Annotated in this window: 48 protein-coding genes and 1 tRNA gene (1 of these 49 running past the window's edge); 34 read left to right on the forward strand and 15 right to left on the reverse strand. The window is 47.6% G+C overall.

Annotated elements, in window-relative coordinates:
* Positions 1–80: 80 nt before the first annotated feature.
* Positions 81–155: transfer RNA gene (locus K6T99_00005), tRNA-Val, on the forward strand.
* A 23-nt stretch (positions 156–178) separates the two neighbouring features.
* Here K6T99_00005 and K6T99_00010 read toward each other — a convergent pair.
* Positions 179–436 (reverse strand): hypothetical protein, encoded by a 258-nt coding sequence (locus tag K6T99_00010; protein MCL6518196.1) that lies wholly within the window; start codon positions 434–436, stop codon positions 179–181.
* Between the two features lie 147 nt (positions 437–583).
* Between K6T99_00010 and K6T99_00015 the strand changes: the two genes are divergently transcribed.
* The 6 genes from K6T99_00015 to K6T99_00040 all read left to right on the forward strand — a co-directional run bounded on the left by K6T99_00015 (position 584) and on the right by K6T99_00040 (position 3146).
* Positions 584–856 carry a glycerate kinase gene (locus K6T99_00015; GenBank protein ID MCL6518197.1) on the forward strand — a complete coding sequence of 91 codons (273 nt, stop codon included), beginning with the start codon at positions 584–586 and terminating at the stop codon, positions 854–856.
* Entirely contained in the window at positions 853–1023 is a 171-nt protein-coding gene (locus K6T99_00020) for a glycerate kinase (GenBank protein MCL6518198.1), read from the forward strand. The genes K6T99_00015 and K6T99_00020 overlap by 4 nt, the downstream gene beginning before the upstream one ends.
* A 278-nt stretch (positions 1024–1301) precedes the next feature.
* Entirely contained in the window at positions 1302–1919 is a 618-nt protein-coding gene (locus K6T99_00025) for a tetratricopeptide repeat protein (protein MCL6518199.1), read from the forward strand.
* On the forward strand, positions 1859–2371 hold the full coding sequence (locus K6T99_00030) for a tetratricopeptide repeat protein (protein MCL6518200.1): 513 nt from the start codon (positions 1859–1861) through the stop codon (positions 2369–2371). Before K6T99_00025 ends, K6T99_00030 begins: the two co-directional genes overlap by 61 nt.
* An 80-nt stretch (positions 2372–2451) precedes the next feature.
* Positions 2452–2619, forward strand: a complete 168-nt coding sequence (locus K6T99_00035; protein MCL6518201.1) for a hypothetical protein — start codon at positions 2452–2454, stop codon at positions 2617–2619.
* 14 nt (positions 2620–2633) lie between these two features.
* Positions 2634–3146, forward strand: coding sequence for a hypothetical protein (locus tag K6T99_00040; GenBank protein MCL6518202.1), 513 nt, complete (start codon positions 2634–2636; stop codon positions 3144–3146).
* On the opposite strand, the gene K6T99_00045 is transcribed toward K6T99_00040, so the two are convergent.
* The gene (locus tag K6T99_00045; GenBank protein ID MCL6518203.1) at positions 3143–3295 is read right to left on the reverse strand and encodes a hypothetical protein; all 153 of its coding nucleotides are present in this window, start codon (positions 3293–3295) and stop codon (positions 3143–3145) included. The two genes, K6T99_00040 and K6T99_00045, sit on opposite strands and share 4 nt — an antisense overlap.
* A 202-nt stretch (positions 3296–3497) precedes the next feature.
* On the opposite strand from K6T99_00045, the gene K6T99_00050 reads away from it, so the two are divergent.
* On the forward strand, positions 3498–4265 hold the full coding sequence (locus K6T99_00050) for a hypothetical protein (protein MCL6518204.1): 768 nt from the start codon (positions 3498–3500) through the stop codon (positions 4263–4265).
* Positions 4171–4650 carry a glycerate kinase gene (locus K6T99_00055; protein ID MCL6518205.1) on the forward strand — a complete coding sequence of 160 codons (480 nt, stop codon included), beginning with the start codon at positions 4171–4173 and terminating at the stop codon, positions 4648–4650. Before K6T99_00050 ends, K6T99_00055 begins: the two co-directional genes overlap by 95 nt.
* Here the strand turns inward: K6T99_00055 and K6T99_00060 are convergent.
* From K6T99_00060 to K6T99_00070, 3 genes are all read right to left on the reverse strand, one after another.
* On the reverse strand, positions 4583–5614 hold the full coding sequence (locus K6T99_00060; GenBank protein MCL6518206.1) for a WYL domain-containing protein: 1032 nt from the start codon (positions 5612–5614) through the stop codon (positions 4583–4585). The genes K6T99_00055 and K6T99_00060 overlap by 68 nt on opposite strands.
* A gap of 143 nt (positions 5615–5757) precedes the next feature.
* A complete protein-coding gene (galE, locus tag K6T99_00065) occupies positions 5758–6741 on the reverse strand; it encodes a UDP-glucose 4-epimerase GalE (GenBank protein ID MCL6518207.1) in 984 nt (327 codons plus the stop codon).
* 201 nt (positions 6742–6942) lie between these two features.
* Entirely contained in the window at positions 6943–8685 is a 1743-nt protein-coding gene (locus K6T99_00070) for a S8 family serine peptidase (GenBank protein MCL6518208.1), read from the reverse strand.
* Between the two features lie 1174 nt (positions 8686–9859).
* Between K6T99_00070 and K6T99_00075 the strand changes: the two genes are divergently transcribed.
* From K6T99_00075 to K6T99_00135, 13 genes are all read left to right on the forward strand, one after another.
* Positions 9860–12670 (forward strand): family 10 glycosylhydrolase, encoded by a 2811-nt coding sequence (locus K6T99_00075; GenBank protein ID MCL6518209.1) that lies wholly within the window; start codon positions 9860–9862, stop codon positions 12668–12670.
* 252 nt (positions 12671–12922) lie between these two features.
* A complete protein-coding gene (locus tag K6T99_00080) occupies positions 12923–15061 on the forward strand; it encodes a tetratricopeptide repeat protein (GenBank protein ID MCL6518210.1) in 2139 nt (712 codons plus the stop codon).
* 295 nt (positions 15062–15356) lie between these two features.
* Entirely contained in the window at positions 15357–16421 is a 1065-nt protein-coding gene (locus tag K6T99_00085) for an N-acetylmuramoyl-L-alanine amidase (GenBank protein ID MCL6518211.1), read from the forward strand.
* A 380-nt stretch (positions 16422–16801) separates the two neighbouring features.
* On the forward strand, positions 16802–18598 hold the full coding sequence (locus K6T99_00090; protein MCL6518212.1) for a family 10 glycosylhydrolase: 1797 nt from the start codon (positions 16802–16804) through the stop codon (positions 18596–18598).
* 73 nt (positions 18599–18671) lie between these two features.
* Positions 18672–21446, forward strand: coding sequence for a family 10 glycosylhydrolase (locus tag K6T99_00095; protein MCL6518213.1), 2775 nt, complete (start codon positions 18672–18674; stop codon positions 21444–21446).
* An 82-nt stretch (positions 21447–21528) separates the two neighbouring features.
* Positions 21529–23418: a hypothetical protein gene (locus K6T99_00100; GenBank protein ID MCL6518214.1), complete on the forward strand. Its 1890-nt coding sequence runs from the start codon at positions 21529–21531 to the stop codon at positions 23416–23418.
* Positions 23419–23606: 188 nt separating this feature from the next.
* Complete coding sequence (locus K6T99_00105; protein ID MCL6518215.1) at positions 23607–24626, forward strand: N-acetylmuramoyl-L-alanine amidase; 1020 nt, start codon at positions 23607–23609, stop codon at positions 24624–24626.
* A gap of 183 nt (positions 24627–24809) precedes the next feature.
* On the forward strand, positions 24810–25883 hold the full coding sequence (locus K6T99_00110) for a hypothetical protein (GenBank protein ID MCL6518216.1): 1074 nt from the start codon (positions 24810–24812) through the stop codon (positions 25881–25883).
* A complete protein-coding gene (locus K6T99_00115; protein MCL6518217.1) occupies positions 25873–26937 on the forward strand; it encodes a hypothetical protein in 1065 nt (354 codons plus the stop codon). The genes K6T99_00110 and K6T99_00115 overlap by 11 nt, the downstream gene beginning before the upstream one ends.
* A gap of 136 nt (positions 26938–27073) precedes the next feature.
* Entirely contained in the window at positions 27074–28069 is a 996-nt protein-coding gene (locus K6T99_00120) for a hypothetical protein (GenBank protein MCL6518218.1), read from the forward strand.
* A complete protein-coding gene (locus K6T99_00125) occupies positions 28066–29109 on the forward strand; it encodes a hypothetical protein (protein ID MCL6518219.1) in 1044 nt (347 codons plus the stop codon). The genes K6T99_00120 and K6T99_00125 overlap by 4 nt, the downstream gene beginning before the upstream one ends.
* A gap of 107 nt (positions 29110–29216) precedes the next feature.
* On the forward strand, positions 29217–29846 hold the full coding sequence (locus K6T99_00130; GenBank protein ID MCL6518220.1) for an N-acetylmuramoyl-L-alanine amidase: 630 nt from the start codon (positions 29217–29219) through the stop codon (positions 29844–29846).
* Positions 29847–29976: 130 nt separating this feature from the next.
* Complete coding sequence (locus K6T99_00135) at positions 29977–31065, forward strand: DUF2961 domain-containing protein (GenBank protein ID MCL6518221.1); 1089 nt, start codon at positions 29977–29979, stop codon at positions 31063–31065.
* A 270-nt stretch (positions 31066–31335) separates the two neighbouring features.
* Here the strand turns inward: K6T99_00135 and K6T99_00140 are convergent, their stop codons facing one another.
* Both K6T99_00140 and lepB read right to left on the reverse strand, forming a co-directional pair.
* A complete protein-coding gene (locus K6T99_00140; GenBank protein ID MCL6518222.1) occupies positions 31336–32388 on the reverse strand; it encodes a glycoside hydrolase family 130 protein in 1053 nt (350 codons plus the stop codon).
* Positions 32389–32477: 89 nt separating this feature from the next.
* Positions 32478–33104, reverse strand: coding sequence for a signal peptidase I (gene lepB / locus K6T99_00145; GenBank protein ID MCL6518223.1), 627 nt, complete (start codon positions 33102–33104; stop codon positions 32478–32480).
* A gap of 192 nt (positions 33105–33296) precedes the next feature.
* Between lepB and K6T99_00150 the strand changes: the two genes are divergently transcribed.
* From K6T99_00150 to K6T99_00165, 4 genes are all read left to right on the forward strand, one after another.
* Positions 33297–34526 carry an ArgE/DapE family deacylase gene (locus K6T99_00150; GenBank protein MCL6518224.1) on the forward strand — a complete coding sequence of 410 codons (1230 nt, stop codon included), beginning with the start codon at positions 33297–33299 and terminating at the stop codon, positions 34524–34526.
* A gap of 169 nt (positions 34527–34695) precedes the next feature.
* Complete coding sequence (locus K6T99_00155) at positions 34696–35766, forward strand: Gfo/Idh/MocA family oxidoreductase (protein MCL6518225.1); 1071 nt, start codon at positions 34696–34698, stop codon at positions 35764–35766.
* Between the two features lie 24 nt (positions 35767–35790).
* Entirely contained in the window at positions 35791–37107 is a 1317-nt protein-coding gene (locus K6T99_00160) for an aspartate aminotransferase family protein (protein ID MCL6518226.1), read from the forward strand.
* Positions 37108–37190: 83 nt separating this feature from the next.
* Complete coding sequence (locus tag K6T99_00165) at positions 37191–38252, forward strand: hypothetical protein (protein MCL6518227.1); 1062 nt, start codon at positions 37191–37193, stop codon at positions 38250–38252.
* A 514-nt stretch (positions 38253–38766) separates the two neighbouring features.
* Here the strand turns inward: K6T99_00165 and K6T99_00170 are convergent.
* From K6T99_00170 to K6T99_00195, 6 genes are all read right to left on the reverse strand, one after another.
* Positions 38767–39630 (reverse strand): carbohydrate ABC transporter permease, encoded by an 864-nt coding sequence (locus tag K6T99_00170; GenBank protein ID MCL6518228.1) that lies wholly within the window; start codon positions 39628–39630, stop codon positions 38767–38769.
* 1 nt (position 39631) lies between these two features.
* Entirely contained in the window at positions 39632–40522 is an 891-nt protein-coding gene (locus K6T99_00175; GenBank protein MCL6518229.1) for a sugar ABC transporter permease, read from the reverse strand.
* Positions 40522–41838 (reverse strand): extracellular solute-binding protein, encoded by a 1317-nt coding sequence (locus tag K6T99_00180; GenBank protein ID MCL6518230.1) that lies wholly within the window; start codon positions 41836–41838, stop codon positions 40522–40524. The genes K6T99_00175 and K6T99_00180 overlap by 1 nt, the downstream gene beginning before the upstream one ends.
* Positions 41839–42005: 167 nt before the next feature.
* Positions 42006–42692: a hypothetical protein gene (locus K6T99_00185; GenBank protein MCL6518231.1), complete on the reverse strand. Its 687-nt coding sequence runs from the start codon at positions 42690–42692 to the stop codon at positions 42006–42008.
* A gap of 103 nt (positions 42693–42795) precedes the next feature.
* Positions 42796–43956, reverse strand: a complete 1161-nt coding sequence (locus tag K6T99_00190; protein MCL6518232.1) for a M48 family metalloprotease — start codon at positions 43954–43956, stop codon at positions 42796–42798.
* Between the two features lie 64 nt (positions 43957–44020).
* Positions 44021–45448 (reverse strand): hypothetical protein, encoded by a 1428-nt coding sequence (locus tag K6T99_00195; GenBank protein MCL6518233.1) that lies wholly within the window; start codon positions 45446–45448, stop codon positions 44021–44023.
* Between the two features lie 201 nt (positions 45449–45649).
* Here K6T99_00195 and K6T99_00200 point away from each other — a divergent pair, with 201 nt between their 5' ends.
* Positions 45650–46879 (forward strand): 2,3-bisphosphoglycerate-independent phosphoglycerate mutase, encoded by a 1230-nt coding sequence (locus K6T99_00200; protein MCL6518234.1) that lies wholly within the window; start codon positions 45650–45652, stop codon positions 46877–46879.
* Between the two features lie 61 nt (positions 46880–46940).
* Here K6T99_00200 and K6T99_00205 read toward each other — a convergent pair whose 3' ends face one another.
* Positions 46941–47933 carry a kinase gene (locus K6T99_00205; GenBank protein ID MCL6518235.1) on the reverse strand — a complete coding sequence of 331 codons (993 nt, stop codon included), beginning with the start codon at positions 47931–47933 and terminating at the stop codon, positions 46941–46943.
* A gap of 31 nt (positions 47934–47964) precedes the next feature.
* The gene (locus tag K6T99_00210) at positions 47965–49251 is read right to left on the reverse strand and encodes a 6-phospho-beta-glucosidase (GenBank protein ID MCL6518236.1); all 1287 of its coding nucleotides are present in this window, start codon (positions 49249–49251) and stop codon (positions 47965–47967) included.
* A gap of 63 nt (positions 49252–49314) precedes the next feature.
* On the opposite strand from K6T99_00210, the gene K6T99_00215 reads away from it, so the two are divergent.
* From K6T99_00215 to K6T99_00245, 7 genes are all read left to right on the forward strand, one after another.
* Positions 49315–50547 carry a DUF362 domain-containing protein gene (locus K6T99_00215; protein MCL6518237.1) on the forward strand — a complete coding sequence of 411 codons (1233 nt, stop codon included), beginning with the start codon at positions 49315–49317 and terminating at the stop codon, positions 50545–50547.
* Between the two features lie 226 nt (positions 50548–50773).
* Positions 50774–52225, forward strand: coding sequence for a hypothetical protein (locus K6T99_00220; GenBank protein ID MCL6518238.1), 1452 nt, complete (start codon positions 50774–50776; stop codon positions 52223–52225).
* A 144-nt stretch (positions 52226–52369) separates the two neighbouring features.
* A complete protein-coding gene (gene surE, locus K6T99_00225) occupies positions 52370–53161 on the forward strand; it encodes a 5'/3'-nucleotidase SurE (protein MCL6518239.1) in 792 nt (263 codons plus the stop codon).
* The gene (locus K6T99_00230) at positions 53143–53871 is read left to right on the forward strand and encodes an amidohydrolase family protein (protein MCL6518240.1); all 729 of its coding nucleotides are present in this window, start codon (positions 53143–53145) and stop codon (positions 53869–53871) included. Before surE ends, K6T99_00230 begins: the two co-directional genes overlap by 19 nt.
* On the forward strand, positions 53871–54623 hold the full coding sequence (locus K6T99_00235) for an amidohydrolase family protein (GenBank protein MCL6518241.1): 753 nt from the start codon (positions 53871–53873) through the stop codon (positions 54621–54623). The genes K6T99_00230 and K6T99_00235 overlap by 1 nt, the downstream gene beginning before the upstream one ends.
* Positions 54624–54632: 9 nt before the next feature.
* Positions 54633–57356: a glycoside hydrolase family 99-like domain-containing protein gene (locus tag K6T99_00240; protein MCL6518242.1), complete on the forward strand. Its 2724-nt coding sequence runs from the start codon at positions 54633–54635 to the stop codon at positions 57354–57356.
* Positions 57357–57473: 117 nt separating this feature from the next.
* Positions 57474–57671: the start of a hypothetical protein gene (locus K6T99_00245; GenBank protein MCL6518243.1), read on the forward strand. The gene runs 684 nt beyond the window's last position; 198 of the gene's 882 nt are visible here — the first part of the coding sequence; its start codon is at positions 57474–57476; its stop codon lies off the right edge, out of view.

A 57671-nucleotide genomic window follows, 5' to 3' on the forward strand; every position in this document is an offset into this window, starting at 1 on the left:
CAATTTCATGACATTTTTGTATAATATTATTTTGCTGATTGAACTTATATCGGGCTAACATCAAACAAATTACGTTGAGTGGGCGGTTAGTTCAGGGGGAGAACGCCTCGTTGACACCGAGGAGGTCAGTGGTTCAAGTCCACTATCGCCCACCATTTTTATTTTGTGGTAAACAAACTTACGACTGAACTATCTTGAATACAATATCATGTTCGCGCACGTGGTCTTGAACTTTCAGTCCGATATCCATTCCAGGTTTGGCTTCCTGAATGGTTTCATGTTCTAGCTGCATTGATTCGACCGGTTGTGTAAGGTCGGTCGTGTGCCCCTTTATGCGAATAATATCCCCAATTTTCAGCCCATCTGCTTCCACATGTACCCCTGCTACACCAAGCCGTGAAAAGTAATGTGTTACGCGGCCAATTCGTATTTCCATTATAATCCCCTCCAAATTTACTCTTAGCCATATTTTGCATTTTAATCATGCAAACTGTTGCTTTTATATTCCCAATGCGATAGGTTGTTAATCCTTTATTATAAGGCTTGCTATGTGTTTGAATTGTAGGTAGACTCATTATCGATTATGAAAGTCATCGTTGCTCCGGATTCTTTCAGAGGCAGTTTAAGCGCGCCAAAGGCGGCAGAGGCGATCGCCAAAGGGGTACATGCTGCATTCCTTCAGTCTGAGTGTATACTTATTCCTCTTGCTGATGGTGGAGAAGATACTGTAGAGGCGCTTGTTAAGACAACTGGTGGTAGAGTTGTGGCAACCCAAGCTACCAACCCACTAGGCAATCGCATTGAATCATTCTTCGGCATCCTAAGCGATGGCGAGACTGCGGTACAGATGGATTGATAAGAGCCATGCTAGATTTCGGATGTAAGCGTCTTATACTAGCCATCGGGGGAAGTGCGACAAACGACGGAGGAGTAGGAGCTGCCCGGGAACTTGGAGGGAGTTTTAGGGATGCAAGTGGGCGAGAACTCGGGTTTGTCGCCAGTACACCTCCAAAGCGCGGTTGAGATGAGCTCTACGATGAGAATGAGGATAAGAGTTCGCATTGCCTTGGAAACACTTCCGTAGCCGTACCAGGGGAACGTGTCTTCAATCCACTGGTGAGTTCTACCGCCGCCTATTACATTCCTTCACGGCGGTCAGTCAGGGAAATCGGGGGTGACAGAATCTCAGAACCACCATACAAGCTCTCTTTTTTGCTAAACTGGCAATATGAATTAGCGTAGCGGTTACGCCACGAACGCCTTGCATCGCGTAACCCCCTCCGCAGAGGGGGTGTGAACCTATGATTCAGTTTCGCAAGTTCGTCCACTGCATGCTCCTAGTAGGGAGTGCGTTTGCGGTGCTGGCAGCGGGTCCCTGTGGTGCGGCCACAGCGGAGGAGCTTCTCGCTGCAGGACGTGCGGCGGTAGCCCGTGGGGACCTGGCCTCGGCCAAGGATCTCTTTGGTCAATGTATCTCCCAGCACCCGCAGACCCAACAGGCAACCGAGGCTAGTTGGAAGCTCGGCTTCATCGCCATTAAAGAGGGTGACCTCACCCTCGCCGAACAGCGCTTTTCGTGGGTAGTGGACAATCATCCATCCAGCCCGAAAGCGCCCGACTCTTTGCTGCGCCTGGCCTACCTGGCAAAAAAGCCGGGCGGGCAGACGCCCTGGATTGGTTCCTCCAGGTTATGCTTCGCTACCCGGATACACCCGAGGCGGAGCTTGCCAGGTTCAGAGCAGCCCGACTTCAGACCGGCACTGGCGAACTGGACTTGGCGTGCGAGAACTTCAAGGCTGTCAAGGAGAACCCTAAGGCTGCTATCGAGGTTAGGGCCGAGGCCGCCGCCCTGGAGGGCATGGCGCACCTGCAGAAGTGGTACAAAACCGGGGACGAAGCCGAACTGGAGGCGGCAATAACCACCCTGGAAAGTGTGCAGCAGCAGTTTCCGAAGGAGACGAAGGGCGTCGCCTGGTCGCGATTTAGGCTAGGCCTTTTCTACATCCATGAGGGTCGCAACGTTCAGAACGAACGTCTGCGCAACAACCCGGCCCGAGGCCGGGAGATCCTGGAAGACGCTATCCGCAACCTGCCCTATAACTACTTCACATGGTGGATGAAGGCAGAGTTGGCTACCGGATACCTCCCGGAGAAGCGTTATGCGGACGTTGTCGCGCAGTGCAAGTCGCTTCTCTCCGAGCAGCCGCCGGCCTCCTGGAAGGCGTACATTATGTACATTCTGGGTGACTGTCAAATCCGGTTGGGCAGTAAGGACGAAGGAATGGCGACGTTGCGGCAACTCGTCGAAGAGCTCTCCAAGAGTCAATGGGCGGATGTGGCACGTGGAAGACTCAGAGCTCTTGCTGAGTAGAAAGGAGGGAGGTACGTCCGACATGTGACCGATACCCTGGGCAGAACAATGATCCGAACGATGCCGACGCCACTCTGACGGTGAGGGCCGTAGAGGGTGATGTCAGAAAGGTTCATTTCACCAGCGACCATGGGATTATGACTGACTGGGACGCGAATTTTGCCGGCGAGGGCGGCAATGTTTTCACCCCAGTGGGTGGGAAAGGAATCCTCCCAAGAACAACCCAATCAGTCATACGAAGGGCTTAAGTGTTTCCGCAAATGTGGTAATATTTGATAGGCCCGCGGGTGTACCGTTTGACCTAGTGGGAAGAGGTCCCATTGGCCCGCTCAATTTCCAGGCGTCTTCGAGCACCGCAGGGGGTGAGCATACGGTCTCCGTAAGCGGTGAAAGACGTCTGCCGGCTCAGGTGGACGTGCTGAACGAGAGCATTAGCTGGATGGCGAAGATGGAGACCGATGGGGAGGTGTCGGGGGAGTGTAATATTGGTAATTCGGGCGCCCACAAGATATACGTTACGTGGGGCACTCCGGCGGGATCTAGTCCCACCCACAAGCGCATTTGGTGGGTCTGCACTACGGCTAAGGGCGCGACCACACAAGAAGAGTGTGCTGACAAGATATGGGATGGCGTAGCTGAGGGAACAATGTTTGGACCTGGCGATACCGATGGATGGGCCCTCCTTGATGGCGGTCAAGGCGACTGCGACAACCAAGCTCGGTGTATGAAATATGCCGTTGAAATGCTAGGTGCAGGGCCTGAGAAGTTCGCTTAGTGCGTGCCTCGACAGATGCCGGGGCGGGCAATTGCCTTGATTACGAGGTTCGCTACTGCTCCGGGTGCGGCAAGTTTGAGTATTTGCTGTTGCTCTTCCCAGGTAGCGGTCTCAACCAGTTCGAGGGTTGCTGTGATACGTCGAGCCATTATTACGCGATCACACCGCAACTGAAAGCGACCGATGACTATGATATGCTTTGCCAACTCGGCAGCATGGGTGTGACACAGAAATGGGCCTGGTCGAATGGCTTATGGTTTACAGGATGCACTCAGGAGGACTCCTCACCGCCAATTCCGTAGGTACGCGGTTTGAGAACACCCGATTGAGATTCAGATATGGAGGGTAAAAATGCACAGGTTAATCATTACAGTTGCCTTAGTTCTACTTTGCACTTGCTGCGCGCTGGAAGCCTCTGGAAGTTGCAGCATAGAAGGGTTTGTTCCCATAGATAGCATTGACCTGAAGAAGGCGCTGACATCCGACCACACTTCATTCGTTATCCATGCTCTACAGCCGACACAAGAAGCCATCCGCGCGAAAAAGTACACAGGGCCTCTCGACACAGAGGTCAACGAACTTCAGCGCGTGTTGCGGAAAGTCCTGCGCGAGGAGTACCTTCCTTCAGAAGCAGCGCTTCGTGCAAATCGGATAGGCCTCGTGGATCTGTGGGGCGGGAATGACTACCTGTTGGTCAGCTACACGACCAAGTCGGGGCTTCGGATTGACATTAAGGACGGAAAACTGCTTTATCTGCTCCTGACAATGCGCAAGCGGGAGGAAGACTGTGCGGCCGACTTTTCAACCTTTATCAGGAAAGTGGCAGCTGAAGTCTTCGCGCTGCCGCAGGTGAAATTGGAGAGTACCGAATGGCCTAAAATAGCGGTGTCAGCTTGCGATGTAGGACGTTCGAAGGTGGGCACGATAACGTACGGATCAGCACTCGATTGGGATGGGCCAGACTGGTACACCAATATACTCTGGTGGTCGGACGGAAAGCGCGTACTCTTCCAAATCAGTAAGTGTGATTTCCAAGCTCTCTCCACCAAAGCTGGACCGCCGGCCGATCTGGGCGTTCCCAGGAAATTTTCATCCCGCGTCACCAGCACCGCCAAGTGAACCGTTTGCAACTCGTGATGCGGCTGACGAGGAGAGCTGCATAGTAGGAGCAGCACTTGTAATAACGGGCAAGGGGAGAGTTGATGCTCAGACGCTCCGATGCAAAACAATTAGTGGCGTCTTGGAAGTTGCGCGATTAAGATGGGTGCCAGTGATTGTTCTGGCTGGTGGAACCGAAGCCGAGGGATATGAACTTCTAAACCGAGGCGCTGTTGTCCTACTCTCCATTGTCAACAAGCCAGTGAATTTGCTTGAAGCACAATCACAAGCAGGCAAGCTTCTTGCCGTGGCTACCCGAGCGGGCAATGAGGTTGTTCTCAGCGAGCTGTTAGCCTTTCTCTTTCAAATCTTTTTCTTGATTTTTCTTCACTTGAAAGTTGTTTAATCAAACGGGCGCCTGAGTATTTCTCAGCCATTGCACGTGCAGTTTGGGCTATAGATGCACGAAGACTTTGCGGAGCAAGGACCTCCACGTTGTCGCCGAAGCTCAGCACCCAATGCTTGATTTCATCAACGCCCGCCACAGTAACTTCAAAAAGTATCGAACCATCCGGTTCCTTTGTGATTTTCTGATGTGGGTGGAAACGACAGCCTGATATCCAACGTGTAATTTTTGGGCTAAAGCGGAGAATAATCTTTTCCGGTTCCGCATCTGCCTGAAGTTGCCAGCCGTGGCTTAGGTATTCCTCTAGGTCGAAATTTGTCGGGTATCGAAAATGATCTTTTAACACGTGGATTGATCGAATCCTATCTACGCCAAAGGTCCGAATATCTCCCCGTAGGTGACAAAACCCTATTAAATACCACGCTCCAAAGCGAAATGTTAGTCCATAAGGATCTACTTTTCGCTTTGTAGTCTCACCACTATGGGCTGCATAGTACTTTATCTCAATTGGATTATGGCTTGATATCGCACGGCTTATGGTGTTCAAAACTTCCGAGTTGCACTCACGAATTAGATTAACGCCAACCGAAATACGCTTCCGCATTTTCTTTATCGAAGACTCCACTTGATCCAAAAGAGTTGCGTTGACCTTTCTTAGTGCTGTTTGAATCGCATCTGCCTGCGGCATTCCAATCTGTTCGGAGGCAAAGTTTCCTGCAAGCACTAATGCTAAGGCTTCGCTTGGGGTAAAACTTGTGGGCAGAAATTTCATTTCCTTCAAGGCAAAATAGCCGTTTTTGCGCTGGATTGTGCCCCACTGCCGCAGAATGCGTATGTCCCGCTCGACAGTAGCCCTTCCAACTCCGAATTCCACCTCCAGCGCCTCAACATTCCACTTCCATGGCTCTTTTTCTATTAGCTGAAGGGTTTTTATCAGCCGTGCGAACTGTTCCTCAAGTGTCATGTTTTTAGTCTCCTCTCTGTAGAATATAATAACACTAAAGGGGCGAAAAATCCTTTAAGAAAATAAAGGTCATGTTTCCCTTGCAAGTTGTGGAGCAGTCGTTGCCAGGGATATTGTTTGCAGTTCTAGATGTTCTTTACTTGCTATTTCTTATATCCGTTGGGGTGTGAGGAATGCCAACGCCAAGCGGTTTCTATAATCGCCGATAGCTCGGGATACTTCGGTTTCCAGCCAAGTTCTTTCTTTATGCGGTCAGAACTTGCGACCAAACGAGCGGGGTCCCCTGGTCTCCTTGGAGCTGGTTCCCAAGTAATCTTTCGTCCCGTAACTTCCTCTGCTGTTCGGATGACTTGCATTACGGAGTGGCCGTTTCCATTACCAAGGTTGTATGCAGTAGTTTGTGCGCCTTCCTCTAGTGCGCGGAGGGCAAGAATGTGTGCATCAGCGAGATCGGTAACATGAATATAATCTCGAATGCAGGTTCTGTCTGGTGTATCCCAATCTGTTCCGAACACCCTTACCTTATCTCGCTTCCCAAGGGCTACCTCGAGGACGATGGGAATTAAATGCTCCTCAGGATTGTGGTCCTCGCCAATCTTTCCATCGGGGTCAGCACCAGCGGCGTTAAAATAGCGCAGAGAGATTGACTTAATACCATATGCAACGTCATACCACTTGAGTATCTTTTCGAACATAAGCTTAGATTCGCCATAAGGATTAGTGGGGTTCTGAGGGTGGTCTTCTTCTATTGGTATGTGTTTTGGCTCACCATAGGTGGCAGCGCTTGAGGAGAATATAAACTTCTTAACGCCGTGTTTTCTCATTGCATCAAGAAGGTTTAATCCATTTCCTATGTTATTTCGAAAATACTTGTCGGGATTGGCTACAGAGTCTCCAACTGATGCATAGGCAGCAAAGTGCATAACAGCATCAACTGGAAATTCACGGAAGGTTTTGTCGAGTTTTTCCCTATCAGCGAGGTCACCTTTAACGATAATTCCGGCGACTACGGCTTCGGGATGACCAAGCTCCATATTGTCGAATGTGATTGTCTGATATCCTCTTTCGGTTAAAAGCTTTACTGTATGTGAACCTATGTAACCAGCGCCGCCTGTAACGAGTATCATGAATAACCTCCCATTAATTTTGGGTTTAAGTTATTAGCGAATCTTAGGCTTATATTTTACCGTGCAATGTTTCAATCAAACTGGTGCTCGGTTGGTGCTAAGCAGACCTAAAAATTATATTAAATAAGAAGGCCGCAGCTCAGTGTAGCACTGTGCTGCGGCAAATGTCAATTGCATAGCCCCTTTCTTTTGGGGTTTGCATTAATGAGGAGTAGAGGTTACTGTGAGCGTATACTTAGTTGTCTTGCCTGACTCCGCAGAAACCCTGAAATTATATTCACCTGCAGGAAGTCCGGTAACGCAAAGTGTTGCAGGGGATGTATTGGAAGTAGATGAGGCGATTAAGGCATTTTGCGCATCGTAAAGTTGGAGTTTGAGACCGGCTGTGCCATTCCAGGAAAGGCTTGCCTTTGTGTCTGTTGTTGAGTTTGTCGTCCACAAATGCGATTTGGATACTTTCGTAGATACCGAGCCAGAGAATACAACCGTTGAGGATAGGCTGTTGCTAACGTTCACATTAATTGTGTGGCTGGTAGTATTGCCTGCTATGTCATATGCTTTTGCTCCAATGGTATGCAAACCGTTTGCTATGCTTGTTGTGTCCCAATTCCAAGTAAATGGTCCCCATGTAACCGCTTTTGAAACTCCATCAACAAAAAACTCGATTTTGGCTATGCCAGAATTGTCAGTGGCATTAGCGCTAACTGTGACTGTACCTGAAATTGTAGAGCCTGCAACTGGCGATATTATGGCAACAGTCGGGGGTGATGTATCTTGTAAAGGAGCTACGACTGTGGATAGTGAATCATAAGCATTAATCCGCCCCCAGCCGGATTTTTCATCCCAGCCAACTGTTCCTAAATCTTCTGCCCCCGATTTAAGTAGCTCATAGACTTGAGCACAATTGAAAGTGGGGTTCGCAGATATTATGAGTGCGGCAACTCCTGCGACGTGCGGGGCGGAACCTGATGTCCCGCCAAATCCGCCGTAACCACCGCCCCTGAGAGTAGTATATGCATTGCATGGTGATACGAAGTCGAGCGCCGAACCATAATTTGAGAAGCTTGCAACCTGGTCATATTGGTCAGTCGCCCCTACTGCTATAGCGTTTGAGCATGCAGCAGGATAATAGACAGTATTTATGCCATTATTCCCACTGCTCGCTATGACCAGACAGCCGCGTTTATAGGCGTAGTCGACAGCGCTCTGAAGTGTACTGCTTGGTGATGCCCCTGCAATGCTTATGTTGACAACGCGTGCACCGTAGTCCGTCGCGTAAGTAATGCCAGATGCTATATTTGAGTACGATGCATAACCTGTTGCATCTGCAACCTTGATTGCCATAATCTTACACGCCCATGTAATGCCTGCTATGCCAATGCCATTGTTTGCGCACGCACCAATAATGCCCGCCACTGCCGTTCCATGGCCATTGTCGTCTATGGCATCGGAATCACGGTTTACAAAATCATATCCATTTATTATTTTGCCTTCCAGGTCGGGGTGCTTGTAATCAACGCCCGTATCAAGAACGGCAACTATTACCGAACTTTCTCCAACGTTCATTTCCCAGGCTGCTGGTGCCTTAATTTTAAAAAGGGTCCACTGATTTGTTGCAAAGTAAGGGTCATTTGGGTTAAGCGATGTCACCCGAGCTAGGTAGTTGGGCTCTGCATACTCAACAAACCGGCTAGCTTTATACTTTGCTGCGTGGTTGATTTCTCTTCCTTTTGGCGATGAGACTATCTGTATGCCGAGTTTGGGGATGCTTCCGCGTATTACCGATCCATTTTGACGATGAATGCTTGCTATTTCCGAAGAAGGAGTTCCGGGTTTAAATTTAACGAGAATTTCTCCTGGAGCAATAGGCTGGGAGGCGCAAAAACCTGCACTGATAAGCATAGGCAAGAGGAGCAGTATAAGCGTTATCCCTATGAATCTCATTTATTACCCCCTAGTTTTCAAGAGTTTTGAAATTTCTAAGCATGACAACGTAGTACAGAAATGTAGTGGCCTGCCTCATCTGCTGTCACGCGAGAGACAGGCCACTAGAACTTAGGATTGTCTATCTTGCGACTGGATGGCTTGGTCGCTAAACCAGACTTTCCTAAGAAGATATGCAAAAAGTAAGCTTCTTATGCGTCCTGTCCCATATGATAGTGCGACAGATCAGCCCAATCTCGCATTACCGTCAAGATTTCTATTCCTTAATAAAAGCCAATGATTTCCTAGGGAGTGTACCAGATTTGTCTTCGAGATAGGTGCCTTATGGCGATAAACTGGTATTTTTTACAAGTAGCAGTTGTTCGGCAGGTTGAACGTTTTTAGAGATAATGTGTCAAATTGAAGATGAACTAAACGCATATATCTTCTTTTAGATGAGATATTATTTCGTCTTTTTAAAATAAGGTTGTCTATGACAGACAATGTCGAGCACACTTTTCGAGCGCCGCTATATAATGGCTTGGGTAGGTTTTAATAAGCATTTAGGAGGAGGAATTTTGTCAAGTAATTGCAAAATTTTTTTAAAAATACTTGACAAAATTCGCCTTTCTGATTAGTATTTAGGTAGAGGGATCCTATAAAACCGTACGCTTCCTTCGCAAACGGCTGTCTATGACAGCTTGGACATACCAGACATAGCATGATGCTTGGTATATACTCGCGCAGCGGAAGCAAAGTTCACTCTCATCATTTTTACAATGTGGGGCAGCTTAGAAGGGCGACCGTAGCAAATAGCACTACTGAAGTAGTTCTTGATTCCACAAGAAAGCAACAAATGATGGTCAACGCTCTTTATATGAAAACGTTTACTATTATACTCAACTAAAAGCCCATTCCCGCTATCTTTTATTCGAAAGGAGACGAACAATGTAATACGCAGCATGACATCCTGAATGCCTTCCTGGGCGAATGCAGCCTTAGGTATGACATGCCAAGCACTATTTGAAAACGGCCACCCCCCGTTGGTGCAATTATAGTCTCTTAATTCATAGTTCATAAATCAAAATAGTTGCCGTTGAAGGAGGTGCTTGGTGAGGTTATCAATGCAAAGCAAATCATCAAAGTCAGTTACCGAAGGTTTGCATGTCAAACGCTAGGAAGGGAGATTTCAGAGATGTCACGGATTTCACTCATCTTTCTCACGGTGTTCGTATTAGCAGCACTGTGGGCGCCCCAAACGGTGCTGTCTGCTGAGCACCGCGCCTTTTGGGTGGATGCATGGGGCTCAGGTTTCGAAAGCCCGTCGGTTACAACGGCGATGCTCGACTACGTCGATGCATGTAACTGCAACGCCGTCATAGTCGAGATGCGAAAACGCGGTGATGCCTATTACACGTCTTCTTACGAACCGACGGGGTGGAACGTAACCCCAGATCCAGGATATGATTGTCTTGCTGATATAGTTCCGAAAGCCCATGCCCGCGGGCTCGAAGTCCATGCCTGGGTTGTAGTCAATCGCGTATGGACATTCACTACCCCACCTCCAGAGACGACTCCGCCACATGTATACAACGCTCACCCTGAGTGGTTCTCTTTAACCGATTCAGGCGAAATGTATGATTCCAGCAACGGAAGTTGGCTGGATCCCGGCCACCCCGAAGTCGAGAATTACCATAAGAACGTGTTTATGGAGATCATCTCCAACTACGATATTGATGGTTTTTGCCTTGATTACATCCGCTATGCTGGTTCAAACTGGGGTTATAACCCCACTGCTGTAGCACGTTATAACGCCGAGTACGGTCTCTCGGGCAACCCTCCAGCCAACGATTCTCAATGGTCAGATTGGCGGCGAGACCAAGTAACCAATATGGTGAAGAGGATATATCTTGAGGCGAAGGCAGTTAAGCCGAATATCAAGATAGGCGCCGCAATTTGGAATAGTTCGACCACAGGCAGAAACACGTATTTCCAGGACTGGGATCTCTGGATGCAAAACCATTGGCTGGACTATGGCGCTCCAATGGCTTATTCCTCCACCAATTCGACGTTCAACTCCTGGGTGGATACATACTATAACCAGCAATATGGCCACCACCTGTATGTAATCCAGGGCTCATATATTAATACAATTAGCAACTCAATGACCCAGATAAGTTATGTACAAAACAAACCAATGCCAGGAGTCCATCTGTACTGCTACCGCGTTACAAATAGCGGCACCGTAGATAGAGAAGGGTTTAAGAGTGCTCTGCTTGCCGGTCCATTTGCTACTTATCAGGATCCTCCAACTATGAGCTGGATTAGCAGTCCAACGCTTGGAATGCTGAAAGGCTTTGTTAAGAATAGCAATGGCGAAGTCGTTTACCCGGCTACTGTAACAATTCAAGGCAAGAGCACCAAAAATAGCGGTACGGGCTTCTATGGCTTCGTAGACCTTACTCCGGGAACGTACACGGCGACTGCAAGTGCCCCGGGTTATACTAATGGCACGGGCCAAGTTACCATTACGGCGGGCCAGGTTGCCACACTAGATATAACCCTCGGCTCAGACACCGCGCCGCCCATAATTTCCAACGTACGTACCTCGGATGTTCGAGCAACAATCGCCAAGATTCTATGGGATACAGACGAAGTTGCTACCAGCCAAGTGGAATATGGGCCTACCTCAACTTATGGGTATCAAACGAGCGAGGATATGACGCTCGTCACTTCTCATACCGTACAACTTACCGGCCTAGTGCCCAGCACTTTGTATCATTACCGGACGAAGTCGAAAGATGCTGCAAACAACCAGGCAGTATCTGGTGACTATACGTTCATGACAGCCTCTTCTGAGGTTGTAGATGATATTATCATTGACAACCCTCAATGTGAGTTGTATGGCTCTTGGTCTACAGGCACTTCCTCGACTGATAAATATGGAACTAACTACTACTACTGCACAACGGCCACCAGCGAAACCAAATGGGCAAAATGGAGGCCAAACATTCTCGTTGGTGGCAATTACGATGTGTACTGCTGGTATCCTCAGGGGAGTAACCGCTCTACGAGGGCGCCATATACCGTTTATTGGAACGGCGGGTCACAGTTGATTGAAGTTAATCAGCAGATTAACGGCGGCCGATGGAATCTGCTGGTCACCTCAAAGCCGCATGTTATTGGGACAACGCAATATACCAAACTCGGGAACGGCACGGGCGAAACGTCGCTTAACGTGATGGCGGATGCTATTAAGTACGTATTTGCAGCTGGTGCTGATACTCAGCCACCAAGTGTGCCAACGAATCTTGGGGGTAATGCGGTTTCGCCCACCAGAGTTGACCTATCTTGGACAGCTTCCACTGATAACGTGGGAGTAGCCGGTTACAAAGTATATCGCAATGGCAGCCAGATTGGCTCCACAGCCGCGACTAGCTATTCTGACACGACTTGCACGGCTGGCACTACCTACACATATACAGTGAGTGCCTATGACGAAGCGCAAAACGAATCGGCACAAAGCAGTCCTGCGGTCGTTTCCACGCCCGCAATTCAAAATCGGAATTACGCGCCCTCGTCGATAACCTTAATAAGAGGCACAGTAGCATCCGGCTCGGTGAGCAACTTGGCGGCGAACGACGCTTCTTACTTAGTAATCAACTCCCAAAGAGTCAGCAATAAGTATTATACGGACTGGTACAGCAATGTCTTTATCTCTGAGGTTCCAAGCCATGTAAGCAAGCTTACCATCACTTATGATGGTAAGTTATCAAGCTCACAGACGCAAAGCCTGCACCTGTGGAACTGGACTACCTCTTCATGGACGCAAATCGACAGCAGAACTGTCGGTACTAGTGATATTACGATTAATTGGAGCACCACTTCTCCTTCTAATTACATCTCGTCAAGTGGTGAAATAAGGCTGCGGCAGTATGTCGACGGCGTTAAGTCTAGCTTTTCATGCTCTGCCGATTTTGTCCAATTTGGAATTGAGTATTGGTAGCAATTCGCGGGGTGGGCTTTGTAACCCACCCCACTTAGACATTCTAAGCTACCAAAGCCTAGAGGTGTTGCAGAAAACAAGATTGTGGGTGAGGTAATTCTTAAGCCCAGCCAGTGATTGCTGGTTAATCAAAGACAAAATTCGCTGGGCTGGGGAATGCTTTGTTTAAACCAGTCTGACTTAAAATCAGACCGAAAAATTCGGTATCGGTCTATTTTATAGGAAGTTGTAGTAAGAAAGGTAGTTTAGCAGTTGCGTTTAGTAGTATTTATACTCATCTTAAGTGCAGCAGTTGTTTGTAGTCTGCAAGGTTTTGTAATTAGCGCAGAAAGGGCGGAAGACGAAGGGAAAGCCGCTTTTTATGAGCGGGTTTTGAAAGACGACCCCGGAAACGTACAGGCTAACGTTTACTTCGCAGATAAAGCCTACCAAGCAGGCAAATTCGCTGATGCCATTGGGTACTACCAGACAGCCCTTGCCACTGAACCCAACAATACCCAGCTAATAATTAAAGCCGCCAAAGCCTACGCATTGGCAAAACAACCCAATGAAGCAGAGGCTATGTATAACAGGGCGCTTTCAGTTGACCCGAAATGTGTTGATGCTCACTATGGCCTTGGTTTGTTGTGTGAGGCAAGGGGGCAATTTAAGGAGGCCGCAGAGCATTTTGCAGTTGTATTTACAGCCCAACCAGACAACGCCGATATCAGATCGCGTTTGGCATATGCGTGGCTTAATATGGGACGCTATGAGGAGGCGGCAAATCTTTTTGAGAAGATTGCAGATAACAACCCATCGGACCCGGTTCCTGTTAAGACACTTGTGCAAATTTACCTAGAAATGAAAAATGGCCCGAAGGCTGAGGCAGTTTTAAAGAAATATGCGGCTGACAATCCAGGAGATTTGTATGCTACGGAGCTTTTGGCGCAGTTCTATGAGGAGCGCGGGCGTTTGGATGAAGCTCTGGAAGCGTTTAGGGAATTTGTGCGGCAGAATCCTGGCAACAGGGATGGCGAGAATGCAATTGGCAATTTCTATCATAGACACAGGCAATTTGACAAAGCTGCCAAAGTATATGAGCAATTGGTAAAGGAGAACCCAAAAGACGAACGCGCGTGGACCAACCTTGTGAATACATATAGGGATTTGGGCCAGATTGAAAAAGCACTTCAGGAAGCGGATAGGTGGATAGCGAACGATCCAAACACGGCGGCCCCATATCGTCTAAAAGCAGCTATTTATAGGGAGCAAAAGCGGTTCAAGGATGCATTGCGGGCGCACGAAAGGAGCAAAGGAGCAGAACAGGGTAGCGTAGATCCTTATTTAGCAATTGCGGAAATCTATTGGAAAGACCTTGGTCAGCTAGACAACGCTCTCCGAGAGTTAAAAGATGCAGCGAGGTTCTTTCCAATGGACCCCATTGTGAAAAGGACGATGGTTGAAATTTACGAAGAGAAAAAGGATTATACCGCGGCAGTTGACATATTGCGCAGCATGGAAATGCTTGACCCAGACAATGTTCAGATTGGGCTGAACATATCGCGGCTTTTGTTGCTAGCTGGAAAGCCACAGGATGCTATTTCCAAATGCCAGAAACTTCTCGAGAAGGACAAGGAAAATCTGGGAATCTATGTGCGCCTTGCCGAAGCCCATGAGCAATTGGGGCAATTGGATGAAGCTATCAAAATCTACCAGAATTCTCCACAAAAGAACTTAGAGGCTCAAGCCTGGGCAACAAGTCGCATATCTGCCGTTAAGGTAAAACAGGGCAAGCTGAACGAGGCTATTGCTGGTTACAAATGGGTGCTTGATAGGTTCCCAGACGCCGATAAGCTGTACTCGGAGATTGTGAATTTAGAAATGCAGCGTGGCAGTATTAGTGAGGCAGTTAAGTATCTCACCGAGCGGTTGAACAGTGGTTTGGAGCGGGAAGCCGCTGTTGAAGCGCTCATTGGCGCGTATGAGCTCCAAGGGTTGAAGCCATTGGAAATAGCCGCAAAAGTGCGCAAAGTCCAAGAGCAGTGTCCCAAAAACAAAACTGTTGCCTCTGTGCTTGTGGATTACTGTGAGCGAAATAAGCTTGAAGAGCTTTTAATCCAATCGTTGGAAGCTCTCATTGAGGCTGACCCTGAGGCAATAGAGCAAAGATGTAAGTTGGCTCAGCTCTATGCCGCCTCTGGTCAAAACGCTCAGGCAATTCAGCATTTGCAGAAGGTTGTTGGCAAATCCGGACACGACGCTGAAAACTATTACTTGCTAGGACAGCTTTTGGAGAAAGTTGGCAAGACGTCAGAAGCGATAGAGGCTTACACCAACGCTTGCGCTTTTGAAAACAAAGAAGCAGAGAAAGCACTTGAAAGGCTTAAAGCCAAAAATAACGGTGCTAAATAAAAAGATCTTTGAAAAGAATACCAGTTTACCTATCATCGGATAGCGATGATAGGGTGGGCCTAGCAGGGGCTTGGTGGCCGTCCCTGCTGGGCACCATAAGGGTGCGAGACCTGGCTTTGGATGCGGGGCCAGGCTTATACCTTGGAGCCGACTCGTTTTGAAGCCGGCTCCAAGGTACCCCTACAGCAAATAGCCGGAAACTAGCACCTGGAATAAGGAGGTGGTGAATTGTTATTCGATTGCTAATGGGCCACTTGTTCGCGAATTTGATGCATAAGTTGAGGAGGAAAAATAAGTGAAGAGATTCAGCATTGTTTTATTGGTGTTGGCAGTGGCTCTTATAGCCGCTCCTACCTACGCGCTGAAAGTCTACTCGAATCCGAGCATCCAGACTAACAACGTGAGCCCCGACGGGACCTACAACGAAGGCTACTCGATGCAGAGCGTGTCGGACCTGTTCTGCGCAAAGTGCGCGAATCGCGGCTTCTCAACAAGGGATAGCAACTGGCTGAGCCTTTCTGCTGCGTGCAGTGATGCAGATGCTTGGAACCCGAACTGCTTCATATCCGAGCATACCAATGCGGCCGGCAGTGGAGGTTGGGATTCCAACCATGGCACGATGGGTTTGTATTACTGCAACAGTAGCTGCCAGTATGATGCTATTGACCGCAGCCTCTGCATTAAGTGCGTCGACAACTGCATTGCACAGTTTGCCACCGCCGGCCGAGGTGCCAAGTGGGGGGCAGGTTACTATGGCGACTACTGCTTCTATGGGTCATATAACCTATATGTGCTGTCTCACACGCCCGACATGAACTCGGTGTTAATTGAGGGTCTGTTCCACACCAATTACGAAGACTGCCAGTTACTGAAGACGTCGAACGGCAGAAACCTTTATGCAGAGGGCCTTTACGTTGGTGTGTGCCAGCAGTATGGTTATGACCCATATCCGTCGCCAGACATTATCATAGACAACACAGATGCTGGTTTCTCATGCTCAGCAAACTGGTCAACCGGCACCATGGCCACCGACAAGTATGGCACCAATTACCGCTTCAGAAGCACTGCTGCTACCAGCGACCCCGCCACCTGGACGCCGAATATCCCAGTAGCAGGCAGCTGGACTATTTACGCATGGTGGACAGCTGGCACCAACAGGTCGCCGAACTCGGCCTATCAGGTGTACTACAGTGGCGGAACCACTAATGTCTACGTGAACCAGCAGACTGACGGAGGCAAGTGGAACGTGCTAACTACGCAGAATCTAGGCACGGGCACAGGTTATCCGGTAAAGAAGTCCTGCTGGGCAACTACTGGCTATGTGGTAATTGCTGATGCCATAAAGTGGCATAAGAACTAAGAGTTCATGCTGAGGCGAGGGACCCCTTGCCTTGTTGGGAGTTGGCAGTTCGGCATGCTAGCCGGCTGCCGCCCTAGGCCCATGCGTTAGTTAAATCGAAGCATTCGGTTTAGCGCGTGGTCCCAGGGTGGGAGCATTTGCCAAACAAAACTCTTATTAAGAAAAATGTTAATTGTTCAAAACCCAGCCGCTCTACTAGGACCGTGCTCTTTGGGAATAGGGCGAGGGCGACGGTTGGCCACCGAAGACTTATCGGCAATAAAAGGAGGTGGGAAATGCATCAGGGCGTTTGGTTTTAAAAGAAACCCGTCCTAAACGGGTCTAAAAGGCAAAAGGGGTTTTGCCTGAATCAATTTTAGAAATTGAAAGGAGAAGATATTTTGAGAAAAACAGCGCTATTAATGTTAACCCTAATTATTCTTTTTGCCGTGGCATCTCAAATACCAACAGATGCTGCAAAGTTTCGAGCGTTTTGGGTAGATGCATGGGGTTCAGGGTTCGAGAACCCAACAGCGACAACGAATATGATAAATTACGTTGACGCATGTAACTGCAATGCGGTTATTCCGGAGGTAAGAAAGCGTTGTGATGCATACTATACTTCAAGCTACGAGCCTACCGGTACAAGTGTTACGCCCCAAGCTGGTTATGACTGCTTGGCAGATATCGTGACCAAGGCGCATAACGCAGGGCTCGAGGTTCATGCTTGGGTGGTAGTGTACAGGGCGTGGACCAGCACTACTGCACCGCCAACGACTAATCCGAACCACGTTTTTAATACCCACCCAGAATGGTTCTCCCTTACCTATTCGGGATCCAAATTCGATGCGGAAAATAACAGCTTCCTAGATCCAGGTCATCCGAGTGTTGAGGACTACAACTGGAGCGTCTTCAGAGAAATAATCAACAACTACAATATTGATGGCTTTGTTTTAGACTACATCCGCTATGCTGGGACGACCTGGGGTTACAATCCCACAGCTGTGGCCCGCTTCAATGCCGAGTATGGAAGGACGGGCACGCCCTCTACGTCGGATACCACGTGGTGTAACTGGCGATGCGACCAGGTAACAAACATGGTAAAGAGGGTCTACCTGGAGGCTAAAGCACTTAAGCCCTCCATAAAAATTGGTGCGGCTGTTTGGAACTCTTCGACCACAGGAAAGAATAGCTACTTCCAGGATTGGGATTTGTGGATGAGCAACCACTGGCTGGATTATGCCAGCCCAATGGCTTATACATCAAGCAACACAACCTTTAACTCGTGGGTGAACACCTATTACAACCAGCAATATGGTCGGCACATCTACGTTGCCCAAGGGTCGTATCTTAACACAATAAGCAACTCAATGACCCAGATTAACTATGTCCAAAATAAGCCTATGCCTGGTGTAGAGTGTTACAACTATCGAGTAACGAACAGCGGCACTGTTGATAGGGAAGGCTTCAAGAGCGCGTTGCTTTCAGGACCATTTGCAACCTATGAGTCAGTCCCAACGATGTCGTGGATTAGCAGCCCGACTTATGGCATGCTAAAGGGTAAGGTGAAGGATTCGAGCGGCAATCCCATCTATCCTGCAACTGTTACTATTCAGGGCAAGAGTACTAAGAATAGCGGCACGGGCTTCTATGGCTTCGTTGATTTGTCAACGGGAACTTACACAGTTACCGCTAGTGCAACAGGATACAACACCGCCAGTGCGAATGTAACTATCGTCGCCGGCCAGGTCAAGACCGTTGACTTTACGCTAACTCCTAGTGGTGGCGGTGGCACGGAGATCATTATTGACAACTCAGACAGTGGTTTCTCCTGTTCTAGCAATTGGTCGACTGGTACATCTGCAACGGACAAGTATGGGACAAATTATCGCTATAGGAGTACTGCGTCGACGAGTGACCCTGCCACCTGGACTCCCAATATTCCTAGCTCCGGTACTTGGGCGGTGTACGCATGGTGGAGCCAGGGAACAAATAGATCTTCGAGTGCACCCTATATTGTTTACTACAGCGGCGGTAGCACCACCGTTTACAAAAACCAACAGACGAGCGGTGGTCAATGGAACCTTTTGACCACTAAAACTTTTGGTACCGGAACAGGCTATCCGACTCAATTGTCTTGTTGGACCACCACAGGCTATGTGGTTATTGCAGATGCCGTGAAATGGGTTAAGCAGTAAGCAACACCCTAATTGCTAGAGGAGCCTATGGAGAGGCTCCTCTAGCAGGCAGTTTAGGGAGAAGGTGATTGAGATGAAAGGATGCTTAAACGTAATTTTAATAACATCTGTACTATTTTTAGTCGCTATTCTGCTCCTTAATCCGGGGCAGAGTTTTGCAGCAGAACATCGTGCTTTCTGGGTTGATGCCTGGGGGTCTGGATTCGAGAATCCAACCGCCACCACGGCAATGATCAATTACGTTGATGCTTGTAATTGTAATGTTGTTCTAGTGGAAGTCCGAAAGCGTGCAGACGCATATTATACGTCGTCTTATGAGCCGATTGGTTGGAGCATTACACCTCAAGCTGGCTATGACCCCCTTGCAGATATAGTTACAAAGGGACATGACGCTGGTTTAGAAGTGCATGCTTGGGTAGTGGTCAACAGAGCGTGGACAAGCACTACACCACCACCTTCGACTACCCCACAGCATATTTTCAATGCGCATCCTGAATGGTTCTCGCTGACCGATTCGGGTTCGATGTTCCAGGAAGACGGCTGTAGTTGGACCGACCCGGGTCATCCTGAGGTTGAGAATCATTACAGTAACGTGTTTCGGGAAATTGTGCAGAACTACAATATAGATGGCTTATGCCTTGATTATATTCGATACGCTGGTACTAATTGGGGTTACAACCCTACCGCGGTTGCTAGGTATAATGCCGAATATGGACTGCAGGGAAATCCTTCTCCGAATGACACCCAATGGTCCAACTGGCGGCGTGACCAGGTAACAAACGTTGTCAAGAGAACCTATCTAGAGGCTAAGGCAATCAGGCCTAGCATTAAGGTGGGTGCAGCAGTATGGAGCACTGCCTACACCGCAAATACGTATTATTTCCAGAACTGGGACCTTTGGATGTCAAGCCATTTCCTTGATTACGCGGCTCCTATGAATTACTTGACGGATAACAACCAGTTCAACTCCGAGAATCAGGACAATATCACGCGACAGTATGGACGGCATGTTTATATTGCTCAAGGTTCATACCTTAATACTATCAGCAACTCAATGACCCAGATAAGTTCGGTCCAAAGTATGGGCTTCCCGGGCGTGCAGTGTTATTGCTATCGTGTGACGAATAGTGGCACCGTTGATAGGGAAGGCTTCAAGAATGCGTTGCTTTCAGGACCGTTCTCGACCTACCAAAGTGTCCCGACAATGTCGTGGATTAGCAGTCCGACTAAGGGCATGCTCAAAGGTTTTGTGAAGAATTCAAGTGGTGTTCCCGTCTATCCTGCTACTGTTACCGTCCTGGGGGCGAACGTGTCCACGAAGAATAGCGGGGCAGGTTTTTATGGGTTTGTTGATCTTAACCCAGGTACCTATACGGTTGTTGCAAGTAGCCCGGGCTACACAAACGGCCAAGGTCAGGTAACCATCACTGCTGGACAGGTATCGACATTGGACCTGACGCTTGGTGTAGATTCAGCACCGCCAATAATCTCGAACGTTCGCACAAATGACGTCCGCGCAACAATTGCGCAGATCCTTTGGGATACCGATGAGGCTTCCACAAGCCAAGTGGAGTATGGGCCAACCTCCACGTATGGTTATCAAACGACCGAGAACATGACCCTAGTTACATCGCATACCGTCCAACTGACTGGGCTTACGCCGAGCACGACTTATCACTACAGGGTCAAGTCCAAAGATGGTGCTAACAACCAGGCGGTGTCGGGAGATTACACATTCGTTACCGCTGCGTCTGAGGTTGTTGATGATATTATCGTAGATAACCCGGCTTGTGAGTTATACGGCTCATGGTATACGGGTACTTCAGCAACCGACAAGTATGGTTCTGACTATTACTACTGCAGCACGGCGACCAGTGAAACAAGATGGGCTAAATGGACGCCTAATGTGTTGGTACGTGGAACTTACAACACCTATGTATGGTACTCCCAAGGCACTAACCGGTCTGCCATGGCTCCATACACCGTCTACTATTATGGCGGTTCTCAGTCGGTGAGCGTTAATCAACAGACTAACGGCGGCACGTGGAATCTAATTTCAAGCAACAAGAGGTTCGACCCAGGCACCGCTCAGTATGTAAAACTAGGCAATGGCACTGGTGAAAGCTCTCAGGTGGTCATTGCCGATGCAGTTAAGTTCGTCTACACCGGTGCGATAGATATTCAGCCGCCTAGTGCTCCGACTAATCTAAACGCTGTGTCGGCATCAACAAGCCAGATTAACCTGAGTTGGACAGCATCAACGGATGATGTTGGAGTGACCGGTTACAAGATTTACCGCAATGGTTCGTACTTAACTTCTGTGACCGGAACAAGCTACTCCAACACAGGCTTGTCGGCAGGAACGTCTTATACCTATTATGTGAAGGCTTATGATGCTGCCGGCAACGAGTCGGCCGCTAGCAATAGTGACACGGCTACCACATGGATTATCTTGGATAATCCATCGGCTACATATACCGGTACATGGACGACCGGAACATCATCAACCGATAAGTATGGGACCGACTATCGATTTGCTTCTACTGCTTCAAGCGAAACCGCTACTGCGAAATGGACTCCGACCATTAATTCAGCGGGTAGCTATAATGTCTACGTTTGGTATCCGCAAGGTAGCAACCGTTCAACCAAGGCACCGTACACGGTTTACTATAGCGGCGGAAACGTGACAATTCAGGTAAACCAGACTACCAACGGCGGCAAGTGGAATCTGATAACTACAAAGAGCTTCGCAACTGGTACAACAGGCTACGTCAAGCTAGGCAATGGAACCGGAGAAAGCTCAAAGGTTGTCATGGCTGATGCTGTACGTTGGACTAAGGTCGAATAAACGCCGAGTACTCAGCACGGCGCGAGGGGCAGATCGCATGCCCAACTCCATGCGATCTGCCCTAGGAATACGGAGGACAAATATGTATAGAATCAAGTTCTTGAAGATGGTTTTTTCGCTGTGGTTGATAGCGGCATTTGTTTGCTTGTGTGGCAATGCTGGATTGGGGGCTGATGCTAATAAGCTTTATGGGATTCATTGGTGGGGACATACTCAAGGAATAGGTGTGGATACTGCTCCAAGGAGCCTGTTGGATGTGCCGACGTATTCAGCTTGGGATACAGAGACAGTTCTCACTCACAGCGATTACTGGTGGGGACCTTCATATTTCACTGATCTTTATTCTACCCTCTATGGGTGGAACGTGAGCTTAATTACAAGGGTTGATTATACCTGGAATGATACCGTTCCCGCGCCTAGCGACCCTAATTATTCAAGCTGGCCGTCGGTAGTTGTAGATAACGTGGTTAATGTGCTTAAAAACCAGAGCCATATCTGGATAGTAGGTAATGAACCAAACATCCTGTGTGCTGAGGGAAGCTTGTGGCCTGATAGGAAGATTCAGCCAGCGCAGTATGCCCAGGTATATCGTAGCGTTCGGAATGCGATACACCAGAGCGCAAGTGTTGGTCCTCCTGGACAGCATATAGTTTTGCTAGCGGGACCCAGCTATGGTCCTGTGGAGGGCGTGCGGTGGATGGCAGGTAAGGATTATCTTGCCCAAACTCTCGACAATCTCTCACCAAACGAAGTGGATGGGTTTGCTCTTCATGCCTATGGTTGGACCCTATCAGAGTTCCAAGATCAATATCGCACCCAAATTCGAATCATCGACCAAAAAGGCTTTGGCAACAAACCCATTTGGATTACGGAATTTGGCCGGTATACCATCGATGACAATGATGAGCAGAATAGCGCCCAATTTGTTAGGGATGCATTTGCGGACGTAAATGCATGGAACCAGACGCCAGGTAATCGAGATATAATCGGCATGACATGGTTTGTTTATGACTGCAATCAGCAGGCTAGTGGTGGTTGGAACAATTGGGCAATTGAGTATTGGAAGGACCATGGTTTCCCCAGCGGAGATTCGCGCGACCTCTTCACTGCCTTTCAGCAGGCGGTTGATCAACGGTATGCTGCGGGTACTTGGGGAAATCTTGAGTTTATTGTGGATAATCCATCCGCTACTTTTGCCGGTACATGGTATACGGGAACATTGGCCACCGATAAATACGGTTCGGATTACCGGTATGCAACCACAGCGCCGAGTGAAACGGCAACTGCAATTTGGCGGCCGAACATCACCATGGCGGGTGACTATGATGTCTATGCATGGCATTCTCAGGGGAGTAATAGGTCTACTGCGGCGCCGCATACTGTGTATTGGAACGGCGGCTCTCAAACAGTGAGCATTAACCAAACAGCCAATGGCGGACGCTGGAACGTTTTGGTGAGCTCCAAGCCGTTTGCCACAGGGACGAATGGCTATGTGAAAGTTGGTAATGGCACAGGCGAGTCGGGCAAAGTCGTTATGGCCGACGCAGTGCGATTTATGTGCCTTCAGCCCGTAGACCTCATAGTTGATAACTCAGATGCCGGATTTAGTGCGTCAGCCAACTGGAGCACTGGAACGATAGCGAAGGACAAATATGGCCCAAACTATAGATTTAGGCAAACGCAAGCTACGAGTGACCCAGCGACTTGGACGTTTAACCTGCCAGTGCCTGGAAGGTATGAGGTGTATGCTTGGTGGTCGGCAGGCACTAATAGGTCGGCTACTGCGCCTTACATTGTGTACTACAGCGGTGGCTCGCAGACTGTGGTTAAGAATCAGCAAACGAGTGGCGGCACGTGGAACAGCTTGGGTGCTTGGGAATTCGCTAGCGGGAGCAATCAGGTGAAGCTTTCCTGCTGGACTACAACAGGCTACGTTGTTATTGGAGACGCTGTGCGAATGGTTTTGCGCTGAAATGCTTGTTTTACAAGCAGTTAGAAGGCGGGATTAATTAGGTTTTCAATCTGGCGAAGCCTCTTGGAATAAATTGAAATATCATAAGCTCGGCTAACAGCCGGAAGGAGAGGAGGTGGTGTTTAGAGAAGAAGGGATATTAATTCAAAATAAACGTAATTTTAAAAATTAGAAGGAGGATTTGAAAAATGAAGGTACTTAGCATCATTTGTCTTGCTCTGCTTTGCTCGTCGGTGGCATTTGCCGGCGTTGCTGGGCAGAAGATATGCATCGACCCGGGCCATGGCGGCTCGGACCCAGGTGCTGTAGGATTCGGGCTAGAGGAAGAGGACGTCAACCTTGATATTGGTCTCAGGGCTCGGGATCTATTCCAGCTTGACGGCGCTACGGTCATTATGACCCGAACGTCAGACGTATACGTGTCGCTGCAGGGCCGCTGCGACATCGCCAACAACAATGGTGCGGACAGGTTCCTCTGCACCCATTGCAACGCTCACAGCGACAGTAGCGCAAACGGCACAGAGACTTTCTGCTGTGCAGGATGTAGCGCCACGTCATATGATCTCCGGAATAAGATTAATCCGGAGATGGTTTCCCATATGCAGACGGTCAATAGAGGTTTGAAGACTGCCGACTTCTATGTGCTTGTAAATACCAACATGCCGGCAATCCTGTGCGAGGTGGCCTTCATAACCAACGCCGCAGACAATGCTAAGCTTGCAAGCGGAACATGGCGACAGGAAGCAGCAAGGGCTTACCTGCACGGCACGCAGAGCCACTATGGCGAAGTGCCGCACGATCCAGTGAGCGACATTATAATTGACAATAGCTCCGGCTCATTCTCCTGTTCAGCCAATTGGGCTACCGGCACAAGCGCGGCAGACAAATATGGAAGCGACTATCGCTGGAGAAGCACAGCTGCGACCAGCGATCCAGCTACTTGGACGCCTAACATACCTGTAGCAGGCAGCTGGACGGTTTACGCATGGTGGTCTGCCGGCACCAACAGGTCGCCAAACTCGGCTTATCAAGTGAATACGACGAGTGGCGCCGTCAATGTTTACGTGAACCAGCAGACCAACGGCGGCCAGTGGAATTCGCTTGGCACGTTTAACCTCGGAACCGGCGGTTATTGGGTCAAGAAGTCTTGCTGGGCATCCACTGGCTATGTTGTTATAGCAGATGCCATTAAGTGGCATAAGAACTAGTCTAGTTTAACTGGACCTTGTGGGGGCAGGCTTTGTCTTGCCCCCACACAAAGGACATAACTTAATCTGTATGGCTACTCTGTCTGAAGCGGAATAGGGCATATTACAGAATCAGTTAGGGCGGAAAGAATCGGCAAACTGACGAAGGTTTATATGCTACCAATCAAAAAGCGGGAGATTTGCATGAAATATTTACAGTTATTTTTGATAGTAAGTTGTCTAATATATGTTTTCATTATGCCGGCATGTGCTCAAAGGGTAGAGCTTCTCAAAGAAGAGGGTGGTGCTGTCGAGAATCCGCCTGAGAGCCTCCAGCTTGAATACAAGTTCAAAGTAGGTGATGTTCGAAAGTATGACATCAACATCGATGGCGAAGGCATGATGAGGCTGCCGGGCCAAGACGAACAATCAAAGTTGGAAGCTCGAACAACAATGAGAGTCGTTCAGCATGTAATTGCTCAACTCCCTTCGGACGGGGGCTGGCGTATTGAGTGGGATACAATTAAAGCCACACTGCTCATACCAGAGTTCGGCGAGATATTTATGACAGTTCCACATATCGAATATGAGGTGGATAAATATGGTAAGGTTAAAAAGCTCAAGGGCCTTGACGAACTTGCCGTTTGCCCTGGACTGCCTCAGCAGAAAACCTTAGGCAATGTCCTTAACCAACTGCCTTTTGGAGGATTTCCTCGGAAGGAAATAAAGCCCGATGAAACTTGGGAAGACTTGTATGAGATTCAGATTCCAGGTCAGCAAGCTACTAGGATAAAAGTAAAATCAAGGCTAATGGGCTTTGAGAGAATTCGAAACTTCGATTGCGCCAAAATTGAAACCACCTACGAAGCACCATTCACTCTAGATTTGAGCAAGCTCCGAAAATCTGATAAGGCAGCAAAAACTTCGGAAATAAAAGACAAGCCTGAAGAAAAATTAACCAGCGAATCTGAGAATAAACAGCCACAAAAGCCGCAAATTATTTCTGGAACAGAGACAGGCAGTGTCTGGACCTACTTTGCATATAAAGAGGGCTTCACAGTTCAAGTTTATGCACAAGTAGACTTGCATGCAGACATCCAAGATGACAAAGAATCAACCGCGGTTAAACCCATTGACACCAGGGCGATTGTGCCAGTAGGGGATGAATCTCCAGATACCCACAAAATAGAGCACGATGTGGACTTAAGATATTTGACAGTATGCTTGCTTGTGCCTGAAGACGATGAAAAGGAGGAGCAAACAAAGGATGAGAAGTGAGCCTGTCTATAAGCGCAATTTAATTTTACCGATTTTGTTTTTGTTTGTTTTCATGGCTGTGCCGGTTTCTGCATTTCAATTGGGCGAGGGTGTTGCTCTTCCAGTGCCGGTTCCAGGCTTGTTCAACGTGCCAAAGTGGGCGCCAGATGGAAGCGGCTTAGCATTCACAGGCGAACGCTATACTGGTTTATATTACACAGACCTGGCTGGCAACGTCTCGGTGATATCTGATGCGAAGCTTGCGGGATGGCGCTATCAATGGTCCCCCGATGGCCAAAGCTTGATATATAGGATTCGTAGCGAAGATGGGATGGGTTTGGCACTAATGCAGGCGAAAAGAGGAGAGGCTGGTTCGAAGCAGCTCACTCCTTTTCTGAACGATTTGTTTCCACCAAGATGTGGAAAGGATGGGATAACCTATAGGTCTGGCGACGAACTCATCACATTGGACGAGGAAGGCAACGTAATCTCAGTCCACAGTTTGTCCCAAGGACGAGGTGTTATGTCGCGGGTTATGAGCGTGGCGGCAAATCTTATGCTTGGCAGAATTACGGGGGCGACTTTCACTAGTTTTGCTTGTGCGCTTTCCAGCGAGGCGGCAGATGGCAAGCCAGGAAGCGGTGTCTATGTGGATTCTGAGAGCCAGATATGGATTGTTGATGAAAATGGCAACCGTCGAAAGCTTATCGACGTTGAGGGCGAACCAGGGTACTGTCCTCCGACTGAGTCACCGCAAGGAGACAAATATTGTGTAGAGGGATATAGTGGCAACCTTTATGTAGTTGATCCAAGGGGAGGCACCCCAGTTAATTTAGGCGAGGGGCACAACCCATCATGGTCGCCGGATGGAAGATATGTAATTTTTGAGGTAACAACGGATGATGGGCATATAATTACTTCATCGGACCTCTGGATTGCTAGCATAGACGGTAGCCAAAGATTTCAGCTTACTAGTACGCCTGGCATTGAAGCGGACCCATCTTGGTCGCCCGACGGTAAGTATATTGCTTATATTTTGGACGGCAAGATTTATATTGCTCCAATTGAGCCCTAAGGTAAGCAGTGGTGCTAAAAGGATTAGGCTCCAATTGCTGAGAGGCAATTAGCTTAAATGCGAACCAAACCACATGGATGTGTATAAGTTAATAAGTTACACGTATAACCTTAAGCTGAGAGGAGGGATGTAAAAGGTGAAAAGAGCTATCGCAATTTTTTGCACATTGTTGCTTTGCCTCCTTTCGGCTGCATTGCTTCCAATCAGAGCCGAAGACACTGGTGCAAAAAATGAAAAGATAGAAAAGGTAGAGAATCCACCGGCTAGCGTCAACCTTGAGTACAAATTCAAGGTAGGCGAGATGCGCAGATACAACATGACGATAGACGCCTCGGGTGTTTTTGCATTGCCAAAGGGAACGAATGAGACAGAATTTAAAACGCACACTCGGCTGACTGTTATACAACATGCAACGGCTTACCTTCAAAAAGAAGATGTTTGGAAGCTTGAATTGGACGTTCTCAGTGCAATCCTTTCAATTCCTAACTTTGGCGAAACTTTGATGACCTTCCCGCCACTCGACCTAGAAGTAGATAAATATGGGCAAGTTCGAAAAATAAAAGGAATTGAGGAGTTGAAAACCAGTGGCTTGCCGAAGGATAGAACTATAGAAAACATCCTAAGCCAGCTGAAGTTTCTTGGTTTACCACAAAAAGAACTTCATGTCGGGGATACTTGGGAACAGGAATACCCTATTGAGGCGCTTGACCAATCGGTAACAGTGAAAACGGTCTCAAAGCTGGTTGGTTTTGAACGCGTTGATGGGATAAATTGCGCAAAAATTGAGAGCACATTCGAAGTGCCATTTAAGTTTGAGATGAAGAAGAGTGAGGATTCTGCAACCAAAAGTTCTTCTACAAAGGAGGCGCCAAAGAGATTTCTTGTTGGCACTGAAAAAGGGGAGCATGTGACCCATTTTGCATATGAGGAAGGCAAAGTAATACGCGCGCAAGCCACTATAACACTTGTCGCGGATATTCAGTCAGAAGGTAGCGAGTCGGATAAGAATAATTCCACGTCTACCTTAAATAAAGAGGGTTCCGCCGAAGAGCGGCATGACCTCAACATCAAATATATTTTGGTTTCAAAATTCGATCCTGAGCTTCCCATAAATTTGGAGGAAAAAGAATGAGAGCAATGCATGCGGTTTTAATGCTTGGTCTGGCGACTTGCTTAGTTGTACTACCTGCTAGTGCTTTTCAGCTTGGTACTGGAATCGCGCTTCCTCTGCAAGGTCAGTTTGTTAGTCCTGTTTGGTCGCCCACCGGCGAAGGTCTTGCTTTGGCTGGAGACCGGTTTCAAGGGCTTTACTATACTGACTTGATGGGCAATCTAAAGGTAATCTCTGATGCATCGCTTTCGGGATGGAAATTCTCCTGGTCGCCTGACGGCCAGGCGCTTGCGTATAGAATGCGGCCAAGTGACGACGATGTAGCAATGGCTGCTATGGTAGCTGGCATGGATGGGAAAGTTCAGCAGGTTTCTCCTTGGGAAAACGATTTACTACCGCCGAAGTGGGGCAAGGATGGCTTAACATATCGCTCAGGTGATGAACTTGTTACGGTTGATAAGGATGGAAATGTTAAGAGCACATACAGCCTTACGCAAGGTCGGGGGTTGTTATCGAAAATTGTAAACATCTTCGGCACATTTATGCTTATGGATGTAACAGGGGCTACATTTGCTGCTTATGGGTCCCTTTTAAGTGTAGAACAGGCGGAAGTAAAGCCTCCAGTGGGAGTGTATGTTGATTCTGATAACCAGCTTTGGGCTATTGATGAGAACGGCAATCGCAAGAAGTTACTGGAGGGTGAGGATGAAGCAGGCTTCAACATGCCAGTGGAGTCGCCCGACGGGGATAAGTACGCGGTTGAAGGTTTTGGCGGCAAGATATACGTTGTTGATAAGAAGGGCGGATTGCCAGTTGACCTAGGTCCTGGAAGTAATCCCTCATGGTCGCCGGATGGAAGATATTTAATTTATGAAGTTACATCTGACGATGGCCATTCCATTCTTTCGTCCGACCTGTGGGTTTCAAGTGTTGATGGGCTTGAGCGATATCAGCTTACCAACACGCCCGGGATAGAGTCATGGCCAAGCTGGTCGCCAGATGGAAAGTACATCGCTTACGTAGTTGACGGCGTTGTATATATTGCTCCAATCCAACCCTAATGGATTTGGAGCTATGCAAGCAGAGGAGGTGGTCTATGAGTTAAGAGAACGTATGTAGGGTACAATGTGCCTATTTTGCGGAAAACTGGAAAAGGAGGAATTTGTAAGTGAGAAAGGTGCTAACTATAATTTGCATGCTGGCGCTTGTGATTTGTCTTGCTTCTGGCGTCAGCGCCCACCTTACGGAGAAGAAAATCTGCATCGACCCGGGTCATGGTGGCTCGGACCCAGGCGCAGTAAGTGGTGGTTATGAAGAGGAAGACATCAACCTTGCAATTGGTAACAGGATGAATGTTCGCTTCATTAATGATGCGGCTTCAACAAAAATGACAAGGACAAGCGATGTCTACGTTTCTCTCTCAAGCAGATGCTCAATAGCCAACACATGGGGAGCAAATAGGTTCGAGAGCACCCACTGCAATGCCTTCAGCAGCAGCACGGCTAACGGTACGGAGACCTACTGCTGCCCTGGGTGCAGCACCTACTCCTATGACCTGCGCAACAAGGTTAACCCTGAACTCGTTTCCCATATGGGAACAGTAAATAGGGGTGTAAAGACAGCTTCGTTCACAGTGCTGACCGGGACAACGATGCCTGCAATTCTGGGCGAGGTTGCGTTCATAACCAACACCGCCGACCGCAACAAACTCATAAGCTCGACATATCAGGATTATGCAGGCATTGCGTACCTGCATGGAACGCAGAGCCACTATGGCGTAACCCCGCACACCCATTAATCTAAATCTCTAGGGCTTTTGGTGGGCGGAGGCCACAGCCTCCGCCCACTTTTTATTGCAGGAATTGAATTTGCTTTCTCTGAAATACCCTATTGGCAAGAGTTTATGAGATTTTTAGGAGGGTTAGCCGATGATTGGTCTTACAAGTCTAGCTTCCTTGCCGAGGCTGCGTGATTATACGAGCCACCGCATATCAAGTTGGGATACAACTGGCGGAAATGCCGACATGTGGCGCATTGACCCTGGCGAGAAGAGAATTCTAGCCGAAATCGAGGGACCAGCGTGCATTAAGCACATATGGATGACACTGGGCATCAAACAAGAAGATTACGTTCGCCGAATAGTGCTGCGCATGTATTGGGATGATTGCCCAGAACCGAGCGTTGAGTGTCCAATTGGCGACTTTTTTGGCATGGGGCATGGAATGCGCAAGAACTTTGTGACCCTGCCACTTCAAATGAGTCCCCAGAATGGAAAGGGATTCAATTCTTGGTGGCCAATGCCATTTAAGAAAAAGGGAATAATTGAGGTCGAGAATCAATCGCCAGAAACATACAGTCATTATTTTTATATTGACTACGAAAAATATCCGTCGCAGGAAGCGGTCGAAGACCTTGCATATTTTCATGTTCAGTGGCGGCGTGAGGCTGACACACATGGCTGGGCGTTCGAGGAGGGTTTGAGGCGCGAAGATTATGCGGAGACTCCTCGAATGAAGCATCCGAGTGCTGAGGGCAACTATGTCATTTGCGACGTTGAAGGCGACGGTATCTACTGCGGCGCCCATCTCGATATTGACTGCTTCCAGAGAAATCCCAACGATTGGTATGGCGAGGGAGACGATATGGTCTTCATTGATGGCGAAAAATGGCCGCCATCGCTTCACGGAACAGGTACAGAAGATTGGTTTAACTGCGCATATTGCCCAACCCAGGAGTATAATGCGCCATATCATGGGATTATCCTCTATAGCGGAAATGAAAATTGGCGTTGGAAAGGGAAGAACACAGTTTACCGTTACTACATAGAAGACCCCATCCGATTTAGGAAGAGCATTTTGGTGACGATTGAGCATGGACATGCAAACAAGTTAAGCAATGACTATTCGAGCACTGCGTATTACTATCTGACTAAACCCAAGCGTGGCGGGCCTGAGCTTCCGCCAGTAGAAGAGCGCCTTCCGAGGCCAAATGAGCCTGTGTATGAAGGCAAGCGATAGTTGAGATGAGTAGGTGAATTTCTACCTAAAAGTGTTGTGGGGCTTACGAAAGTGTCCGCGTGGACGCAATAATTAAAAGACTGCGGATTAAAGTTTTGCTAATGATTTTGGCTATGGCCAGCATACCAGCGGTGTGCGAGATATGACAAATCTATGCAAGAGGTTTTTTGCCAGTGGTGCTGGTTCATTTTAAAAAACTTTGCTGCTATTCGCTTGGACCGTGTATCCTTAGAATGTATGCAAATTTTGTTGGATCTAGCTTTGAGTCATTTAAACCGGCTTAAGGCTATTAAGTATATCGCTGATGCTTACGTCAGCACCGGCAACAACGGTATCGGCGGCGCCATAGTAAATGCTTAAGGTGTCGCCCCTTGTTAGTGCTCCACATGTGAAAACCACGTTTGGCATGAAGCCTTGTGTTTCATAGGGCGCCTCCGGACGCATGATAGGCTCGATACTTTTTGCAAGAATCTTATACGGTTTGTCAAGATCTAGGAGGAGCGCTCCAAGGCAATAATAATGGTTTTCGGTTGCCGCATGATATATTTCTAGCCAACCGTGCTCTGTTCGAATGGGTATGGCTCCACCGCCTACACGTCCGCTGTCCCAGCTGCCGCGCTGCACGCCAAGAAGGAAGCGATGATCTCCCCAATGGAGAAGATCGTGTGAGTGCGCGAGCCAAATATTTGGCGTGCCGATATATCGCGGCACAGGTCTGTGTAGCGCAACATACTTGCCGCCAATTTTTTCTGGAAAAATACAGACGTCTAAGTTCTCAGGGCAGAATATTATGCCTTTCTTTTCGAAATGTTCGAAGTCCTGAGTGACCGCCAAGCTTGTGCATATTCCTGTTGGAGAGACGCTTTTATAGGCAATGTAGTATAAGCCATCAATTTCTGTAATTCTTGGGTCTTCTACACCGTAAACTTCTGAAGGCCGATCTGGAAAAATTGCAGGCTTGGCATCCGCCGTAAAGCGCCTGCCGTCTTTGCTTCTTGCAATGCGAAGATGCGATATTGTTGTTAGAAACACTTGCTCCGAGGTGCGGATGACCCGCGGGTCCGAAAAATCCGCGTTCGGATCGTTGCGGTTGAACTCGAGAATCTCAATACATGTGCTTTCGTCCTCGCATTTCAGAGTTGGTACGCGAACGGTATTTTCGTCTCCAACTGCACGCTCGGCGACTCTCAGCAGAAGTATTATCTCATCTTTATACTCCGCCACGCCCGCGTTGAATGCGCACGCAACTTCAAAATCAGACCTCGATGGAGGCACGTCTTTGGGTGTGATTAATGGGTTTTCTGGATAACGCACAATTTTCATTGCAGTTGCAACATAGTCCTTGGGAATAATGAACGAATGGGATTATACCATGATTTGAAGGATTCATACAGGGGATATCCGCAAGAATGTTACGTGCGCGAATTTTCCGCCGTTATTTGTTCGCGCCCAATTAGTGAAGGAATCTTTCTCGTTGTTGGCAGGAGCACTCGGCCAATGATCTTTTCCGTCTCGACGGGACCGAAGTATCGGCTGTCAAGTGAAAGCCCCTGAGCATCTCCGACAACATAGACACAGCCCTGCGGTACACGCACTTTCTTGAATTTTACTACATTTGGAAGCTTGCCATAAAGTTCTTGAAGCTGGTCTAATTCTGAAGTTGGAATAACATACCTGGTATGCAACGGACTGTTATCCTTGGGGTATTCAAGAAGCCATAATATTTCGCCTGGGCTGCCAACTACGCGCTTGACGCACATTTCCCCGTTCCATTCGAAGACAACTACGTCGCCTTTTGCCGGCGGGTAATGCTTATAGGAACGTATTTCCATAAGAAACGGATGGTTGGGCTTGAGTGACGGCATCATCGAATCCCCGACAACAATGCCAAATCGGTAGGGCGACATGCGCCATCCAATTGCTACCAAACCAAGCATGGCAACTACTGCGATGAGCCGGACGTTTCCCGTTTTGTTGTTCTCACATGCCAGGCGAAAGCTTGATGACCGCAAGACGTCTGGTTTGTACTCACAGGCCATGATTTCACCTCTGCGCCTGGGGGTTCACGTTTTGTATCTTCATGAACCTTAGACGATTAAGGAAGTCTTACGGTTTCATCATTCCATAAAAAAATTACAATTTTCCAAACATTGACACCGATGAGCAGCACTGGTATAGTTTTCAAGGTGGTGACCCATTAAGCGCCATCGTTTTGAGGAAGAACTAGCCTTATGGATGCAAAAATATCCTCTTTAATTGACCAATGGTCGAATAATGCAACAAGCCTTCTTGCCAATCTCATTTCCTTCCGAAGTACGGTGGGCAATGAGGGCGAGGTTCAGAGGTTCCTTGCTGATTATATTTGCGAACTTGGTTTCGAGCCTCGCCTTGTCCCAATACATCCAGGCATTGAGATGGACCCCGATTATACGCTAGTGCCAAATCACAAGGGTTATGAAGGCCGCGCAAATCTCGTTTTCACACTTCCCGGCAATGGCAAAGGGAAAAGTATTATCTTAAACACTCATGTGGATGTGGTTCCTGGGCCAGACGAGCTTTTTAGCCCACGAGTTGAGAATGGCGTTATTTATGGGCGCGGTGCTGTTGACGCAAAAGGCCATGTAGCTACAATCATTCAGGCTCTAGTAGCTCTTAGAGATGCCGGTGTAAGGCTTAGCGGCGATGTGATGGTTCAGTTTGTAATCGAGGAAGAGGCAGGTGGCAATGGTGCACTTTCGGTAATTCTTGATGGTATGAGGGCTGATGGCGTGGTTGTAATGGAATCAACCGATTTCGGCGTAAGGCCAGCTGGACGCGGGGCAGTATGGTTCAAGCTTGCCATCGAAGGCAGATCCACTCATATGGGGCGTTGGCGCGATGGCGTGAATGCGATTGAGAAAATGATGGATGCGATTCGCGTGCTCCAAAAATACGAACAAAAGCTTGTGGCTGAATCCGGGGGCGATCCTTTGTTTCCCGATACAGAGGCAAATGTCAAAGTAAATATCGGCACAATCCAGGGTGGCGAGTGGCCTTCTATGGTGGCAGGCAATTGTGTGATAGAAGGCGGTGTCGGTTTCCTGCCTAATAAACGATTAGCAGATATCAAGGCGGAGGTCAAAGCTGCGCTCGAAGCAGGCGTTGATGATTGGACTCGCAACCACTATACCCTTGAGTTCACGCGCCTTCATAACGAGGCTTACCGCATGCCACCAGACCACCCGCTGGCGCAGGAGCTTTACAAATCAGCAATTTCATTGGGCGCAAAGTCCGATGTTACAGGAATGACGGCATCGTGCGATGCGCGCCTTTTCTGGCATAGAGGTGGTATGCCCACGGTTGTATTCGGACCAGGAAAGTTTCCTTACGCCCATGCGCTCGACGAACAAATCACAATAGATGAGATAGCGCTTGGTGCGAAGATCTTGGCAGATTTTCTTATTCGCTGGTGTGGAACCTAGAGAAATACGATTGCCTTGTAGTTTAATATACATACGCTTTGGTATCTTGAGCATCGGAGTAGAACTTGGGTTTTGTTAGGAAGAACGGATACGCTAGTGGTTCGGAAATTTCAGGAGTCTTTTGCGGTAGAATGGGGTTCAGAAACTTTTTGTTCTTTCGGAGGTTAGCATGGCAGTAAAGATTGCAGTAGTGGGGGCAGGAAAGTTCGGCGAGGTCCATTTAAAAATCTTCAAACAGCTGGAAATGGATGGCGTTGCTGAGCTGAAAGGTTTTTCCACTATCAAGCAGGAGGAGATTGACCGTAACGAGCCAATCTATGGAGTCAAAGGCTATCTTGATTATAAAGAGATGCTGGAAAAGGAAGATCTTGACGCAATTACTGTGGTGACTCCCGACTTCCTCCACCGCGAAATTGCCGTGTACGCCGCGAATTGCGGCAAGCACGTTCTATGTGAAAAGCCGCTCGATGTCACAGTTGAGGGCTGTGACAAAATGATTGAAGCGGCAAGGAAAAACAATGTAATTCTGCAGGTGGATTTTCATAAGCGTTATGATCCCGACCATATGGCGGTCGAGGCGGGTGTTCGTGCGGGGAAGCTAGGGGATATCCTATATGGCCATTGCTATATGGAAGACCGAATTGAGGTGCCAGTTGATTGGTTTCCACATTGGGCGCCACATGGCTCGCCGCTCTGGTTTCTAGGCAGTCACTTTATAGACTTGATGAGGTGGATTATAAAGTCTGACGGTGAATCTGTTTGGGCAAAAGGTAGCAAGAAAAAGCTCCTTGGCGAGTTTGGCATAGATATGTATGATTCGGTGAGTGCACTTGTGGCATTCAAGAATGGCGCAGCTGTTTCGTTTGATGTGTCTTGGATACTTCCTCGAAAATTTGAGGCAATTGTGAATCAAGGCATGAGAATAGTTGGCACGAAAGGCGTGTGGGAGGTTGACAGCCAGGACCGCGGCGACAGGTCATGCTTCGAAGACGAGGGTATGCGCACCTGGAACAACAACTTCATGCGTGAGGAAAAAGACAAGCAGGGGCGAACAATATATCGAGGCTATGGAGTTGAGAGTATCGCCGATTTTGTTTATAACGTGCAGTTTTTGAAAAATGGTGGCACCCTTGAACAACTAGCTGGGAAGTATCCTTCAGGTGAAGATGGTCGCGAAGTAACCCGCATATGTGCGGGAATTGCAAAAAGCTTGGAGACCGGCGAGGTCGTCAAGTTGTAAAGGTAAGTACGAGGAGAGTTATCAATGGAAATACCATGCATTAAGACAGAACTACCAGGCCCAAAAGCCTCAAAGTTTATTGAAATGTCAAAAAAGTACGAGCCACATTCAATGTCAGATCAGGTGCCTGCTGTGTGGCGAAGTGCTAAAGGCGCCGTTGTAGAGGATGTGGATGGCAACCTGTTCATTGATTTTACATCCGGCGTGCTTGTCACTAATGTGGGCCATTGCCATCCGAATCATGTCCAGGCAATCCAAGAGCAAGCTGCCGAATTGATGAACTCATATGATTTTGTGAACCCTTGGCGAGCCCAGTTGGCTGCAAAACTAGTGGGGATTACATCTCCGAATTTAGATAAAGCGTTCATCCTCTCAACTGGTGCAGAGGCTACGGAAGCCGCAATCAAGGTTGCAAGAAGATACACAGGCAAATATGAGATTATCGCGTTCCATGGTGCATTCCATGGGCGGACATACATGGCGATGTCCGTTGGAGGAAAGCAGGGCGTAAAGCGACACTTTGGACCAATGGTTCCCGGCATTCTGCATGCGCCGTTCTGTTATTGCTACCGATGTGTCTTCGAGCAAACGTATCCAAAGTGCAATTATACATGCCTGCGCTATCTCGACCACTTGCTGGAAACTGAGAGCACAGGTTCTGTGGCAGCGTTAATTACAGAATCCTATCAAGGTGGTGCAGGCTCGATTATTCCGCCGGGTGACTACATGCAAAGGCTAAAGAGGTGGTGTGAAGAACGTGATATCCTCTTCATATTAGATGAGGTTCAATCATCGTTTGGACGCACCGGGAAAATGTTTGCCTATGAGCATTGGGGCATTGAGCCGAACCTTTTATGCCTGGGCAAGGGCATTGGAAGCGGAGTGCCCATTTCGGCGCTGGTCGGTGAATCTCGGATACTTGATGTTTTGGAACCAGGAAGTATGTCGAGCACCAACGGCGGAAATCCTTTATGTTCAAGGGCTGCTTTGACTGCAATTCAGATTATAGAAGAAGAAGGACTTGCGGAGAGAGCAGCAGATCTTGGACAAAAGATGATTAATCGCCTAAATGAAATGAAGGAAAAATATGAAATGATAGGCGACGTCCGAGGAATGGGTTTAGCTGTCGGCGTTGAGGTAGTAAAGGACAAAGTGAGCAAAACTCCAGATGCCGAAATGACTCGCCGAATCACCCAGGAAGCATTCAAGCGGGGGTTAATCCTAATAGCCCCGATTGGTTTCTATGGCAATGTTATTCGCATCGCTCCGCCGCTTGTCATTCCTGAGGACTTGATGATGAAAGGGTTGGATATTTTAGAGGCGGCTGTAAGCAGCCTTTAAAATACTAGTTTGGGAATGGGCGAATATGAAATTCTTGTCTTCTTCAATCCCTAATTCGCCCATTCAAAATTTGAGAGGTGCCCATGGCCGTACCCAATTTGCAAGAACGGCTGGAAAAGTTGGACTCACTGATAGATATTAATCATATCAGGCAGTCAGAGCGGTTGCTTGAGGATGCATTCTCATACAGGGCAGTTGACAGGCTGCCAGTACTGAATCCAGATTATGTCCCGGGCTGGGAGACATATCCATATTCCGAGGCGTTTTATGATATGGAGAAGATGCTCATAAATGAGCTCGCTGGTGTATGGCAAGGTGCGAACCTCAGGGATGATAGAATGTATACCATTCGTGCGAACTATGGTGTCGGAACAGTTGCTTCACTATTCGGTTGCAGAATATCTCTTACGATGAACAATATGCCTTGGTGCGAGCCTCTTTCTGAGATGGAACTAATGAAAGCGCTTGATAGGGGTGTTCCTGACCTTTCATCAGGTCTTGGGGCAAGGGTTTTTGAGACTGAGCAGTTCTATCTGGATACCCTCTCTCAATACCCAAACTTGAGCAAAGCAGTGCATGTGTTTATCTGCGATACACAAGGGCCGTTTGATACCGCACATCTCATCATGGGGCACCGAATTTATACCGAGATATATGACAACCCAGATTTGGTTCACCGCTTGCTTGATGTCGTCACCGAAACTTATATTGCTTTTACAAAGGCTCAGAAAGAGATAATTGGCGAGCGCAATGACTGGAGTTACCACTCGCAAATGAAAGTAAAAGGCGGCATACGCATATGTGAGGATGCTCCGACAAACATTTCGTCGTCCGCATACCTGGAGTTCTGCCGGCCTTACAACGAGCGCTGTCTTGTAGAATTTAACGGTGGCTGGATTCATTACTGTGGAAAGGGCTATCAGATATTCCCACATGTGATTTCCACCCCAGGTCTTTGTGGCATGAACTTTGGCAACCCGGAGGTTCAAGACTTGCAGTATATTTATTCAGAAGCCAGCAAAAGGGGAATTGGCATTATAAGCTGGAGTGGGCGATTTACACCCGAGGATGAAAAAGTCATCAAGACGGGTATTAGCCTTGTCAAAAGTGGTGAGCGTAGGTCGCCTGAGGCAGCACTTTACTAGTAATAATTTTAAACCTCGTTATCTATTTTGGCGCCTAAAAACTCTTAACTCATATTATTAAGACCGCGCGACTCATTTGTCAGCCGTTAGCTATTGGCATATGGCTTCTTTGTCGGATTGGCACAGTTCTTGCATTATGTTTTTATGTACTCTACTCCTTCCAAACCTCACAGCAGTAGAGGCAGCTGCTGTGCATGTGCCTGTCCCGCATTCCAGGACGGGCACATTATTTTTTTATAAAAAATGAAAACGTTTTCATTTTTTTGGGAACTCCCTTTCTGTTTCTTTCGTCTTAAATAGTGAAGAAGATTACTAACGGCAGGTGATTGCAGCGCTATAATCATACCTCCTTCATCCCAATGCATTGCCGGTTCTCTTGCCGGCATGTAGCCATCCCTCATGAGAAAGCCCACTGGAAGTTCAGTGGGCTTTTTTTTTGGCTGGTTTGGGCGGGGAGACTGTAATTTATGAGGTTTTTGGGAATTTGCCTTGTCTTATTATTTTGAGGAAACAGTTATCCCTTCAACGCACCTGCGGTGAGACCTTCGGTAATTTGACGTTGGAAGAAGAGATATACAATGAGTGTGGGGATCATTACGATTACTAAACCCGCAAAGAGCACCCCCCAATTTGTCTCATAGTGTTCAACCATCAGGAGGTTGGCAATTCCAAGAGGCAGAGTTCGGAGTTCATTGCTACTTATAATGACAAGTGCCAGCGGATATTCATTCCAAATGCCAAAGAAATTAAAGATTCCAGCCGTAATCAGCCCTGGTTTGGCAAGGGGAAGCATAATCCGCCAGAAGACGGAGAAATGCGAGCATCCGTCTATTAGGCCGGCCTCTGCAAGTTCATAGGGCAACGTTTTAAAGAAACCAGTAAGGACAAATATGGTGAAGGATAACGAGAATGCAACATAGGCGGTTATTAATCCAAAATAATTGTCGAGCATATTTAACCGGCTAAGTAGGAGGTAGAGCGGAACAATGCCGAGAAACACAGGAAACATCATTCCGCTAATAAAGGCAGTGTGCACTATCTCTCGCCCTCGAAAGACAAAGCGCGCAAGGGCATAAGCCGCCATTGAACCAATAAGTAGGATGAAAAACATAGAAATTGAGGTGACGATTACGCTATTAAAGAAACACCGCCCAATCTCGGCTCTTTGCCAAGCATCAATAAAGTTTTGCCACTGGGGTTTTAGAGTTGGTAGCCAAGGATTTGTAAAAATTTCATACGACGTCTTCAGCGAAACAGAGATAAGCCAAATCATTGGGTAGACAACAATAATGGCATATGCAATGAGAATCGCCTCGACAGGTATCAGAATTAGAATCTTTTTTAGCTTATTCTCATTCCCACCACGCTTAATGCCCATTCTAAAACTCCACTGCCTCTCGCTTCATCAGGCGAAGTGATATGAGCGCGAAACCAAGTATCAACAGGAAAGCTACAACACCCAAAGCTGTAGCATATCCATAATTACTTTCAGTAAATGCCAATCGATAAAGATAGGTCAACATCGTTTCGGTGTGGTAATTCGGGCCACACTGACCACATGTGATAACGTAGACTAATCCAAAGATGTTTAGTGTATGTATTACAAGGTAAATAACTCCTAGCTTTAAGATTTCCCAGAGCAGTGGTATTGTGACATGGCGAAATGACTGCCAGTGGGTTGCACCGTCTATTGCAGCTGCCTCATAAAAAGACGTAGGTATGCTTTGCATTCCAGCCAGGAAGAGCACAATATAAAAGCCGAGACTGTACCAAATGCTTACGACGACCACCGCTGGCAGTGCAGTTGAGGGTTCGCCCAGCCATCCGGTTGCATATCTTTCGAGGCCGATTGCTTTTAGGAAGCTGTTGAGGAGTCCAAACTGCATGTTATAGACGAACGACCACAGGACGGCTACTGCAACGACCGAGATCATGTTTGGAAAGAGGTACACAGCTCGGTACATGCTTGCGCCCCATACCTTGCGGCTCAGGGCATAGGAGACGAATAGCCCCACAATTAGAACTATAGGGAGCGATATGCCCAAAAAAACTAGGTTGTGGCTGAGTGCCTTCCAGAAAATTGGGTCTTCCAGAAGTAGGCTGCGGAAATTCTGCAGTCCAACGAACTCTTTGTTTGTTGAGAGCCCTCGCCAGCGGAAAAGCGCAATATAGAATGCCTGCGCCATGGGAAAGAGGAAGAAAATGGCATATAGAATTACCGCTGGCGCCAGAAAAGCTATAATCGTTAGTTGTTGGTTTCGCTTGCGCATCAAATTTTATGTTTTGGTATTGATTTGTCTTTTCGTACTTTTTCGGCTGCTGCTTCCATGGCATCCACGCATTGTTTTGGCGTCATTTCCCCGCTAAGGAGTGCGCCCATTGCACTCTCAGTGGCTGCTTTCATTGACGGGTACCATTGCTCAAAGTCCATGTCCCACGTTGCCTTAGCCTCGCGCATGCATTTTGCAGCCGACACAAGATCAGGAGGTAATTTAACCTGCTCAGCGGCTCCTTTGATGGACATTAGTGTGTTCTTTTGAACGATGAACTTCTTTGCCATATCTATTGAGCTCATAAATTTGAAAAAGTCAGCGGCAATGTCGTGATGCTTGCCTTCTTTCGGAATTATCCAGCTTTCTGGCCCTGCTGAGACGATGGAGGGATCCCCTTTGCCTCCCTTTACAACCGGTGGGTTGATGAAGTCCATCTTGAAACCAGGAGGTATTTGGTTCTTCATTTCCGAACCTAACCATGTGCCGCAAGGAATCATGGCGGCGCGACCGAGGATGAATTCCATTTGCGCTTCTGTGTGGCTCATTCCCATTGCGCCTTTTTGGAAGTAACCTCTGTCACGAAGCTCGGCTATCATTTCGGCGGCTTTAAGGAATGCCGGACTGTTCCACGCTCCTGGTTTTAGGTTTTGTGCGTCTTTGTAAGCTTGAAGTCCGCCGATGCTAATTGCCCATGGAATAAGAAAGCCTCGAAGTGTGTAGGCTTGATATTTGCCTTGATAAGTAAGAGGGGCAATTCCTGCTTTCTTTATCTTTTCGCATAAAACAAGCAGTTCATCGTATGTCTTGGGTGGAGTCCAACCATGTTTCTTAAACATGTTGACGTTGTACCACCAACCGGTGATATTTAGGTTATAGGGAATGATATAATAATGCCCATTGTACTTTCCTTTTTCAAGTAAGTCAGGGTAAAATGTGTCCTTCCACTTGACGTTCTGGCCATATGCCTTCGTTTCCAAATACTTGTCCATTTCCAGGACTTTACCCTCTGCCACGAGACCCCATACGTCCATTCCCCAGCCGGGCCATGTTAAGTCGGGTGGATTGCCTTTCACAAACCTTGGCCGGAGTTGTTCCCAAATTCTCGGGTTGCCCCACACCTTAATTTTTACATTTGGATGAAGTTTTTCGTATTCACGAGCGGCGTACTCAAAAAAGTCGAGTCCAAAGCCACCTTGAAATGAAGCAACTTCGATTATGATCTTGCCTTCCTCTTTGGCTTGTTTTTTGCCGCAGCCCCCAGTTACAAGGGAAACCAAAACCAAAAATGCTAAGATGTAAAGTGTTCTCCTCATGTGAGCCTATCCTTTCGATAAAAGTCCCAATTATTAATAAAATTAAGCATAAATTGTAACCCTAGTATTTTAAGTGTTGAGCTTTGCCAGCCATAGTAGCATTTCGTCGAGGTAAGTGGAAAATCCTGCATGAGGCATTTGTGTTCGGCTCAAGCGCCAGAGTTCAATTAATCGTCAATATCGTCAATTTCCTGATTGTTAAGCGGGCTTTGTTCGCTAAGTTCACGATATCCTATTGGCATTTCAACATAGTTTCCATAGCCGATGCCGAACGGAACATAGCTGCTGGGGTAGCCCCCGTAAATGCCAGGACCGCCCATGTAAATGCCGGTAAAGCCGCCTCCAAAGTAGCCGTGTCTGCTTGGATAACCTCCGCCAAACCAGTTCCGTGGACGCATCGTTTCTACTCCAAGTATGTTGGCGATATCCAAGCAATCAACAAATTGGATGGGAATTTTTACAACCCGAGTTTTAGGCTTGGATTGTTCCTGCTCTTTAATCCATGGCTCCTGTTGAGCATATATTTGAGTTTCTTGTTTCTTTGGGCAAATAATATAAACTCCATTTTCGATGCGGTGGGTGCAACCTGCGGAGCGGAGGACGGCGTTTAGCGCTTGGTCGAAAGGAGTGTCCTTGATTGAGCATGTAACTAGTCCATTGGTTCCGCTTTCAAGAACGTATCCTCGGTTTGTCCCTTTGAAAAGCACTTCTACTGCTGATTTTATAGGCGTGTCTCGGAATTGGACTGTTATGAGCGGTTCTTCGGAATCGGTGGCTTGTGTTTTCTCCCCCGAGACCGCGCATGCTTGCAGAATTATAAGAATTATTGAAATTAGTAATACTTTTTGTGACATTCTCGCTTTTTCTAAAGGCTGTGAAGTCAAGGTGATTTTCTAAAATTAACATCACCACATAAGGGTATTCTACTCTTTGCGAGGGTTTACCTTTTATGGGTTCTCAATATGCTTGATTGTACAGTTCCATCCAAAGGGCTTTCTTTAGAGCCTTATGGGCGTCTGAGGTAACATCCGCAATTGACTTGCCCGAAAGTTCAGCATCCTCTGCCGAAGGGTGAATTATCACTTTGCCTTTAATAGTCACGTACTGCCCTCCGCCTTCGAGTTTGATGTCATGCAGTCCAGCGCCAGCTAGAAGAGCAGTCTCAATCTTCGCCGCTATATCCTCAGCTCTAGCGATTGCCTTCTTGCCACCAGAGTCGGCGGTTCGGATTACAAGAACATCACCGATACTCACATCTGCTGCTTGAATGCCGTTTACTTCGGTTGGTTTGACTTGAACTCTTAAGTAGCTTGTAACGAGACGGCGATTGATCTTAATTCCCCGAGCCTCAAGCTCGGAAGTGATCTCTCGTGCACGCAGATATGCAGGTGGGTGGGTGGCAAATATGCCCCAGTTTATTGATGGCTTTCTCCCTTCATCGCGAGCAAGCCGTTCCATGAACGTAAGCATGCCAGTAGGATTGAACTTTGAGGCTGTCAGGTAGGCAACAGCAGTGCGGTCTGCATCAAGCTCTGCTTTTTGGCCATAGCCGCTCATTTTTGCAGTGTTAATAAGATTAGCAATCATTACTGTATCGCTGATGTCCATCCCTGCTGCCTTGCCCGCTAGAATGGCAGCCATCATTCCTAGCATTGCCTTTTGCTGGGCTTTATTCAATTGCAAAGCATGGTGATGCGCAATATGGGCTATCTCGTGGGCAATGACAGCAGCAAGCTCGTCGTCCGACTGGACATAGTCCAGCAGCCCTTTGTTTATATATACGAAGCCGCCTGGCAGCGCGAATGCGTTTACATCTTTGTCGTCTATTATCTTAAAGGAGTATTGGAAGTTTGCCGGGGCGCTACTTCCATAGCTTGGCTTTATTTGGAACTGGCAAGCTACTTTGGCTATTGCCATGCCGATATCTTGAACGCGCTTTACCAAGGTTTCGTCGGTAATAAACTTTGATTCCTTTTCAACCTGTGCTGCTGCTTCCCTGCCAATCTTGATTTCTTCTTCGATATCAATAGCAAGTGTTGGCGTGGCGTGGAAGCAGCTACAGGCGATAACTAACGCTAAGATAAAAAATTTTAAAGCTTGAAATCTTAGGAATTTCATTTTGACGCCTCTTTTGGGCTCAGAGTCTTCCATATATAATGACGTTTTTTACATCATTGTAGTTTCATTTGGCGTTAAGCTTGCCTGCTTCCTTGCATATGCGAGCCATCGCCTCGCGTGCCGCCTTGAGGCCGAGCTTTGGCTGGCGATTGGCATCATGACATTCTGTACAACGCGATTGTAAAACTGCTCCGAATGGCTTGCTAGGCCGCCGCACATGGATGACTCCGGGCCCATGGCATGCTTCGCACTGAACACCCCAGAAGCGATTTGATGAGATTGAGGAGCTTGTTTGGTTGACCTGAAACCCAGTGGTGTGACAGCTTGTACAAGCTGGGTCATTTTCCTTATGTTCTTTCCGCAATGTCTCTAAAGCTCTAGCGTGTGGTGTTTCTACCCATGCCTCGTATTGTTTCAAATGACATTCTCTGCACTTAAGCGCTGAAACATATGGTTGCGGATCCCTATGTTCATAATAAATCTTTGGTGTTGTATTTCCCATTGGCGCAGTAGTCTGGCTTGCATGCGTGAGGTATTCTCGAAGATCAGCATCATGTTTTGCGACAAGTTTTTCCATTTCCGCGTCCTCGCCGCACTCCTTGCCTAAAGCAATGTATTCGCCGGTTGCGTTTTTAATGCTTCTGCCCTCGTCAATATCTAAAACTAATTTGCCAATGTATTTCCCATTGAATCGGCTAATCATTAATATTGTATTTCCAACACGTTCGAAAGTTTCCATTTCCTTGCCGGTATTATGACCGCAAAGGATTACGTCGATGCCGGGGACTTTAGAGGCAAGCATCTTTGCCCCGTCATAGCCGCTGTGACTTAGGATTATAATAAGGTCGCATTGTTTCCGTAAATCTTCAACTACCTTGTGGGCAGTTTCAATAATTGGAAGAATACGTATGCCGGTCCTTTCTTGGAGAGTTGGATGAATAAGCGAATCGCTAAGCAGCGATGTGATTCCAACCCGCAGGCCTTCACGCGTTGTTTTAACAATGAAAGGTTTATCTCCAAGAAGATTGCCGTTTGAGAGTTCTGTAACGTTTGCTGTGATTAACGGGACGTTATCACCGAACATCTTAGAGATGCCGGATTCCTTAACAAACCTAGCTTCCATATCGCCCATTCCGACTGCATCATAGCCCATGTAAGGTAGTGCTTGGCGGTATAATTCTTGTTTAATTTCTGCGTGCCTTCCAACGCCAGCAATTACATCACCAACATCAAGGAGCAGAAAATCCAGGCCCTGTTCTCGAAGTGATTTCAAAAATGCAGCACGATGCGAGACCCCACCGAGGTCTCCACGAGGTGGGCACCCACAGCTTTTCACTTGACCATGGTCGTCGCCTGTGAAAAGTATTGTTAATTGGTGAGGCTTTACTTTGCTTTTCTGCGCAAAAATACAAGGCGATAACAAGCCCGTGGCCAAAAAAACTGCTGCGAGAAATAGTAGGCCCAAAAAGGTTTTGGCGGATTTATCACACATCACAACATCTCCTTTCGAGAGGAGAATAGCTAATGTTTAGTATAGCATTTTGTTCTTCAAAAGACAAGGTTGTAAACTATGGGGCAATTGTGACAATCTCCGCCGAAAGCCCTTGCCAACTTACCTTGAAATCTAGTAACATGTTTCGGATTTCCGGGTAAGAAAAGATTGAGAAAGAACGAGGAGGCAGCAATGGAAGGTTTGAAAGCAATTCTCCTAGTGTGCGACGGGATGGGCGACCGCCCTGTGCCCCAGTTGGGCGCTAGAACACCTCTTGAAGCAGCGAATAACGTAAACATGAACACCCTTGCACTTCAGGGTGAATGCGGGCTAATGGATCCAATTGCACCTGGTGTTAGGGCTGGTAGCGATACCTCGCATTTGGCGATACTTGGATATGACCCTTATTCATCCTATACCGGTCGTGGTCCATTTGAGGCGGCAGGAATTGGCATGGATGTAAAAGGCGGTGATATCGCCTTTAGATGTAACTTCTCCACAGTTGACGAGAATATGGTCGTTGTTGACAGACGCGCCGGACGAATTGAAACCGGTACAGATCAACTTGCGGCCGCGGTCAACGGTATGCAGATAGAGGATGTCACTTGTTTTTTCAAAGAGTCAGTTGCTCACCGCGGTGCTTTGGTTCTTCGTGGACCAGGACTTGGGGCTGGTGTTACCGATGCCGATCCCCACGAAGTTGGTGCAAAAGTACACAAAGTGCAAGCAATTGACCCAAACGACCATGCAAGTGCAAAGACTGCGAGAATTGTTAATGAGTTCGTTCTCAGGTCACACGAAATTCTCAAAGACCACCCTGTGAATAAACAACGAATCGCAGAGGGGAAAGCTCCGGCGAACATCATTCTTCCTAGGGGAGCTGGACTTGCGCCGAAGCTGGAGAGCTTCTGGGAGAAATATCATCTAAAAGGTGCTGCCGTAGTCGAAACCGGATTGATTGCAGGAATAGCCGTCTACGTTGGTTTAGACATCCTTGAAGCTCCGGGTGCAACTGGCGGTTTGGACAGCGATGTTATGTCGATTGGCAAAACGATCTTAAAAGCACTTGAGAACCATAATTTTGTTCTTTGTAATGTCAAGGGCCCCGACGTTGCAGGCCATGATGATCAGCCGATGGTGAAAAAAGAGTTTATTGAGAAAATAGATGCAATGGTCGGAATGCTTATGGAAAGTGTGGATGAGCAAACTTATATAGTTCTGACCGCCGACCACTCGACACCAGTTGCGACCGGCGACCATTCTGGTGATCCTACGCCAATTTGCTTTTGGGGTCCTGGCGTTCGAGTGGATTCAGTCAAGGCATTCGACGAGCGTTCGGTTGTTGGCGGCGGTATAGGGCGCATTCGCGGCTGTGATGTTATGAATATCCTGACTAATCTAATGAACGTTCAGGAGAAATTCGGAGCCTAGGTGATTTGGTGGTTAAAAAGTGGCAGAACAGCGAAAAACAAGCCGATGTTCTGCCACTTTGCTATTCGCGCTTCAGTTCGTTGGGAACCGAATTATCCAATCTGAATTGTGCATTGCCTTCGATTTGGACACCAGCTGCTTCAAGTGCAAGCATTAGGGCGCCAACAACGGGTTCATATCTCGGAGTAATAACTCGGGCCTTAGGTGCAACTGGCAAGACTATGCTTCGCACTGTGTCCATCATGAGTGTTCCCTTGCCCTTGAAAACACTGCCAGCCATAACACATTCGAACTCCTCATTTTCAAAGCCTAGCCTCCGGATTAAGGCATTCGCAGAGATGCCAGCTTCTTCGCCAAACTTGCGAATGATACCTTGTGCTACTTCATCGCCATCAAATGCTGCTTCGAAGACCTTTGGACAGAATGGGGATATCTTCTTAAGAGACTCCTTATTGTAGTAAAGAATTCGAGCAAGCTCTTCCATATCCTTCGCGCCCCAATGGTCGAGTGCCTTTTGCATTAAGACAGTTGGTTTCCCGCGCCCATCATAAGCCCGCATAGCATGAAAAAGCGCATCTCTGGCGATTGCTCCCCCTCCGCCAAGGTCGCCAAAAATGTATCCTTCACCGAAGAAGCGAACCTCCGTGCCATCTTTGCCAATCCCTGCACCATTAAACCCTGTGCCCATGATGATGCAAACGCCATAAGGGCGGAATGTACCTGCGCGCAAGCCAGCAATTGAGTCATTGCGGATTATTACTTGCTTTGCCACCCCTAATTCTCGCATTGCCTTCTCAAGTAAATCGAAGTCCTCAGGATAGAAGTCTGCTCCCGCAAGGGCAAAACAACCTAGTTCCACTGCGTTCCTTGGAGTGTCCTTTTGGGAAAGCGCCTGTTCAATGGCGTCAAGTATGTTTGATTTTGCGGCTTCTATGCCTGCCATCTCATAGCTTCCACATCCCGATTTGCCAAACCCAACTATTGTTCCATCTGTTTGGGCGACAAGCGCAAACGTTTTCGTTGCGCCGCCGTCAACACCAATTACATATTGCATGAAGTCCTCCCAGGGTGAAATAAAAATTTTCTCATGATTTTGCACGCTTGCGCATAGACCTAAATTGCGGCAGATATTCTTTATTCGCCTCTAGAATCCGTTCTAGGAGCTCTCTTGCTACTGCAAATGATGGTACGAGTGGATGTGCAACCAATGCTTGAAGCGCCGCCGTATACGACCCCTCGACCCCTGCTATTACAGTCAGCTCTTCGTAGCATTTTACGGCTTGAAGTAGACCCCTGATTGCGAGAGGGACTTCGCCTATGCTTAGTGGATGGGCTCCTGTGCCGTCTACGACGCAATTCGCCTCAATTGCGCAGTCATGTGGCAGACATTGAATTGTTCCCTGGTTTCTTACATTAACAATATGTAGTTCCTTCTTGTTGTTGTAGATTGCACTAGCAAGTGATACTGCAGCAGTTGAATAGTGGGCGCCACCTCGTTTTTCAAGGAGTTTTGGCTTTCTACTTAGCTTAGGATTCTGGTATGTTTTTAATAAGTTGCTTTCAACCTCGGCGACGATTTCTCCGCGCGTTTTGCCAGCTTTCTTTTGTTCCTCAACAACTTTGTCTCGCGCATAGTAGTAATGAAGATACCCATTTGGAATCATGCAATACTGCCGCATCCATTCCTGATCTTCTGGTGCACGTCCTGCCGCTGCCTTTTCGACCGCTTCTTTGGTGACGTCCCTTCCGCGAATAGTCACTCGAGTAACCCAGCTTAGGTGGTTTAAGCCTATATAAGTTAAATGAAGGTCTTCCTGTTGGCATTCGAACTTTGCGGCAAAACTTCTAATCATTCCTATTGGCACGTTGCATAGGCCAATGACGTTCACTTTCGAGTGCTTAAGTAGGGCTTCTGTTATAATCCCGCTGGGATTAGTGAAATTGATTAGCCAAGCACCAGGCGCTAGTTTTTCGATATCGCGTGCTATATCAAGCATAACAGGGATTGTTCGCAGGGCTTTGGCAAACCCTCCTGGCCCTGTAGTTTCTTGACCTAGGATTCCAAATTCTAGAGGGATATGTTCATCCTTAATTCTTGCCGGAATGCCGCCCACACGAATTTGCGTCAGAATGAAAGCAGCGCCTTCAATTGCTTTCTTTCGGTCCGTCGTCAACTCAATTTCAGCGCCAAGGCGGCTCCTTTCGGCCATCCGAATAGCCAGGTTGCCAACGATATCTAGCTTGTGCTCGTCAATATCCATAAGGGATATGTGAGCTATTGGCATTTCCTTTTTACGTTTTATGAATCCTTCGATGAGTTCTGGCGTATATGTGCTCCCGGCGCCGATTACGCAGACCTTTAGACCTTCCATTTTTTCACCGCCTGCTTGCAAACGTTTGCATTACATGACAATCTTAAGGCTGGAGCAGGTTGTTTGTCAAACTTTGACGAAAAGAAGATAATAAGGATAGCGACTATGTCAGCAAAAGTATCAATCGTTAAGTGTGAAGATTATACACCTTCAAATGTCTTGAGGGCAGTAAAAGAAGCGGTTAGCCTCCTCGGAGGGATGGAGAAATTTGTGCGGCAAGGGCAGAAAGTTCTGCTTAAGCCTAACCTCTTGTCAGCTCGGCCGCCGGAGTCGGCAGTATGCACCCATCCCGCAGTGGTGGAAGCCATTATCAGTCTTGCTGCGGTCGCAGGGGGCATATGCATAGTTGGCGATAGTCCGTCGGTAGGTGCTAATACTCAGGAAGGGTTTGAAAACTTGCTTCAAGTTACGGGCATGATGGATGTGATTCGGCGCACGGAAGCTGGCATTGCGTGGTTCAACAAAAGCGGCACAGAGCGCCGAATTACAAACGCAAAAGTCTTCCGTCGAATACTCATAGCGGATGCCCTCGCAGAAACAGATGTCCTTATCAATGTCCCTAAGTTCAAAACCCATGAGCTCACTCGATTAACCGGTGCAGTAAAAAACCTATTTGGCTGCATCCCTGGCCGCCGGAAGGTTGAATTTCATCTCCAGGCTGGAGCAGACCCCGAAGTATTCGCTCAGATTCTGGTGGATACGCTTTGGGAAGTCCGACCAGCGCTTAATATTATGGATGGCATTGTTGGAATGGATGGCCAGGGGCCGGCCGCAGGGCGACGGAGAACCTTTGGATTTATCATTGCTGGCGAGGATCCAGTGGCCGTTGACGCAGTTGCTTGCATTACAGCGAACATCGATCCGATGGAGGTTCCAATGCTCAGGTTGGCCACCGAGCAGGGTGTGGGAGCTGCAAACCGCACTGAAATCGAAATACTTGGTGTCCAGCCTGAAGAGGTACGAATTCCTGGGTTTCTAATGCCTGGGCGCGGTGACATCATCAGCCGCCTCCCGAGGTCAGTTTACCACATTGCGCGAAACCATCTCGTTAGGCGGCCGGTGTTTATTCGAAGCAAGTGTACTGGTTGCCGGGAATGTGTTGCGATATGTCCTGTTGGGGCAATACGTGGCAATGATAAGAGGCTGGCAGTGGACTATTCCACTTGCATTCGATGTTACTGCTGTCAGGAAGTTTGCCCAGCAGAAGCGATTGCTTTGCGGGATAGCCGGCTCCGAGTTTCGTTGGAAACTGCGCTTGCCATCCGTCGGGCAATTCGCCGTATTCTTAAAAAATGAAACTTTTAGCTGTTCAGGACGTCTTATATTCTAAAGTATAATTATGAAAAATTCTCCCGAAGGGTGAGCCTTTGAATAAAATCACATTTTGACCTTCCAGACTCAGCCGAAGCTAAGCTGTTGCCCTTGTTTCAATTAGTTTCCTCCCATTATTATCGAAAGGAGAACATCAATGAGAAAGCTTATGTTTGCAGTTTTCCTATTTCTGCTAATTGCCTATCCTTGTATCTCATCTGAAGGGGTCGGCAAGCCGACAAGTGTCGAGCTCACCATCTACAACCAAAACTTTGCTTTGGTGAAGGAAGTGCGGCGCATGGCTTTGGAAAAGGGGATTAACTTCATTTCCGTCCCTGATGTCGCCGCAATGATTCAGCCTGAGACGGTAGCCTTTAAATCACTTACGGATCCAGAATCGGTGGCTGTTCGGGAGCAGAACTATCGTTATGACCTTATTAATCCTCTAACAATTTTAAACAAATCGGTTGGGAAGCCTGTGAAAATAAGACGGTACTCTGGAGGAACAATGTTCACCGATGAGGGCATTTTGTTAAATCCAGCAAGCGTTGTAACACAGTATGTGCAGCCTACAGGGTATGGTTATGACGTTAGTCAGTCAAGCCCCTTGACTCAGTACAGTGGTTTGGTAATTCAGACTGAAAAAGGCATAATCTTGAATCCAATAGGCGAGGTTGAGGTAACAGAGCTTCCCGAAGGGCTTGTATCCCGTCCAACACTTGAATGGAAAATCGAAGCTACAAAGCCAGGCAACCATGATACTGAAATTTCCTATTTAGCCAATTCAATTAACTGGAAAGCCGATTACGTCGCTGTAGTTGATGCTTTAGATAAGAAAGTTGACATTACTGGGTGGGTGACCCTTGACAACAAAAGTGGAGCAACATATGAGAATGCCACACTAAATCTTATGGCGGGCGATGTGCACCGTGTTACCCCAAGCCCTAGGGGTGTTGGTGCGTATGGAGGATACGATGTTAAACTGGCAATGCCAGAGCCGCAATTTACCGAGAAAGCATTTTTTGAATACCATTTGTATACCTTGCAGGGTAAAACAACTGTGCGAGATAAAGAAACCAAGCAGATTTCCCTTCTTTCTGCTACGGAAGTACCTGCAAAGAAAGTTTACATCTATGATGGAAGGGAAAGTTGGTGGCGAAGTTGGCGTGGTGGTGTGGGCTACCGGCCTGGAGAGAGTTATGATGTAAGTACGAATAAGAAAGTTAATGTTTTTGTCGAATTTGTCAATAACAAGGACAATAATTTGGGCATACCACTTCCAAAGGGCACTGTGCGTGTGTACAAGCAAGAGGCGGATGCAAATCGCCACTTTGTGGGCGAGGATGAAATTGATCATACGCCCAAGGACGAGAAAATTCGGCTGTACCTGGGCGATGCTTTTGATATTGTGGGCGAACATAAGCGGACCAATTTCCGCAGAGTAAGCGACCGTGAAGTGGAGGAGAGCTTTGAAATAACTATACGCAACCATAAAGATTTGCCGGTCAGTGTCTTGGTCGTCGAACACTTATTGGGTGATTGGCGAATAGTCGAAAGCTCGCACAAGTATTTTAAGAAGGATGCGTCTACAGTCGAGATTCCAGTTGAAGTGCCTAAAAACTCCGATTTGAAGATTACCTACGTGGCAAGAACAAGATGGTAATTTAAAAGTTTTTTGCCGGCAAACGTAAAACACGAGCTGACAGCTGATTATTGCCTTAATCTGTTCGCTATAGTATAATCTGTCGGGCGGTTTACAGGTTGTCCAAGCCCTCGGACTATTGAACGGGGGCTTTGCTATTGAGTCATGATTAGAAAATCTCAGCCAAAAATCTTGATAACCAATGACGATGGCATCTATGCGGAAGGTCTTTTTGCACTCAAGACAGCGCTCGACCGCATAGGTGCTGTATATGTCGTCGCCCCTGACCGCCCAAGAAGTGCATCTGGGCACTCTATTACCCTTCATAAACCGCTTCGTCTAAGCAAGGTTCGCCTTCCTGACGGCTCTTATGGGTATTCTACAAACGGTACACCCTCGGATTGTGTTTCGCTTGGACTTCTTGATGTCATCGAGGGTAAGGTAGATCTTGTGGTCTCGGGAATTAATTGGGGGCCGAACTTAGGCTGGGATTTGACCTACTCAGGCACTGTTTCCGCGGCAATGGAAGCGGTGATAATGGGAATACCAGCGTTCGCCGTCTCGGTTGCATCATATGAAGAAGGTGTTTCATTTGACTGCGCGGCGGAATTTTCTGCATTTCTGGCAGAAGTTATTCTAGAGCATCGCCTTCCTCCTGATACTCTTTTGAATGTCAATGTTCCAAATCAGCCACCTGAGCATATTCAAGGGGTGGAGATAACTCGACAAGGGCGAAGAAGATACACTGGGAAGCTCGAAAAAAGAGTTGACCCATCGGGTCGAGCATATTATTGGCTTGGTGGCGAATCGATTGATGAGCTTGCAGAAGGCACCGATACAAAGGCAATCGCTGATGACAAAATCTCGGTTACACCCATACACCTTGATTTAACAGGCTATTCTGCACTAGATGAATTAAAGAAATGGGGAATCGAATCGTGGACTTCCAAATCATAGATGCGAATACGCTATTTGGATTTCATCCCATCCACAAACTTGATATGTCAATTGAACGCCTGATGAGGGATATGGAGAGATACAAAATTGGGGCGAGCATTACTCTTTCAACTATAGGCCTCTTTTGTGATTATGTAGAGGGGAATAAGATAACAAAAGGAGCGGCCACAGCAAATAGTCGTCTAATTCCTGCAGGCACAGTAAATCCTCAAGGCTACTTCGGTACTGATGAGGACATGCGTGCAATAGTTTCGCAGGGTTTTCGCATATTTAGATTCTTCCCAGCAGAGCAAGGCTGGCCTATTGACTCAGCAGCATTCAAACTAGTGCTGAAGCAGTTGGCTTCATTCAAAGTTGCGGTGATGGTGGATGCAGGCAAGCCAGGGGAGCCCACTGCTCTGGCGCACGTTGTAGCCGACTACCCAGGGGCAGTGATTATGTGTTCAATCTCCGCCGAATCAATAGCTGAAGCGCTTGCCGTGATGCTCGAAATGCCAAATGTAATGGTTGAGACCCATGAATTACATGTTCCTGGTGCCCTCAAAGTAGTGGCCGAAAGAGTAGGGGCCAATCGAGTAATTTTTGGGTCGGGTGCTCCACGGCGTTCGACTGCTAGCTCGCTAAATAGTGTTCTCAATTCAGAGCTCTCAGATGCCGAGAAGCAGCTTGTGCTTGGTGGGAATATCAAGCGAATCCTGGAGGTCGGATAATGGCTGTTGACATTCGGATAAATTATGTTGAGCATGATTTGTTAGGGCGACCTTTTGGTAGCAATGGCATATTAGCGTCTATGGACAAATACCGTATAGATACCGCCATCCTAGTTTCTGGCCATGCGGTTGCATGTAATTTCCGCGAAGGGAACGCACAACTCCTGGAGGCAATCAAGGATAACAACCGCCTTTTTGGGTATATTGTAGTAAACCCGAACTACCCCGAAGAATCCATTGAGGAAATTAGAAATTTAGGCGGCAACCGCAAGATGGTGGCACTAGCGCTATTTAGCGGTGCGTTTCGTCCCTACCCAACATTTGACGACTGCGAAGAAATCCTGAATGCATATAGACGCTATGTCAAGCCTGTGCTGCTTTATGTTCCACACGCGGAGGCAGTCGAGGCTGCCAAGGAAATAGCCGCAAAGTTTCCAACAATTCAGTTTGTGTTTGGTTCGATGGGCGGAGCGGACTGGAAGGCAACATTGAACATAGGAAAGTTGCTCAATGTGCATATGGAGACTTCGGGTTCGTTCGACGTTGAAAAAATTGAAGAGGCAGTGGCGCGCATTGGGGCGCACAGGATTCTCTTTGGTAGCGATCTGCCGATTTCTGATCCTGCTTCTGAGATTGTACTCATTCGAGCGAGCAATATTTCAAAGGATGCAATGATAAAAATATTCAACCAAAACGCGGTCAGGTTATTCCGACTCCAAACACCTTCTCAGGAGGAAGAGTCATCAGGTTGAGGAAGTTAAATGAAAATCGCTTTAATTCTCGCCATCATTCCTGCTGTCTTCGTGCATTCTGAAGCTTACCCTGACACAAACTTTAGAACCCTTATTGAGTGGGATTTTAGTTCGCCATCCGCCATTAGCCAATGGAAGCCGAATTCCCAAATTAAGAGCTTGGAAATCAAAAACGGATGTCTTACTGGCAAGACCGAAGGCGCGGATCCCATACTCGTAGGACCACTCTTTGAAATCCCTGCATCTCCATTTCAATTTGTTGAGGTGAGAGCAAAAACAAGCGTAGACGGTGAAGGTGAGCTTTTTTGGACAAATACAATAGAAGAGCCTTATGGAGGGTTCCGGCAAGAGAAAGCAAATTCAATCTCTTTTAAAAAAGGCGATTTTCAAGTATACCGCATATTCCCGTTTTGGCAAAAAGAAGGCAAGATTATCCATCTGCGTTTTGACCCCCCTTCCGACTGCCAGTTTGAGGTTGACTATATACGTGTATTAGAACTGACTGGCCTTGAAACCGAAGAATCCTTTTTTGATTTTAGAAAATCAAGCCAATGGATTCCGACAGGCGGCGAATTAGTAACATATTCATCGGCAGGAATGAAGCTAACAACCTCAGACAAGGCACTCCTTTTCTCGCCTATGGTTAACATTGAGGCTGATACATGGCGCTGGCTCGGTTTCATGATAAGATGCAACAATGATGCCTATGCGGTAGCTAAATGGATAACAGATGTATTGCCAGGCGTGCAGTCAGCGTCCTTTAAGCTGAAGGGTGACGGTAAATGGCATGCGTACAATATTCAGTGCGAGAACCTTCCCGAGTGGCAGGGAAAAGTCATGCTTCTGGGGCTCGAGCTCTGTCCAAGTTCTAGAACTACTTTCGAAATTGCTTGCGCAGGAGTTGATAATGATAGACTAGGGCCGGCTGAGCTGGAAGTGGAAAGCTTTGGTTTTACTAAGGCAATCAATCGTGCAGGCACGGCGACTTCTCTTCGTGCAAAAATAACAAATGTTGGTGGTGAGCCGACACACGAATTGCGCATAAACCTAAGCCTTGGGGACGGATTGTCCTTACAGGGTGGATTGTCTGAAATGCAAGTACCTCCACTTGAACCCGGTGGTACGATTGTCTATGAGTGGTCAGTTTTCTCTGATAAGCCAAGAACCTCATGGGCAACGGTTGAAATAAAAGATGATTCTGGCATTCTCGCACGCAGACAGTCTAAATTGCGATGGGACCCACCTTATCAAGTGGTGAAGGCAGACTATGTCCCCGAGCCTAATCCGGTTCGAGGTGACTATGAAATTGGAATGTACTATTATCCTGGCTGGTGGAACTATCAGCGATGGGCAGTGCTCGATGACTATCCTGAAAGGCGTCCAGTTTTGGGCTACTACCGCGAAGGCGAACCCGAGGTTGCCGACTGGCACATAAAATGGATGGTCGAGCACGGGGTGACATTCGTTGTCTACGATTGGTATTGGTGTGCAGGTGCTCGGAGTCTCGAGCATGCGCTTCATAACGGCTATTTGAAGTCGAAATATAGGAAAAAAATTAAGTTTTGCCTGCTTTGGGCAAATCACAACCCTCCAAAGACTTCCTCGGCAGAAGATATGGTCAATGTTACAAATTACTGGCTTGATAATTATTTTTGCCTGCCAGAATATTTCAAAATTAATGGAAAACCTGTTGTTATTATATTTTCACCCCACCGGCTCACTGAGGACATGGGTTCCGACGGAGTAAGAAGGGCTTTTGAAAAATCGAGGGAGATGGCAAGAGCGAGGGGTTTCCCAGGTATCTATTTTGTTGGATGCGTTGGGCCCAACAAACATCAAATCGAGATATTGGAGAGCGAGGGATACGACGCTCTCAGCGGTTACAACTATCCGAGCGCTGGTGATAAGGGACGGCTCATTGCACCGTACGATGATATGGTGACTGGATATCGAGATATTTGGAACGCTATTGCAGCTTTTTCAGAGATACCTTACATACCTGTGACTGAGCCTGGATGGGATTCGCGTCCCTGGCACGGCATAAACTCTCGCGTTAGAACCGGGAAGACGCCCGAGAAATTTGCGCAAATGCTGCGAAATGCAAAGGAGTTCTTAAATACCCATAAAACTTCACCAAAGGTGGTCCTTATCGAAGCATGGAATGAGTTTGGCGAAGGCGACTATATTGAACCCCATTTGGAATGGGGCTTTGGGTACTTGGACGCAATTCGAGAAGTATTCACCGACGCACCACATGAGCACATTGACCTTGTTCCGCAAGACGTTGGCCTTGGCCCCTATGAATTTACAAAGCCCAAGCCTCTTACAAGCTGGACGTTCGATGGATTGGAAGAAGTGGGATGGAGCGCATCTCAGGAACTTCGAGATGCTAGCATCGAGAATGGTAGCTTTGTAGCTACTTCCATTGGTTCCGATCCAGCCTTCTATGGGCCACCAGTAAACATTGATTCCTCAAAGTTCAAGACCCTAGAAATACGAATGAAGGTAGATAGAGGGAAGCAGGCTCAGCTTTTCTGGGCAGGTCGGGGCAGAAACTTCAATGAAACAATGAGTGTGAGGTTTGAAATTTTTACTGATGGCGAGTTTCATATTTATAGACTAAATCTAAGCACTTTGCCGACTTGGCGTGGTACAATTACCGGCTTGCGGTTTGACCCTACCGATGCTGGCAAAGCACGTATAGAGATTGACTACATTCGTTTTCTACCTTAATCCTCTTTCTAGGCTCTCTTAATCACTTAGAAATCATCTCTTTTTGGATTCCTCTTATGGCACAAATGATTTGGTGGATTACGTATTTCTAATATCCAGTGCGCTTGAGGAGGAAATATGAAAGCGATTAGGCGAGTCGTCTTTATTGTTTTGATGGGCTTAGCCCTTAGTATGATTACTAGATATGCATATGGCAGTGATGTTGTCAAGCTGGAATATAAGTATGTCCCTGGCGAGCTTTTGCGCTACAAAATGGTTGCAGATATGAAGATTCATATGACGGGCGGTCCAAACGCCGCATCAATCACCATGCCA

The sequence above is a fragment of the Armatimonadota bacterium genome, assembly GCA_023511795.1.
Lineage (GTDB): Bacteria > Armatimonadota > UBA5829 > DTJY01 > DTJY01 > JAIMAU01.

Coding starts and splice junctions, on each gene's coding strand:
- K6T99_00010 (MCL6518196.1), bottom strand. CDS start 436: ATGGAAATACGAATTGGCCGCGTAACACATTACTTTTCACGGCTTGGT.
- K6T99_00015 (MCL6518197.1), top strand. CDS start 584: ATGAAAGTCATCGTTGCTCCGGATTCTTTCAGAGGCAGTTTAAGCGCG.
- K6T99_00025 (MCL6518199.1), top strand. CDS start 1,302: ATGATTCAGTTTCGCAAGTTCGTCCACTGCATGCTCCTAGTAGGGAGT.
- K6T99_00030 (MCL6518200.1), top strand. CDS start 1,859: ATGGCGCACCTGCAGAAGTGGTACAAAACCGGGGACGAAGCCGAACTG.
- K6T99_00045 (MCL6518203.1), bottom strand. CDS start 3,295: ATGGCTCGACGTATCACAGCAACCCTCGAACTGGTTGAGACCGCTACC.
- K6T99_00050 (MCL6518204.1), top strand. CDS start 3,498: ATGCACAGGTTAATCATTACAGTTGCCTTAGTTCTACTTTGCACTTGC.
- K6T99_00060 (MCL6518206.1), bottom strand. CDS start 5,614: ATGACACTTGAGGAACAGTTCGCACGGCTGATAAAAACCCTTCAGCTA.
- galE (MCL6518207.1), bottom strand. CDS start 6,741: ATGATACTCGTTACAGGCGGCGCTGGTTACATAGGTTCACATACAGTA.
- K6T99_00070 (MCL6518208.1), bottom strand. CDS start 8,685: ATGAGATTCATAGGGATAACGCTTATACTGCTCCTCTTGCCTATGCTT.
- K6T99_00075 (MCL6518209.1), top strand. CDS start 9,860: ATGTCACGGATTTCACTCATCTTTCTCACGGTGTTCGTATTAGCAGCA.
- K6T99_00095 (MCL6518213.1), top strand. CDS start 18,672: ATGAAAGGATGCTTAAACGTAATTTTAATAACATCTGTACTATTTTTA.
- K6T99_00100 (MCL6518214.1), top strand. CDS start 21,529: ATGTATAGAATCAAGTTCTTGAAGATGGTTTTTTCGCTGTGGTTGATA.
- K6T99_00105 (MCL6518215.1), top strand. CDS start 23,607: ATGAAGGTACTTAGCATCATTTGTCTTGCTCTGCTTTGCTCGTCGGTG.
- K6T99_00110 (MCL6518216.1), top strand. CDS start 24,810: ATGAAATATTTACAGTTATTTTTGATAGTAAGTTGTCTAATATATGTT.
- K6T99_00115 (MCL6518217.1), top strand. CDS start 25,873: ATGAGAAGTGAGCCTGTCTATAAGCGCAATTTAATTTTACCGATTTTG.
- K6T99_00125 (MCL6518219.1), top strand. CDS start 28,066: ATGAGAGCAATGCATGCGGTTTTAATGCTTGGTCTGGCGACTTGCTTA.
- K6T99_00135 (MCL6518221.1), top strand. CDS start 29,977: ATGATTGGTCTTACAAGTCTAGCTTCCTTGCCGAGGCTGCGTGATTAT.
- K6T99_00140 (MCL6518222.1), bottom strand. CDS start 32,388: ATGAAAATTGTGCGTTATCCAGAAAACCCATTAATCACACCCAAAGAC.
- lepB (MCL6518223.1), bottom strand. CDS start 33,104: ATGGCCTGTGAGTACAAACCAGACGTCTTGCGGTCATCAAGCTTTCGC.
- K6T99_00150 (MCL6518224.1), top strand. CDS start 33,297: ATGGATGCAAAAATATCCTCTTTAATTGACCAATGGTCGAATAATGCA.
- K6T99_00155 (MCL6518225.1), top strand. CDS start 34,696: ATGGCAGTAAAGATTGCAGTAGTGGGGGCAGGAAAGTTCGGCGAGGTC.
- K6T99_00160 (MCL6518226.1), top strand. CDS start 35,791: ATGGAAATACCATGCATTAAGACAGAACTACCAGGCCCAAAAGCCTCA.
- K6T99_00165 (MCL6518227.1), top strand. CDS start 37,191: ATGGCCGTACCCAATTTGCAAGAACGGCTGGAAAAGTTGGACTCACTG.
- K6T99_00170 (MCL6518228.1), bottom strand. CDS start 39,630: ATGGGCATTAAGCGTGGTGGGAATGAGAATAAGCTAAAAAAGATTCTA.
- K6T99_00175 (MCL6518229.1), bottom strand. CDS start 40,522: ATGCGCAAGCGAAACCAACAACTAACGATTATAGCTTTTCTGGCGCCA.
- K6T99_00180 (MCL6518230.1), bottom strand. CDS start 41,838: ATGAGGAGAACACTTTACATCTTAGCATTTTTGGTTTTGGTTTCCCTT.
- K6T99_00185 (MCL6518231.1), bottom strand. CDS start 42,692: ATGTCACAAAAAGTATTACTAATTTCAATAATTCTTATAATTCTGCAA.
- K6T99_00190 (MCL6518232.1), bottom strand. CDS start 43,956: ATGAAATTCCTAAGATTTCAAGCTTTAAAATTTTTTATCTTAGCGTTA.
- K6T99_00195 (MCL6518233.1), bottom strand. CDS start 45,448: ATGTGTGATAAATCCGCCAAAACCTTTTTGGGCCTACTATTTCTCGCA.
- K6T99_00205 (MCL6518235.1), bottom strand. CDS start 47,933: ATGCAATATGTAATTGGTGTTGACGGCGGCGCAACGAAAACGTTTGCG.
- K6T99_00210 (MCL6518236.1), bottom strand. CDS start 49,251: ATGGAAGGTCTAAAGGTCTGCGTAATCGGCGCCGGGAGCACATATACG.
- surE (MCL6518239.1), top strand. CDS start 52,370: ATGATTAGAAAATCTCAGCCAAAAATCTTGATAACCAATGACGATGGC.
- K6T99_00235 (MCL6518241.1), top strand. CDS start 53,871: ATGGCTGTTGACATTCGGATAAATTATGTTGAGCATGATTTGTTAGGG.
- K6T99_00240 (MCL6518242.1), top strand. CDS start 54,633: ATGAAAATCGCTTTAATTCTCGCCATCATTCCTGCTGTCTTCGTGCAT.